The following is a 57671-nucleotide window of genomic DNA, read 5'->3' as shown; positions in this document are numbered from 1 at the left end:
AGACACACCACCAACCATTTGCGTACCGTATGCGATAGCTTGCTCTGAGTGGAAAGTACCTTGACCACCAGTGAACCCCTGACAGATTACTTTAGTGTCTTTGTTAATTAATACAGACATTATTTAGCCTCCGCAGCAGCAACAACTTTCTGAGCAGCATCAGTTAGCGACTCAGCAGCAATGATATCAACATCAGAATTAGCAAGAACTTCGCGACCTAGGTCAGCATTAGTACCTTCAAGACGAACAACAACAGGTACGCTTACGCCTACCTCTTTAACCGCACCGATAATACCTTCTGCGATCATGTCACAACGTACAATACCACCGAAGATGTTAACAAGTACCGCTTTCACATTGTCATCAGATAGGATGATCTTGAATGCTTCAGCAACACGCTCTTTCGTCGCGCCGCCACCTACATCTAAGAAGTTAGCTGGTTTGCCGCCGTGTAGGTTTACGATATCCATCGTACCCATTGCTAGGCCTGCACCGTTAACCATACAGCCAACGTTACCGTCTAGTGCTACGTAGTTCAGCTCCCACTGAGCTGCGTGTGCTTCACGCTCATCTTCTTGTGAAGGATCATGCATTTCACGAAGCTTAGGCTGACGATACAGTGCGTTTGAGTCGATGTTGATCTTACCGTCAAGACATAGCAAGTTGCCTTCGCCGGTAATCACAAGTGGGTTGATCTCTAGCAGAGCAAGATCGTACTGAGAGAACATAGTGCCAAGACCCATAAAGATCTTAACGAATTGTTTGATTTGGTCGCCTTCAAGACCAAGTTTGAACGCTAGCTCACGACCTTGGTAAGCTTGTGGACCTACTAGTGGGTCAATTGCTGCTTTGTGGATGAGTTCCGGCGTTTCTTCCGCAACTTTTTCAATTTCCACACCACCTTCGGTAGAAGCCATGAAAACGATCTTACGGCTAGCACGGTCAACTACCGCACCTAGGTATAGTTCGTTCGCAATATTTGAAGCTTCTTCAACAAGGATTTTTGTTACTGGCTGACCATTTGCGTCTGTTTGGTAAGTTACTAGGTTTTTACCTAACCACTTCTGTGCAAACTCTTTAACGCCTTCTTTTGTATCGTGTAGCTCTACGCCACCCGCTTTACCACGGCCACCAGCGTGAACCTGACATTTAACTACTTTCTTGGCTGTACTGATACGGCCTGCGGCTTCAAAAGCTTCTTGTGGTGTATCACACGCGTAGCCTTCTGGCACAGGCAAACCGAATTCTGCAAACAGCTGTTTGGCTTGGTATTCATGCAAATTCATTTCGATATTCCGTTTGTTTTTCCCTTAAGGGATTTATTATTTCCATAACGCTGCAGTCTTGGCTGCTTGTACGTCTGTAGGGTCTTCTCAAATCAATCCTTCATAACGAGTACTCTTACTGAAGGATTAAAATGAAGGCCAAACGTTGAGCTAGTCTAGCCATTGAAATTTTTAACGTCTAGCTACCTACGATAACTAGACGTTTTAGCGATATTAAACGTCTAATAGGAGACGTGCTGGGTCCTCTAGTAACTCTTTAATCGTTACTAGGAAGCCAACTGATTCACGACCATCAATTAGGCGGTGATCGTAAGATAACGCTAGGTACATCATCGGCAAGATTTCAACTTTGCCATCCACTGCCATCGGACGCTCTTGGATCTTATGCATACCAAGAATCGCTGATTGAGGTGGGTTGATGATTGGTGTAGACATTAGTGAACCGAACACACCACCGTTTGTGATAGTGAAGTTACCGCCCATTAGCTCGTCTACCGTTAGCTTGCCATCACGACCTTTAATAGCCAGCTCTTTGATGCCTTTTTCAACATCAGCGAAACCAAGCTTGTCACAGTCTTTTAGGACAGGTGTAACTAGACCACGTGGAGTTGATACCGCCATGCTAATGTCGAAGTAGTTGTGGTAAACAATGTCATCGCCATCAATCGAAGCATTTACTTCTGGGTAACGCTTAAGCGCTTCTGTTACTGCTTTCACGTAGAAAGACATGAAGCCCAAACGAATACCGTGACGCTCTTCGAACTGATCTTTGTACTGCTTACGAAGGTCCATGATTGGTTTCATGTTCACTTCGTTAAACGTCGTTAGCATTGCCGTGTTGTTCTTCGCTTCTAGCAGACGGTTAGCGACTGTCTTACGAAGGCGAGTCATTGGAACACGCTTCTGACTGCGAGCCGCTGCCGGCACGTCAACCACTGCTGGCGAGTCTTCTTTTGACGCAGATTTAGCGTTCGCAAGATGCGCTTCAATATCTTCACGCGTAATACGACCACCAACACCAGTGCCTTTCACTTGGCTTGCTTCTAAGCCATGTTCAGCCAACAAACGGCGCACTGCTGGGCTTAATGCGTCATTACTTTCTTCGCTAAGCGCAGCTTTGTGACGCTTATCAGGAGATGCTTCAGTACCTTCTGTTTTGTCTGCAGTTGGTTCACCTGCAACTGCGCCTGGCTTCAATTTAGCAATGATTTGTTTAGAAAGTACTGTCGCACCTTCTGCTTCAACAATAGCTTCTAAAACGCCAGCTTCCGGAGCTGGAACTTCTAGCACAACTTTGTCTGTTTCGATGTCAACCAAAACCTCGTCACGCTCTACTGCGTCGCCTGGTTGTTTGTGCCATGTCGCTACGGTTGCATCAGCAACTGATTCAGGTAAATCTGGAACCAGAATTTCAATTGTCATATCTGTTTCTTCCTTTAACTTCTAATTCTTAATTCGAAGTTTTTGAGTTCACGTTCAGAGCGTCTTCAACCAACGCTTTTTGTTGTTTCAAGTGCACCGACATGTAGCCAACTGCTGGCGAAGCAGAAGCTGGGCGACCTGCGTATTTAAGATTTGCACCTGCAGGAATAGCGGCACGGAAGTTATGTTGGCTACAGTACCAAGCACCTTGGTTCTGAGGTTCTTCCTGACACCACACGAAGTCTTCAACGTTAGTGTATTGAGCAATTGCTGCTTGTACTTCTTCCATTGGGAATGGGTAAAGCTGTTCAATACGCACGATAGCAACATCGTCTTGCTCGTTGTTACGGCGCTGCTCTAGTAGGTCAAAGTAAACCTTACCAGCACAGAACACGACACGTTTCACTTTGCTTGGTTCTAAATCATCTACTTCTGGAATTGCAGATTGGAATGTACCATCCGCCAAGTCTTCAATCGTTGAAGTACATAGAGGGTGGCGCAGCAAAGATTTCGGCGACATAACAATGAGAGGTCGACGCATTGGGCGTACAACCTGACGACGAATCATGTGGTACACCTGAGCCGGTGTTGAAGGAACCACAACCTGCATATTTTGCTCAGCACAAAGCTGAAGGTAACGCTCTAAACGTGCAGATGAGTGCTCAGGACCTTGACCTTCATAACCATGAGGTAGAAGCATAGTAAGACCGCACAAACGCGCCCACTTTTGCTCGCCTGACGAGATAAACTGGTCGATAACAACTTGTGCACCGTTGGCAAAATCACCAAACTGTGCTTCCCAGATAGTTAAACCACCTGGTTCGGCTGTTGCGTAACCGTATTCAAACGCCAACACTGCTTCTTCTGACAATACTGAGTCAAAGACTTGGAATGGCCCTTGGTTGTCATGAATATTCGCTAATGGAATGTAAGTGCTTGCATCGGTTTGGTTATGAAGAACCGAGTGACGGTGGAAGAAAGTACCACGACCCGAGTCCTGACCAGAAAGACGAATACGCTTGCCATCGTCAACCAATGTAGCATACGCCAATGTTTCAGCCATACCCCAGTCAATGGCTTTTTCACCGGTCATCATTGCTAGACGATCGTTGTATAGCTTATTAACACGGCTTTGCAGTTTATGGCTTTCTGGGTACTGACACAGACGATTGCCTAGCTCAATAAGGCGTGTCTTGTCGTATTTTGAATCCCACTCCATATCCCATTCGTGCCCTAAGTAAGGGGACCAGTCTACAGAGTGCAACGCCATTGGACGCCATTCTTTAACAACCACTTCACCGCGATCTAATGCATCGCGATACTCATTGACTAACTGAGTCGCTGTCTCGATATCTGATTCATTTTTATCGATCAGAACATCTGCATACAATTTGCGTGGTGTAGGATGCTTTTTGATTTTCTGGTACATCAAAGGCTGAGTCGCATTTGGCTCATCCGCCTCATTGTGGCCGTGGCGACGGTAACATACAAGATCAATCACGACATCGCGCTTGAACTCGTTACGGTAATCCAATGCAATGCGAGTAACAAAAGCAACTGCTTCTGGGTCATCTGCATTTACATGGAAAATTGGCGCCTGCACCATCTTCGCGATATCGGTACAGTACATCGTAGAACGCGTGTCACGAGGATTAGACGTCGTAAAGCCTACTTGGTTGTTGATGACGATACGTACCGTACCACCAACTTGGAACCCACGAGCAAGAGACATGTTGAACGTTTCGGCAACCACACCCTGACCAGCGATTGCAGAATCACCGTGGATGGTGATAGGAAGCACTTTGCTACCTTGATTATCACCCAAGCGATCTTGACGTGCTCGAACTGAGCCCATGACTACTGGGTTTACGATTTCTAGGTGCGACGGGTTAAATGCAAGTGCTAAGTGAACATCACCGCCAGGAGTCGCAAAATCAGCAGAGAAACCTTGGTGATATTTCACATCACCCGTACCCCAAGTTTCGTCGTGTTTACCGGCGAACTCATCAAACAGGTCTTGAGGTTTCTTACCAAGTACGTTCACCAGCATGTTCAAACGACCGCGGTGAGCCATACCGATAACCACTTCACGCATTCCACTTGTACCCGCATGACGGATCAACTCTTTCGTCATCGGAATCAGCGCATCACCACCTTCTAAAGAGAAACGTTTTGCACCTGGGAATTTCGCCCCGAGGTAACGCTCCAAACCTTCAGCGGCTGTTAGCTCTTCTAGGAATGTGCGCTTCTCATCTTTGTTGAATGATGGCTGGCCTACGACAGACTCAAGGCGTTGCTGAATCCAACGCTTTTGCTCTGTGTCAGTCATGTGCATGTATTCAGCACCGATGGAACCGCAATAAGTTTTGTTGAGGGCTTCATAGATATCTTTCAACTTCATGGTTTCTTGCCCAACAGCAAAAGAACCTACGTTGAAAGTTTCTTCGAAGTCATCTTCGGTAAGATTATGAAAAGCAGGGTCTAACTCCGCCACTGTTGGGCGTTGCCATAGACCTAGTGGGTCTAATTCTGCAGCTTCATGCCCGCGGAAACGGTATGCGTTGATTAGCTGTAGAACTTTTACTTGTTTTGCATCGACATCTGGGTCACTAACTTGGACATTGTAATGCTTTGTTTCTCTAGCGAGTCGTCGGAAGTAGTCACGGACACGTGAATGTGGTTGTTCTGCCACTTCTTCTGATGGCTTAGGCAAGCCTTCAAAAACACGTTTCCACTCCTCACTTACCAGATCGGGATCACTTAGATACAGTTCGTAGAGGTCCTCTACATACGTTGCATTGGCGCCAGCCAAGTGTGAAGACTCGAGCCATGCCTTCATCACGCCGTTGTGCATATTTTCCCTTAACCAGTAGTTTTCACGTTTGCTTCGGTCTTTGCCGAGCTATAAGAGCCGACTAAAAATACGGTCGGCAATTTTTGTATTCTTTACTCGAATATTACTGAAGCAGTGAAGCGGTCATATCGGGTGATCCGCAACACTGCGACATTCCTAAGAGCGAGTAAATTAAACCGAACGATTAACCAACATCGACTTAATGTGACCGATGGCTTTCGTCGGATTTAATCCCTTAGGACAAACACTTACACAATTCATGATGCCATGGCAACGAAAAACGCTAAATGCATCATCAAGATCAGACAAACGTTCATCTGTTGCCGTATCGCGGCTATCAATTAGCCAACGGTACGCTGCGAGAAGACCAGCTGGGCCGATGAATTTATCAGGGTTCCACCAGAATGATGGGCAAGACGTTGTACAACATGCACACATGATACATTCGTACAATCCATCTAAATGCGCACGATCATCAGGCGATTGTAGGTTCTCACGTGATGGTGGTAATGCACCATCATCAATCAAGAATGGTTTAACTTTCGCATAGTTATCATAGAACTGCGTCATGTCAACGATAAGATCGCGCACGACAGGTAACCCTGGTAGTGGACGAATAACTATCTTATCGCCTTGTAGAGCAGATAACGGTGTGATACACGCTAGGCCGTTTTTACCATTCATATTCAAACCATCAGAACCACATACCCCTTCACGGCATGAGCGACGGAACGCGATGCTTGGATCTTGCTCTTTTAGCAGAATCAATGCATCAAGCACCATCATGTCTGAGCCTTCGTCTACCTCAAGGGTATACTCTTTCATGTAAGGCTTGGTATCCACATCCGGATTGTAACGGTATAAAGAGAAGTTTAATTTCATAGTCGTATCCTCCCTTTAGTATGTACGTACTTTCGGCGGGAAAGCTTCACGATGCGTTGGCGTCATGTTCACATCACGCTTAGTCATCGCTTCTGTTTCCGGATTGTAGATAGAGTGGCATAGCCAGTTCTCATCATCACGCTCAGGGAAATCGAAACGAGCATGTGCGCCACGACTCTCTGTACGGTAGTTTGCTGCAACGGCAGTTGAAAACGCGGTTTCCATCAGGTTATCAAGTTCTAGACACTCAATACGCTGCGTGTTGAACTCTGAAGACTTGTCCGCTAGATGCGCATCTTTCAAACGTTCGCGAATCACTTTCAACTCTTCTAGACCGGTTGCCATCGCATCGCCTTCACGGAATACCGAGAAGCTGTTTTGCATGCATGCTTGTAGGTCTTTACGAATCTGAACTGGATCTTCACCACCAGTGCTGTTTTCCCAACGCATAGTACGCGCTAGAGACGCTTCAATATCAGATTCTGTTGCAGGACGAGCTTCTGCTTGCGCTGCTAGCGTTTCGCCAAGGTGCAAGCCAGTAGCACGACCAAATACGACCAAGTCTAGTAATGAGTTGCCGCCCAGACGGTTAGCACCGTGTACCGATACAGAAGCAATCTCACCACATGCGTAAAGGCCTTGTACTTCCATCTCGCTACCGTCGGCCTTCTGCTTAATTGCTTGGCCAGAGACTTGAGTAGGTACACCACCCATCATGTAGTGACAAGTTGGAATTACTGGAATTGGCTCTTTCACTGGGTCAACGTGTGCAAATGTACGAGACAGTTCACAGATACCTGGTAGACGTGATTCGAGTACTTCTTTACCAAGGTGATCAAGTTTCAACTTGATATGTGGACCCCAAGGACCATCACAGCCGCGGCCTTCACGAATTTCAATCATCATTGAACGAGCAACCACGTCACGACCAGCAAGGTCTTTCGCGTTTGGTGCGTAGCGCTCCATGAAGCGTTCACCATCTTTATTTAGAAGGTAACCACCTTCACCACGACAACCTTCCGTCACTAGAACACCCGCGCCAGCAATACCTGTTGGGTGGAACTGCCACATTTCCATGTCTTGCATTGGAACGCCTGCGCGAAGTGCCATACCAACGCCATCACCCGTGTTGATGTGCGCGTTAGTGGTCGATGCGTAAATACGACCTGCACCACCTGTAGCTAGAATGGTTGCTTTCGATTTGAAGTAACAGATTTCACCCGTTTCCATACAAATCGCAGTACAACCCATGATTGCGCCGTCTTGGTTTTTCACAAGATCCAAAGCGTACCACTCCGAGAAGATGGTTGTTTTGTGTTTTACGTTTTGCTGGTAAAGCGTGTGAAGAAGTGCGTGACCAGTACGGTCTGCAGCAGCGGCTGTACGAGCAGCCTGCTCACCACCAAACTCTTTAGATTGGCCACCGAATGGACGTTGGTATATGGTACCGTTATCAAAACGAGAGAATGGAAGACCCATTTTTTCAAGCTCGATAACTGACTCAGGACCATTTTTACACATGTATTCAATCGCGTTCTGGTCACCGATGTAGTCGGAACCTTTAACGGTATCGTACATGTGCCATTGCCAATCGTCTTTGTGCGAGTTACCCAAAGCAACGGTAATGCCGCCCTGTGCAGACACAGTATGAGAACGTGTTGGAAATACTTTTGACAACAAAGCACATGATAGGCCTTGCTCTGAAATTTGTAGTGCAGCGCGCATACCTGCACCACCAGCGCCGATTACTACGGCATCAAACTCACGAACTGGAATAGACACTTACGCACCCCACAGAATAAATAGACCAGAGAAGACATAGCCGAATAGCACGGCAATAACACCAAGTTGTAGTGCGCCACGTAGTTTCGCGCACTTAATGTAATCAGTTAATACTTGCCACAAACCAACCCAAGCGTGAATCAGGATCGAGACAAGTGCCAACATGGTGAATACTTTAGTGAAGGTACCACCAAAGAATTGGGTCCAAGATGCGTAAGAGATATCTGAAAATGCACAGAAGCTAATCAGATAAATCGTGTATAGCGTCATAATGATTGCAGTTGCACGAATTAGTAGGAAATCGTGTACACCATTACGACCAAATGAAGATACGTGTTTTACCATACCAAGATCCCCGCCAATAATGATAATACTGCTGTTGCACCAAACGCGACTTTAGCGCTCATCGTGCCTGAATCTAGTTCTTCAAAGTGACCTAGATCCATCAATAAGTGACGGATACCACCTGCGATGTGGTAGGCAAGTGCAGTAAGAATTCCCCACAGGATGAATTTTACGAAGAAGCTATCGACGATGTCAGCGGCTTCCATAAAACCCATTGGGGATGACAGAGAAATGGATAGTAACCACAGTAATATACCCACCGCAACAAACGTAATTACCCCAGACACACGGTGTAGGATGGATGCGATTGCTGTGATAGGAAAGTGGATGGTCTGTAAATCTAAATTAACAGGTCTTGACTTTCTTTCTTTCACGGGCTTGCTCACTCAGCTCCATTGAGCATTTATTGTTATAACCAATTTCAGCTTCCAAACGTACAAAAGTTAACATCTATTTAACAAATATCGCGAGTAACCACTCAGATAATTGTAAACAAGTTGTTAACAAACGGAATCCAGCAACAAACCTCACTCTTTGTTTCTAGCCCCGAATTTATAAGGATTTAACTAAAATTTTCTTTGCCAATATACGGCGAGCAACATTCTAATACAATTGGTGTAACAAATTATGCTACATAGAACAGATTTTTAACGATTTTCATGAGAAAAATCATAACAAGTGCACACAAAGATGGAGAAAAATTGACTTTAAGCTTTAACAACAGTACAAAAATGGCACATAAACATCCTGGACGGATTAAATAATAAACAAAGGAGATTGTTATGGCGGATAAGAAAGCGACCCTTCATGTTGAAGGTCAAGCGCCAATCGAACTGCCAATTATGGACGGTACGCTAGGTACACCTGTAATTGACGTTCGTAAGCTGGGAGCCAATGGTTACTTTACTTTTGACCCAGGTTTTCTTGCCACTGCATCTTGTGAATCATCAATCACGTACATCGATGGCGGCAAAGGTATTCTTTTGCACCGCGGTTTCCCGATTGATCAATTAGCCAATAACGCAGATTACTTAGAAGTATGTTACATCCTTCTTTATGGTGAAGCCCCTACCCGAGAACAATACGAGCAATTCAAAACGACCGTTACTCGTCACACAATGGTACACGAGCAAATCGCAAGCTTTTTCCATGGCTTCCGACGCGATGCTCATCCAATGGCGGTAATGTGTGGTGTAGTTGGAGCACTTGCAGCCTTCTATCACGACTCTCTTGACATTAACAACGACGAACACCGCGAAATTGCAGCGTACCGTCTGCTGTCAAAAATGCCAACACTGGCGGCGATGTGTTACAAATACTCTATCGGTCAGCCATTTATTTACCCTCGTAACGACCTTAGCTACGCAGAGAACTTCTTGCATATGATGTTCGCAAACCCTTGCGAAGAGTATGAAGTAAATCCTGTGGTTGCCCGTGCGATGGATAAGATTTTCACTCTACACGCGGATCACGAACAGAATGCGTCGACATCAACTGTTCGCCTAGCTGGCTCTTCTGGTGCGAACCCATTTGCATGTATTGCCGCTGGTATTGCATCCCTTTGGGGGCCTGCTCACGGTGGCGCAAACGAAGCCTGCTTGAGAATGCTAGAAGAGATTGGCAGCGTCGATAACATCCCTGAATATGTAGACCGCGCGAAAGACAAAGATGACCCATTCCGCTTAATGGGCTTTGGTCACCGCGTTTACAAGAACTACGACCCACGTGCGACAGTAATGCGCGAAACGTGTCATGAAGTTCTCAAAGAGCTAAACATTCAAGATCCTCTGCTAGACGTTGCAATGGAACTTGAGCGCATTGCGCTTTCTGATGAGTACTTCGTGTCTAAGAAGCTGTACCCGAACGTAGACTTCTACTCAGGTATCATTCTTAAAGCGATTGGTATTCCAGTTTCTATGTTTACGGTTATCTTCGCGATTTCTCGTACCATCGGCTGGATTGCTCACTGGAACGAAATGCACAGCGATCCACTGAACCGCATCGGTCGTCCTCGTCAGCTATACACTGGCGAAACACAACGTGAGTTTTCTCCACTTCACGAACGTGAATGATCTTTTAGTACGAAGATAGAAAAACAAAAGGGTTGAGATTTTCGTCTCAACCCTTTTCCTTTTCAGCGCTTAACGTTACTAATAGCGAACGTTAAACCGGATTATCAATATCGATAAACTCCACATGTAGGCCGTATTCATCCGCTAGCCATTTGCCTAAGGCCTGAACACCATAACGCTCAGTAGCATGATGACCTGCAGCAAAGTAATGAATGTCCATTTCACGAGCGGTATAAGTGGTGCGCTCTGAAATTTCTCCAGAGATAAATGCATCCAGCCCGTGCTGTACAGCAAGTTCAATGAAATCCTGCCCTCCACCAGTGCACCAGCCGACTGTCTCAATCATCTTATCGGTATTCTCTGGAGCGATATGCAGAGGCTCTCTATCAAGAACTTGATTGATCTTGCTCGCAAACTCAGCACCAGACATCGGTTTTTTCAAGCGTCCAAACATGGCTACTGATTGAGGATGTCCTTCAAGTCCACCTTCTACTTCGATTTCAAGTAAGCGAGCTAATTCGGCGTTGTTGCCTAGCTCTGGGTGAATATCCAGAGGAAGGTGATAACCATATAAGTTGATATCGTTTTTGATCAGACTACGAATTCGTTTACCTTTCATACCACGAATTGGCTCAGGTTCACCTTTCCAAAAATAACCGTGATGAACGAGTAATGCGTCAGCGTTAAGCTCAATCGCTTTATCGATTAAGGCTTGAGAGGCAGTTACGCCAGTGATAATACGCTTTACGGCTGGCGTCCCTTCTACCTGTAACCCGTTTGGTGCGTAATCTTTAATTAACTGCGGTGACAGTTTGTCATTAAGAATCTGTTCTAGCTTTAAGTTATTCATTATTACTTCCAATTTCTAGCGCATGTAAACCTAAATAACCTCTCGATGAAATCAGACCGAGAGTGTGCAACCTAGTTGATACAACAACGTTTTGACATCTGGCACCTTGATATCATTTAGGTACTTAAAGTGTATCTCGAACCCTAATATCGATGCTAGCCACCCTACCCTCAAAAGCAAATTTAGTTACAATAACAAAGCTTGTCGCCTCACCATACATATAGGGATACGGATGAACCAACTGCAACGCTTTTACCAATGGATCGCCACTTCACCTCCTCTTTTCAAGTTACGCCCTCCGTTTACAACCTTAGAGGATCTTTCGGTAACGCCTTTAAATAACGCTGAGCAATACAATGGTAATCCAAGATTGGGCTTTTTATATCAGCACTTATGCACTGCAGTTCTCTCTAGTTCAGAACGATATCAGGTTATCGCGGAAGAGGTTCAGTTAAACGACATCGAAGGTAAGACTATTGGTGCTATCGACTTGGTGTTGCGGAATACAGAATCAAATCAAATAGAACACTGGGAAGTAGCGATTAAGTTTTATCTTCTTTATAACGGCGTATGGTATGGTCCGAATGCTCACGACCAGCTGCATACAAAACTGAATAGAATGCTTACTCATCAGTTGAAAATGAGCGATCGCCCGGAATTTCAAAAAATAATTCCGTTAAACGACGCTCCACAAGAACGTTTATTGATGCAAGGACGACTCTATATTAATCCGTTTACTCCAGAGCCAACTCCTAGCGAGTGCTTGGGTTATGAACTAAATCCAAGTCAGATTAGTGGTTACTGGTGCTACCAGAGCCAATGGGAGTTAATCGGTAAGCCACTTTATCATTTACACAAACCATGCTGGGCGATTGGTACGGACGATTTATCTCAACCCATTGAAAAGCCTTCAGACCGATTTGTACATGCACAAACGGAGGACGGTCAATTCTGGTTTGTGGTACCGGATTCCTGGCCCGGAAACAACTCAGTTCAGGAATCTTAAACGCAAAAGGGTTGATGCTTGCACATCAACCCTTTGTTTTCTAAATCGACTATTGAATGGTTTACAGGCCGGCAGCTGCAAACACTTGATTAACGATCTCTTGTGCTTCTGCTTCGATTTGTTTTAGGTGCTCTTCACCTTTGAAGCTTTCACAGTAAATCTTGTAGATGTCCTCTGTGCCTGATGGACGAGCAGCGAACCAGCCGTTTGCCGTCGTTACTTTTAGACCACCGATTGCAGCACCATTACCAGGCGCATGCGTGAGACGAGCCGTAATTGGATCACCCGCTAGTGTTTCAGCCGCGACCATTTCTGGTGACAACTTCTTCAGTACGTCTTTTTGTGGGCCATTCGCTACAGCTTGAATACGGTTGTATTTCGACTCACCGTGTTTCGCCGCTAGCTCTTCATAGTAGTCTTGTGGGTTCTTACCCGTTACCGCAGTGATCTCTGCCGCTAGAAGACATAACAAGATGCCGTCTTTGTCTGTTGACCAAGGCGTGCCATCTTTACGAAGGAATGACGCACCAGCACTTTCTTCGCCGCCGAAACCAAACTTACCAGTGTACAGACCGTCTACAAACCATTTGAAGCCTACTGGTACTTCACATAGTTCACGACCTAGATCCGCCACAACACGGTCAATCAGTGCACTTGATACTAGTGTTTTACCAACAGCGACGTCTTTACCCCACTCGCCACGATGACGGTACAAGTAGTCAATACAAACGGCTAAGAAGTGGTTCGGGTTCATCAAACCTTTTGGCGTAACGATACCGTGACGGTCGTAGTCAGGATCGTTACCAAATGCTAAATCGTATTCGTCTTTCAGTGCCAATAGACCCGCCATTGCGTAAGGAGAAGAACAGTCCATACGCACAACGCCGTCTTTATCTAGCGACATGAATTGGAAAGAAGGATCGATCGATTCACTTACTAGCGTTAGGTCTAGGTTGTATGCCTGACCAATTTGACGCCAGTAATCGATACCGCTGCCACCCAATGGATCTACACCAATCTTCAGGTTCGCTTTTTGGATTGCTTCCATATCGATAACGTTCACCAGGTCATCGATGTATGGCTTCACCAAGTCCATCTCTACAAACAGATCCGATGCTTTTGCTTCTGCTAGTGGTAGGCGTTTAACACCTTGTAAACCTTCAGCAATCAATTCGTTCGCACGATCTTCGATAGCTTGAGTCAACTCAGCTTCTGCAGGACCACCATGTGTCGGATTGTATTTGATACCGCCGTCTTGTGGTGGGTTATGTGATGGGGTAATAACGATACCGTCTGCTTTTTCATCGTGTTTGATGTTGTAAGTCAGAATCGCGTGTGAAATACCCGGTGTTGGCGTGTAACCGTTGTCTTGTTGGACAATCACTTTCACACCGTTTGCAATCAGTACTTCAATCACACTTGAGAAAGCAGGCTCAGATAGCGCATGCGTGTCTTTACCCACAAACAACGGGCCAATTGTGCCTTGCTCAGCACGAACTTCTGCTACCGCTTGAGCGATCGCTAAAATGTGGTTTTCGTTAAAAGTGTGCTTGTCTGCAGTACCGCGGTGGCCAGAAGTACCAAATTGAACTTTGTGTTCTGCGTTTGCCGCGTCTGGTTGAAGTAAGAAGTAGTTAGCAACGAGTGCTGGGATATTGTGAAGATCTTCCTGCTGCGCTTTTTGCCCAGCACGAGGGTGCATAGCCATGTTTGACATCCTTTCTTTAAATACAAATAAAATTAAAAAAGCCTCATAATATCCGCTCACTGCGACGCATTATGAGGCTTCTATCAGGTTTCTTAGATTGAACCTGTTACTTTTTCTATTAAGTCAGGTTGGAACCCCATGTGTGCCATCACTTGTTCAACCATCTGTCTTTTACGACTTGTATTGTTATTCGTGATAACCCAAAACGGTGTGCCAGGAATGGCTTTTGGCTTGGTCGTATTACCGTTTGCTAGCAAGGTTTCTTCATTATCTGCAAAGTACACGCGTTTGCGTCCTTTTACATTCGTAGCCTGGGCGAAACCTTCTGGATTCAATTTATGTAAGGTCGATAATACCAACATAAAGCGATCAATCGCTTTTTTTAGACCGGCAAACTCATCAGAAATAAGCAGCGAACGCATTTCTTTCACTACATCAACAGATTCCGTTTTACCCGCATCTTTACTTACTACAATCCCTTGTGGCTTCTCTACTACAGGCGCGGCTTTAGCTTCCTGCAACTGACCATCAAGGTTTAAAAGGCGTCGCAAAATATCCGAGGCGCTTTCACCGATATGCTTAGTTTGACTAGCTATATAACGGTATAGATCCTCATCAACCTCAATTGTTTTCATTCGCTTTTCACATTCTCAATGTTTAAACTCTGGGGGATTATAACGAGATCCACGCGGATACTCCACGTTAAACCCATCACGAATAAGATAAAATGTCAGCATTACTCAACTATAAGCAGGAAGGCCAAGGCCAAACAGTTGTTTTGATTCACGGATTGTTTGGTAGTTTAAGTAATCTGGGTCTACTCGCCCGCGATCTTATTAAAGATCACACGGTGATCAGTATTGATCTGAGAAATCACGGCCTCTCTTTCCACTCCGAAGTCCATAACTATACCGATATGGCAAAAGATGTGGCTCAGCTCCTTCAGCACTTAAACGTTGAGCCATCTATTGTTATTGGGCACTCCATGGGCGGAAAAGTCGCGATGGCTCTTGTGGACATTGCTCCAAATGTAGTCAAGAAGTTAGTCGTTCTCGACATGGCGCCTGTTGCCTACACTACGAACCGTCACGATAATGTTTTTAACGGCTTACATGCTGTTATTAATGAAAAACCAGCAAATCGACAGCAAGCCATGGATATCCTAGCTCAACATATTGAACTCGATGGTGTAAGACAATTTCTCTCTAAATCACTGTACAAAAATGGCGATAAGATGGATTGGCGGTTTAACGTACCGAGCCTTTTTGAGAATTATGACCAAATTATTGGCTGGCAAGAAATCACACCAACAGATATCCCAACTTTATTTATCAAAGGCGGCGACTCTGACTACTTAATGCCAGAACATCAGCCGGCAGTGAAGCGACAATTTAACCATGCTAAAGCACACATTATCGCTGGCACTGGTCACTGGTTACACGCCGAGAAACCGACAGAAGTAATGAGAGTCATTCGAAAATATATTTCGAGTTAACAAATTCGAAAAGCAACACTAGATTATTGAAATAACCCTTCTTGTAGTGCATTAACTTTACCGTTTAACAGTGGTATAGTGCGCCCAAGATTTTTCGGCATGAAGGGCTAAAATGCTTTACGACTATATGGATATGCTCGAGTCTATTGGGCTCGATCTTCTTTTTGCTGCTATCTTTTTTTTCATCGGGATGGCGATAAAAGATGTGCTAAAGCAAGGCAATGTACCTGTTTTTGGTCGTCGTATTGTGTGGTTAGTCCTTTTCCTAGGCTGTGCTGGCTTTATTGCAAAAGGTGTAATTCAGCTAACTTGGGAAGGCTCAGGGTTAGGTTAAACCCTTAGTAGCATCGCCAATAACAAACAATGTAAAGGTATAGACTCTATGGCAAGTGTAGGTATCTTCTTCGGTAGCGACACAGGTAATACTGAAGCCGTTGCAAAGATGATTCAAAAGCAACTAGGTAAACATCTAGTTCACGTTCAAGACATCGCGAAAAGCAGCAAAGAAGACATTGATAACTTCGATCTTCTTCTTCTAGGTATCCCAACTTGGTACTACGGCGAAGCACAATGTGATTGGGATGACTTCTTCCCTGAACTTGAGCAAATCGACTTCTCTACTAAGCTAGTGGCTATCTTTGGCTGTGGCGACCAAGAAGACTACGCAGAATACTTCTGTGACGCGATGGGCACAGTCCGTGATATCGTTGAGTCTAAAGGCGGCACAATTCTTGGCCATACCTCGACAGAAGGCTACGAATTTGAAGCGTCTAAAGCACTTGTTGAAGGTGACGAAAGCCAATTCGTAGGTCTATGTATTGATGAAGACCGCCAACCAGAATTGACTGACGAGCGTGTTGAAAGCTGGGTTAAACAGATCTATGAAGAGATGTGTTTAGCTGAGCTAGAAGGCTAATCAAATTGAATGATGCAAAGACCTCCACTTGGAGGTCTTTTTGTATGTATTGTCACACAGCATCGGTAAGTACTTCCTCTTCGCGATACTGAGGTTTCTTTCTTACATAAAGCTTGCGTTGAACCTCTGAAACCACATTCCCCTGTTTATCTTTTACATGAGTAATAAACTCAGGAAAACACTTTTCTCCATTCCGTGTCATTTGATAAATGTTTTCCAGCATCCCTTCAGTGACCTCAAATTCTGCAAACAAATCACTTTGCCCCGGCTTAATAAAGTTAATGCTTGCCTCTTTATCCCACACATAATATTCCTCTCGTAGAATCCCCATCAGCATCAACGAGTAAATAGGATCAGTTAAAGAGAAAATACTGCCGCCATATTGGGTGCGATTGGCATTTTTATTCCACCAGCGAAGCTTTAAACGTACCTTTACAGTACGGAAGTCTTGAGAAATATGTAAGATTTTAATACCCGCCCCCCAAAAAGGAGGCCAAATATTGAGTGCGAACTTTACAATTCCTGGTTTGTATATCTTCGCTAGTCGCCTATTCATCGCTATCCCTGCCCTCTCCAAGCTTAATGTTACACAATTGTAACTGGTCAGAGCTGTAATATAATGGACCTGTTTCTAATTTACAAAAAGATTCTATTAACCCTTTGAAGTTCGTGGTTTAATGTTCCGAACGCTTATCCTATAATGGTAGGAAGATTGAATTCTGTTAAATCGCTGCAGATGATCCAACGGGAAAGTATATGTCAGATAATAATCAGGCGCTGAAGGATGCGGGTTTAAAAGTAACCCTTCCGAGGCTAAAAATTCTAGAAGTACTTCAGCAGCCAGACTGCCAGCACATCAGTGCTGAAGATTTGTACAAAAAGTTGATTGATCTAGGTGAAGAAATTGGCCTAGCAACTGTTTACCGAGTTCTAAACCAGTTCGACGATGCTGGTATTGTAACTCGTCACCACTTTGAAGGTGGAAAGTCAGTCTTCGAATTATCGACTCAACATCACCACGACCACCTAGTGTGCCTAGACTGTGGTGAGGTAATTGAATTTTCTGACGATCTTATTGAAGAACGTCAAAAAGAGATTGCAGCTAAGTACAATGTCACACTAACAAACCACAGCTTATACTTGTACGGCAAGTGTAGCGATGGTGGTTGTAAAGACAATCCAGATGCACACAAACCGAAAAAATAAGGGTTTGTTAATTTAAAAAGTAAACGTCAGCACATGCTGGCGTTTTTTGTTTCTAGAAGTCAGTACCTTAGACGTCAGTACTTTGGTTACAGAACAAAAGCTACTAAACACCCATCTTTTTTCTCCACAGTTTTGCACATCTATATAGCACTCTGTGGGATTAGGTATAAAAAATGCCAGCGTTTGCTGGCATTTTTTCATCGTTCTCAGCATTAATTGAGATTATTGATTCTCAATTTTTGCCCAGGTATCACGTAGACCAACCGTGCGGTTGAATACTAGATTATCTGCTGAAGAGTCTTTCGAGTCTGCACAGAAGTAACCCATACGTTCAAACTGGTAACCTTTTTCTGCTTCTGCAGAAGCTAGGCTAGGCTCGACAAAGCCATTGATCACAACTAATGATTCAGGGTTGATAGTAGAAGCAAAATCTTCCGCTGCGCCTGGGTTTGGCACCGTAAATAAACGATCGTACAGACGAATTTCCGCAGGAAGAGCTTTATCAGCTGACACCCAATGAATAACGCCTTTCACTTTACGACCATCTGCTGGGTTTTTACCTAGCGTATCTGCATCATAAGAACAGAAGATCGTTGTGATGTTGCCTTCGGCATCTTTCTCAACGCGCTCAGCTTTGATCACGTAAGCACCACGTAAACGAACTTCTTTACCTAGCACTAAACGCTTGTACTTTTTGTTCGCTTCTTCACGGAAGTCTTCACGCTCAATCCACAATTCACGCGTGAATGGCACTTCACGCACGCCCATTTCTGGTTTATTTGGGTGGTTGGCAACTGTCAAGTTTTCTACTGCGCCTGCTTCAAAGTTTTCGATAACAACTTTAACAGGATCCAGTACAGCCATTGCACGCGGAGCGTTCTCGTTTAGGTCATCACGAATACAAGATTCTAATGAACTAAACTCGATCATATTTTCTTGCTTCGTTACACCAATACGCTTACAAAACTCACGAATAGATGCAGGTGTGAAGCCACGACGACGCAGACCTGAGACAGTCGGCATACGTGGATCATCCCAACCATTAACCAGTTTTTCAGTAACTAGCTGGTTAAGCTTACGCTTAGACATCACTGTATATTCAAGGTTTAAACGACTGAACTCGTATTGATGTGGACGGCTTTCGATCGTGATGTTGTCTAGAACCCAATCGTACAGACGACGGTTATCCATGAATTCAAGCGTACAAATAGAGTGCGTAATGCCTTCTAATGCATCAGAAATACAGTGCGTAAAGTCGTACATTGGGTAAATGCACCACTTATCACCAGTTTGGTGGTGCGTAGCAAAACGCACACGGTATAAAACTGGATCGCGCATGACCATGAATGAAGAACCCATGTCGATTTTAGCACGAAGACACGCTTTACCTTCTTCAAATTCACCAGCGCGCATTTTTTCAAACAACGCCAAGTTCTCTTCAACAGAACGGTCACGGTATGGACTTGGTTTACCTGGCGCCTTTAGTGTGCCGCGGTATTCACGAATTTGCTCTGGACTTAGCTCATCTACGTACGCTAAGCCTTTGTTAATCAATTCAATTGCATATTCGTAAAGCTTATCGAAGTAGTTTGATGAGTAACATACTTCACCACTCCACTCAAAGCCCAACCAGTTTACATCTTTCTTGATAGACTCAACGTATTCGATGTCTTCTTTTTCAGGGTTTGTATCGTCGAAACGCAGATTACATTGACCCTGGTAGTCCTGAGCAATACCGAAGTTCAAACAGATAGACTTAGCATGACCGATATGCAGGTAGCCATTTGGCTCCGGCGGGAATCGAGTATGCACGCTAGTGTGTTTACCATCCGCTAGATCTTTATCAATGATCTGGCGAATAAAGTTTGATGGACGAGCATCAGCTTCACTCATCTATAGCACCTCAAAAATATTAGTATTGTCAGAGAAAACGGAACCCTGTATCCAAGTATGGTTTCACAGAGTACATTGTTCCTAATGATCCACAATTCTAAGCAATTAGACAACAAGAACTCGCTCTAAAACGACAATATTTATCGAGTTGGCGTGAAAGCAAAGCAGATTCAAAGGGCCTAAACGAAAAAAGGCCTCCTGCGGAGGCCTTTTGCGATGTTGTAGTATCAATTGTTTGCAATACCAATAACAAACAATCGCACCACTATTAAACAGTTAAGCTGGTAACTGAACACCACTTAAGTCTTCATCTTTAGATACATTCTTCATCTCACCAGCAACAATCTCTGCTAGTGGACCAAGGATAACTTGTAGGTTGTTTGTACCTAGCTTCACAACTCCCATAGCTCCAAGATCTTTCAGAGTTTTCTCATTGATAACGCTCATATCTTTCACAGAAAGGCGCAAACGAGTAATACAGGCATCGATAGAACTTAGGTTGTCATGACCGCCAAGTGCTTTCAAGTACTGACGAGCAAGCTCTGAAGAATTGCTTGATCCAGCCACGTTAGATGAAGCTTCTTCATCTTCACGTCCCGGTGTTTTAAGGCCAAACTTAACAATCACGGTACGGAACACGAAGTAGTAAACCGCAAAGAAACCAAGACCTTGTACAATGAGCATGTACCAGTTTACCGCTAGCGGGTTACGAGTTGACAATACTAAGTCGACTAGACCAGCAGAGAAACCGAAACCTGCAATCCACTGCATTGATGCCGCGATATAAACTGATAGACCAGTCAGCGCTGCGTGAAGAACGTACAGTCCTGGAGCAAGGAACATGAATGCAAATTCAAGTGGTTCTGTTACACCTGTAAAGAATGAAGCAAACGCAGCCGCAATCATGATAGATGCCACTTTCTCTTTATTCTTTGATTTCGCAGTATGGTACATCGCTAGAGCAGCGCCTGGTAAACCAAACATCATGATTGGGAAGAAGCCCGCTTGGTACATCCCCGTAACACCTACCGTTGCCGTGCCTTCAGCTAATGATTTCGCACCGCCAAGGAAGTTTGGAATGTCATTAATACCAGCAACATCAAACCAGAACACTGAGTTTAGTGCATGGTGCAGACCAACAGGAATTAGAAGACGGTTGAAGAATGCGTAAACACCTGCACCTGCTTCACCCATACCTTGAATGCTTTCGCCAAAACTGACCAGACCGCCGTAAACTGATGGCCAAACGTACATCAGGATGAACGCAATAACGATACCAGCAAAAGACGTTAGGATAGGTACAAGACGCTTGCCAGAGAAAAACGCCAGTGCTTTGTGCAGCTCTACGTGAGAAAAACGGTTGTACAACTCAGCAGAAACAATACCAACCAAGATACCTACGAACTGGTTATTGATTTTACCAAATGCAGCAGGTACTTCACTTGGGTCAATGCCTTGAATTTGTGATACTGCACCAGGGGCCAAAAGCGTTGTGACAACTAAGAAGCCCACGAAGCCTGAAAGTGCAGCGGCGCCATCTTTGTCTTTAGACATTCCGTAAGCAACACCAACAGCGAACAATACTGACATGTTGTCAATGATCGCTGCACCAGCTTTAATAAGAAATGCAGCAAGTGCACTGTTTGCGCCCCAGCCATTTGGGTCGATCCAGTAGCCAATACCCATGAGTATTGCTGCTGCAGGAAGTGTGGCAACCGGCACCATAAGCGCCTTACCCACCTTCTGGAAGTATCCGAGAATGTTCACCTTAAGTTCCCCCTATAGGATTAGATGTTATGTTGAATGACTTATTTCAGCCGTCCAATTTAGTCATCCTAAGTTTATGATATTAATTTTGCTCCGCAAATTAAAAGCTCACCGTTTGTGATCATAATCACCACAATTTGCCCTTTCGGAAGGTTTTTGCTAGCGAGATCATAAAACTTATTTTATTATACGAAAAAATGGCGTTTTAAAGATAATATTCTCGCACTTTATGCAAGGCAGAATCAGTGTTATTTTGGTATCTAGGCGGGTAAATCACTGTAACTTTGCTCTGAAAAAGAATCATAAAAAAACCATACAATTATTACTTTTCAGTTAGTTACTATGACAATAACATCGATAAAACGCGACTTGCTGTATGTGACTCGTTATCTAATTCAGTGATACAAACTAAGTACCCATATGACTGAAGCAGTCTCTACTTAGATAACGATATAGAAATTGAATTCTCATCTATAAGGACTAGCTGACTATGTACGCGCTAAGTAACTGTAAAATTTATACCGGTAGTGATGTTCTTACCGATCATGCGGTCATCATCGAAAATGATCTTATTCAATCTATTGTGCCGGTTTCTGAGCTACCTCAAAGCATCGAAGTAAAAGACCTTGCAGGCGCTAATCTAAGTCCAGGCTTTATCGATCTGCAGTTGAACGGTTGTGGCGGTGTAATGCTAAACGATGCAATTACCCCTGAAACCATGCAAATCATGCACCAGGCAAACCTCAAATCTGGCTGTACTAGCTTCCTGCCAACACTCATTACGTCATCTGATGAAGATATGCGAACTGCAATTGCCGCAGCTCGTGAGTACCACAACAAGTATCAAAATCAATCGCTTGGTTTACACCTCGAAGGTCCTTACCTTAACGTCGCGAAAAAAGGCATCCATAACGTCGATTTTATTCGCCCATCAGACGAAAGCATGATCGACCTTATCTGCGCAAACGCCGATATCGTAGCGAAAGTAACGCTAGCACCTGAGCATAACGACCCAGAGCATATTGCGCGATTAAAGGCTGCTGGCATCGTGGTTTCAATTGGCCACACAAATGCAACCTACGCCGAAGCACGTAAAAGCTTTGAAGCAGGCATTACTTTTGCCACACACCTCTTTAATGCAATGACACCAATGGTTGGTCGTGAACCAGGAGTTGTTGGTGCAATTTACGATACTCCTGACGTATACGCTGGCATTATTGCTGATGGTTTTCACGTCGACTACGCAAACATCCGAATTGCTCATAAAATCAAAGGTGAAAAGCTTGTTTTGGTGACGGATGCCACAGCTCCAGCAGGTGCTAACATTGATCACTTTATTTTTGTCGGTAAGAAAGTATATTACCGAGATGGTAAGTGTGTTGATGAAAATGGCACGCTAGGCGGCTCAGCTTTGACAATGATTGAAGCAGTTCAGAATTCAGTTGAGCACGCGGGGATCGCTTTAGACGAAGCTCTACGAATGGCCACGTTATACCCAGCAACAGCAATTGGTGTTGAGGATCGCCTTGGCCGAGTTCGAAAAGGGATGGTTGCAAACCTGACTATTTTCGATCGTGACTTTAAAGTAAAAGCGACGGTTGTTAACGGACAATACGAGCAAAATTAAGCATGAATGGCGGACAGATTGGTAATGTAGATTTAGTAAAACAGCTTAACAGCGCTGCGGTATATAGGCTGATTGATCAGCAAGGTCCTATCTCCCGTATTCAAGTCGCGGACGTGAGTCAACTCGCGCCTGCTAGTGTTACCAAAATAACCCGCCAACTTTTAGAGCGCGGCCTTATTAAGGAGGTCGCCCAACAAGCTTCAACTGGTGGTCGTCGTGCGATCTCTTTGACTACTGAAGTCAAACCTTTTCATTCGATTGCCGTTCGCTTAGGTCGAGATTACGTACAGTTCAGTTTATACGATTTAGGTGGTACCGCGCTGGCAGAAGATCAGCATGAACTGTACTACACTAACCAAGCAGACTTAATCGCAGGACTCATCGATTTATTAAAAGATTTCGTAAGCCGTTGCGAAGACAAAATTGATCAACTCATCGCTATCGGCATCACTTTACCGGGCCTTGTTAACCCAACAACTGGCGTGGTCGAATACATGCCTAATACCGATATCGATAATCTTGCTCTCGGTGAAATTGTTGGAGAGAAGTTTAATACAGCATGCTTTGTTGGCAACGACGTACGTGGCATGGCGTTGGCTGAGCACTACTTTGGAGCAAGCCAAGACTGCCAGGATTCTATTTTGGTTAGCGTCCACCGCGGTACTGGCGCAGGTATTATCGTTAACGGCCAGGTTTTTCTTGGTTTTAACCGCAACGTCGGTGAAATTGGTCATATCCAAATTGACCCGCTTGGCGAGCAATGCCAATGTGGAAACTTTGGCTGTTTAGAAACCGTAGCTGCAAACCCAGCGATTATTCAACGAGTGAAGCAACTGATTACTCAAGGATACGAATCAAGCTTAACCGACCTTGAAAACATCACAATTGAAGCGGTATGTCAGCACGCAATGAATGGTGATGAACTTGCGAAACAGAGTTTAGTGCGAGTGGGCAACCAGCTAGGTAAAGCGATTGCGATTACGGTTAACTTATTTAATCCACAGAAAATTGTAATTGCTGGCGATATTACTGCAGCACAAGATATTCTTTTCCCTGCAATTCAACGCAACGTAGAGAATCAATCTCTTAAAACTTTCCATAACGACCTCCCTATCGTGGCTTCTCACATTGATAAGCAGCCAACGATGGGCGCATTTGCGATGATTAAACGCGCTATGCTGAACGGAGTTTTGTTACAAAAGTTACTGGAAGACTAAGTTTATACAACCAATTGAGTTACAATCTCGGGCTGTGTTTTCACAGCCCGTTTTTGTATATCAGGAATACAGCTTAACAGTATGGAAATTATTCTAATTACAGCCGCTTTTTTAGCTGGTTTTATTGCGCTTAAATGCAGCCTCCCTCCCCTCGTTGGTTTTCTACTAGCTGGATTTGGCTTGCATGCATTTGGTTACCAAAGCAATGACGTTATCGTCACTCTCGCAGATCTTGGTGTTACTCTTCTTCTGTTTACTATTGGACTCAAACTCGATGTAAAAACCCTGCTGTCCAAAGAAATATGGGGAGGGGCAACCGCCCACAACATACTCTCTACCGCTTTTTTTGCCCTAGCGTTATCCGGCTTAAAACTACTGGGCTTGACTTCGCTAGCCAGTATGGACGGCAGCCAAATCCTGCTTTTAGCTTTTGCACTATCGTTCTCTAGTACCGTTTTTGCCGTAAAAGCATTGCAAGAAAAAGGCGAAATGAACGCGACCTACGGCACACTCGCGATCGGTATTTTGGTTATGCAAGATATTTTTGCCGTAGTATTCCTGACTGCTTCAACCGGAAAAGTCCCAGAATGGTATGCCATCGGTTTGTTCGCACTGCCTTTCCTTCGTCCCCTATTCTATAAGCTGCTCGATAAAGTTGGCCACGGCGAAATGCTGGTGCTATTCGGTATTTTCTTCGCGCTTGTTGTCGGTGCTGGGCTATTCGAGTTGGTCGGGATGAAACCAGACTTGGGCGCGCTAATTTTAGGCATGCTACTCGCAGGTCACCCAAAAGCCTCAGAACTATCCAAGTCATTATTCAATATGAAGGAGCTCTTTTTAGTCTGCTTCTTTTTAAACATTGGTTTATCCGCCTCATTGAGCGTGAATGGCGTCGTTCTCGCCCTGCTATTTATCTTACTGCTACCAATCAAAGGACTCTTGTACTTCGTCACTATTAATCATTTTAAGTTTCGAGTACGTACCTCTTTGCTCGCCTCTTTATCACTATTTAACTACAGTGAGTTTGGTCTTATTGTTGCTGGATTGGCCTATAAAATGGGCTGGATGCCAAGTGATATGCTTGCTGCGATTGCGGTTGCGGTGTCGGTATCCTTTGTAATTTCCGCGCCACTTAACCGCCTTAGCCATAAAATTTATCAACATTCAGGTAAGTGGCTGCAAGAGACAGCGGTAGAAAAGCTCAATCAACGCGACCAACTCATCAACCCAGGTCATGCCCAAGTATTGATCTTAGGTATGGGGCGTATTGGAACGGGCGCTTATGATGAGCTACGCTCACGCTATGGCAAAATTTCATTGGGTATAGAAATTCGTGAAGACGCTGCACATCATCATCGTTCAGAAGGAAGAAATGTGATTTCTGGTGATGCCACCGACCCGGATTTCTGGGAGCGAATTTTAGATACAGGTCATGTAAAACTGGTTCTGCTTGCAATGCCACATCATCAAGGTAACCAAACAGCACTTGAGCAGCTTAAACGCAGAAAATATAAGGGGCAAATTGCCGCTATCGCCGAATACCCAGATCAATTGGAAGGCTTACTTGAAAATGGCGTTGACGCAGCATTCAATATATATAGTGAAGCTGGTAGCGGTTTTGCTCGACACGTCTGTAAACAACTTCAGCCTAAATTCACACCAATTAAATAAGCAACAGCACTGATATTTTTTGAAAGGCTTTCTATTGATAGAAAGCCTTTTTTGTATAGTTTTTATACCAAACCTTGATCTCATTCACCAAAACAACGATTAAATTAAATATTTTCCATACAACAAGGCCTTTTATCATTTTTTTAATCACAAAACGTTGCTTTTTTTATTAGTAATGGCAAATTTAAACCATACCGATTAGAAATTGTTTAGTTTAGTAAGGATGTAGTATGTGTTCAGTATTTGGCATTTTAGACATTAAAAGCGATGCAGCCGCATTGCGCCCTATCGCATTAGAGATGTCGAAAAAACTTCGTCACCGTGGCCCAGACTGGTCTGGGATTTACTCTTCAGAGCGTGCTATTTTAGCGCACGAGCGCTTGGCGATTGTTGGTCTAAATAGTGGTGCACAGCCGCTATACAGCCCTGATAAGAAGCTCATCCTTGCCGTCAATGGTGAAATCTACAACCATAAAGAAATTCGTGCTCGTTACGAAGGAAAGTACGAATTTCAAACCGATTCAGACTGTGAAGTCATTCTTGCACTTTACCAAGATATGGGTGCAGATCTCCTTGAAGAACTAAACGGTATTTTCGCTTTTGTGCTCTACGACGAAGAAAAAGATGAGTATTTAGTCGGCCGTGACCATATTGGTATTATCCCTCTTTATCAAGGTCACGATGAGCATGGTAACTACTATGTGGCATCAGAGATGAAGGCTCTTGTTCCAGTATGTAAAACAGTAAGTGAATTCCCTCCTGGTAGCTATTACAGCTCTAAAGATACTGAGCCAACACGTTACTATGTTCGTGACTGGAACGAGTACGCAGCAGTACAAGGTAACAGCACTAGCAAAGAAGAATTGACTGAAGCGCTAGAAGCGGCTGTTAAACGCCAACTAATGACTGACGTGCCTTACGGTGTACTTCTTTCGGGCGGTCTAGATTCTTCTATTACATCTGCGGTAGCAAAACGCTTTGCAGCGATGCGTATTGAAGATGATGAAAAGTCTGAAGCTTGGTGGCCTCAACTGCACTCTTTTGCTGTTGGCCTAGAAGGCGCGCCTGACCTGAAAGCCGCTCGCGAAGTTGCCGACCAAATTGGTACCGTTCACCACGAAATGACGTACACGATTCAAGAAGGTTTGGACGCGATTCGTGACGTGATTTACCACATTGAAACGTATGACGTGACGACTATCCGCGCATCAACACCTATGTTCTTAATGGGTCGTAAGATCAAAGCGATGGGTATCAAGATGGTATTGTCTGGTGAGGGCGCTGACGAAATCTTTGGTGGCTACCTTTACTTCCACAAAGCGCCAAACGCGAAAGAGTTCCACGAGGAGACTGTGCGTAAACTGCTTGCTCTGAACATGTTCGACTGTGCTCGTGCTAACAAGTCGCTGGCAGCATGGGGAGTTGAAGGACGCGTACCTTTCCTAGATAAAGAGTTCATTGATGTAGCAATGCGCTTGAACCCAGCAGACAAGATGTGTGGCAACGGTAAAATGGAGAAACACATCCTTCGTGAGTGCTTCGAGCACTACCTGCCAGAATCGATCGCATGGCGTCAAAAAGAGCAGTTCTCTGATGGCGTTGGCTACAGCTGGATCGATACGCTGAAAGAAGTAGCAGAACAGAAAGTGACAGACCAGCAGATGGAAACAGCTCAATATCGATTCCCATACAACACGCCAACGACAAAAGAAGGCTACGTGTACCGTGAAATCTTTGAAGAGTTATTCCCACTTCCATCAGCAGCAGAGTGTGTACCAGGAGGCCCTTCAGTAGCGTGTTCTTCAGCGAAGGCGATTGAATGGGATGAATCGTTCCAAAACTGTGTTGACCCATCAGGTCGTGCAGTACAGACCGTTCACAACGACTCATACTAATTCTCTACGATAAAGATAAGGGTTGGTTCGTCCAACCCTTTTAAAACAGACAAAAAATTAGATACGATCAAAAAGAGGTGCTTTTGCACCTCTTTTTATGTTTGATGGAATTAGGCTATTTTAAATCTAAATCACTATTGTCTATGCTGACAGGCACACGCTTGGTGATCATCTGAACTAGCATAATTGAGCGTTTCTCACCATCTTGTTCTTGGAAGATGGCATCTATGCCCGCAAATTGACCGCTTTTAACTCTAATTTGATCGCCTGGTTTTGGCATACATTCAGAAACGGTATTGTCATTACAACACTTTTCTAGCTGCATCAATTCGAAGACCAAGTCACCTTGAACTTCTTTCGGTTGAGCACCAAAACGCACAAAGTCAACAACACCTCGAGTAGAGCGGACTGAGGTGAAGTTTGGCCCTTGCTCATAATCAAAGTAAGCGAATACGTAACAAGGAAACAGCGGTTCCTCGACTTTTTGTCTTTTACCGCGCAAAATCTTCTCAACTTCTACAGTTGGATAAAAGCACTCTACACCTTGATTTTCAAGGTGTTGTTTCGCCCTAACCTGCTCCCCACGTTTACAATAAAGTAGATACCAACGTTTCATCTTTTTACTAGCCAATTCTATTTTGTTTTTATCCTAGCATTAAGCCAAAGTTGAGTCATTGATATTCAGTTTATCTATAAAAGTATGATTATACATCGCTCGCATTAACGACATTTTTCAGCAACTTACGATAAAGAAGTCCATAGGCAAAAATGGAAATTAAGTTTGTAACACAACCAATACACCATCATATAATCTGCAAATCCAATCAAAAACAGCCACTTAACAAACAAAAATAGTTGAATGGCAAAATTTTATTATTTGTCACTCGTTGAATTGCATTGTATACGTAGAAGTCGTTAAAAAATGTAATAACTATTATTAGAAGAGCTTATGTCAAACCAACATCAATATTTTGGTCATCCACGTGGCCTGTTCTTATTGTTCGGTACTGAACTGTGGGAACGCTTTTCTTACTACGCAATGCGTGCCATTCTCGTGCTTTACCTCACCGATACAACAATGAATGGCGGCCTTGGCTGGTCAACCAAAGACGCATTAGACCTATACGGCATATACACAGGGCTTGTGTATATCACGCCTCTTATCGGTGGTTACCTAGCAGATAACTATTTAGGTCAACGTCGCTCAATTTTGCTTGGTGGCGCGTTAATGGCCATCGGCCAGTTTACTCTTGCACTTCCTGCTGATGCTTTAGGTATTGGTTCGCTACACAGTTTCTATTTAGGTCTTGGCCTACTTATCACTGGTAACGGTCTCTTTAAGCCAAATATCTCAACCATGGTTGGCGACCTTTATCAAGAAGGTGACAACCGTCGTGACGGCGCATTCACTATCTTTTATATGGGTATCAACTTAGGTGCATTACTTGCCGGCGTCGTTTCTGGCTCTGTGACAACCTCTTACGGTTGGAAAGCAGGCTTTGTTGCCGCTGGTGTGGGTATGCTGGTTAGCCTAGTGATGCAAATGGTACTGGCTCAATCATGGCTTGGTGATATTGGTCGTGAACCAGCGGCGAAACGAGATCTAAACAACAAAAACGCCACCACGAAGCAGCCACTCACCAAAGAAGAAGTGAATCGACTAAAAGTAATTCTGGTCATGAGCTTATTCACTATTGTCTTCTGGGCAGGCTTTGAACAAGCTGGTGGTCTGATGAACATCTACACTCAACAATATACTGATCGCATGATTGGTGGTTTCGAAGTTCCTGCTGCGTGGTTCCAATCACTAAACCCATTTTTCATTATTACTCTAGCGCCAGTTCTGGCTGTCCTTTGGGTAAAATTGGGTAAACGTGAACCTACTTCGCCAGTGAAATTTGCGATGGCACTATTTTTCTTGGCGATTGGTTTCCTTTGTATGGTTGGCGCAGTGCTAGAACAAGGTGGAGATACAACAGTAAAAACATCGATGTTATGGTTGGTCGGCGCTTTCTTCTTCCACACATTAGGCGAGCTGTGTTTATCACCAATTGGTCTTTCATTGGTAACTAAATTAGCACCGCTTCGCTTAGCTTCACTTATGATGGGTGCATGGTTTGGCTGTAATGCGATTGCTAACTATGTTGCGGGCTATGTGGGCTCTCACGTAGGCGAGTTAGGCGCTATGGCTATCTTTAGTGGTATTGCGGTCAGCGCAACCGTAAGTGGCGTAATTTTGCTCCTATTCTCTAATACACTCGTTCGCTGGATGCATGGCGCTGAAAATACGCACAGCACGGCAGAGCAAGTAGAAGAGCAGCAAGTACAAGTTGCTTGATCGCTCAACTAAACGTAGAAAGGGTCGCTATTGCGACCCTTTTTTGTATCTAAAGTTTAGATTGAACTAACTCAACCATCATCTCGATATGAAGTTCACTATCGTTCAAACAAGGGATGTAGGTAAAGTTTTCGCCACCAGCTTCAAGGAAAATCTCTTTACACTCTTCCGAGATCTCTTCCAACGTCTCTAAACAATCTGACGAAAATGCAGGGGTCACAACATTAATATTTTTCACACCCTTTGCAGGAAGTGCTTCTAGGGTCTTATCGGTATAAGGTTGAAGCCACTCTTCTCTCCCAAATCGGGACTGATACGTCATGCCAATTTGTTGTTCGCTTAAACCTAACGCTTCCCCAAGCAAGCGAGTCGTCTCTTCACAATGCTGTGGGTAAACATCACCATTGTCAGCATAGCGTTTTGGAATACCATGATAAGAACACAGCAGGTAATCTCCCTGGCCATTCTTTTGCCAATGTTCACGAACTGAATGCGCTAACGCTTCAATATATTTCGGGTGATTGTAATAATCACGAATAAAGCTAAAGCCCGGCATCACAGGCAGGTTTTTAAATGCTTTAGTGATTCCGTCAGAAACCGCTGCCGTTGTTGTGCCCGAGTATTGCGGATACAAAGGTAAAACAATGACTTCATCAACGCCTTGCGCCAATAGGGCTTCAAAGCCTGATTGTAAACTTGGGTTACCATACGTCATACCAAGCTCTACAGGTATATCAAGCTTTTGTGCTAACTTTTCAGTTTGGCGTTTAGAGTACACCATCAACGGCGAGCCCTCTTCCATCCATACTGATTGATAGAGTTTGGCAACTTTAGGAGCTCGGATAGGAAGGATAACGCCGTGCAATAGTGGACACCAAAGCCATCGAGTCATGTCTACCACTCGGTGATCATGAAGAAACTGACTTAAAAAGCGCTTTACGGCAGGAGCGGTTGGTGCGTCAGGAGTTCCCAGGTTAACTAGGAGTACACCCTGTTTATTATTCTCTTTCATAACATCCTATTCATGGTAAACGGCTTGGTTCATATATTTAAGTAACCTCGAAGTAACGAATAGCCGAGCTGAAGTTAATTAGATATATGTTTACGAGTAAACTAAAAAAAGCGACCACTTGGGCCGCTTTCAATATATCAAAATATTAAATTTTTGACTTCAGCAAATTAAGATAGTGCTTTCTCGATATCCGCACTAACTTCAGCTACTTGCTTAGTACCATCAAACTTAAGGTACTTAGTCTTGCCTGCTTCAGCTTCTTTGCCGTAGTAGTTGATTAGCGGCGCAGTTTGCTCGTGGTAAACACCTAGACGAGCACGTACTGTTTCTTCTTTGTCGTCATCACGAACAACAAGATCTTCACCAGTTACATCATCTTTACCTTCCACTTTAGGCGGGTTGTAAACCACGTGGTAAGTACGACCAGAAGGAAGGTGAGCACGACGACCAGCCATACGCTCAACAATTACATCGTCTGCAACGTCAAATTCGATAACGTAGTCTACGTCTACGCCCATTTCTTTTAGGCCGTCAGCTTGAGGGATAGTACGTGGGAAACCATCTAGTAGGAAACCGTTTGCACAGTCTTCTTGAGCGATGCGCTCTTTGATAAGACCAAGGATGATTTCATCAGAAACTAGCTGACCAGCGTCAATAACAGCTTTAGCTTGTTTACCAAGCTCTGTACCTGCTTTGATAGCAGCACGAAGCATATCACCAGTAGAGATTTGTGGAATACCGTATTTTTCCATGATGAAGTTTGCTTGTGTGCCTTTACCTGCACCTGGAGCACCTAGAAGAATGATGCGCATGATTTATCCTCTTTAATATTTAAGATTTATACCGAAGCTCACAATAGCTGACCTCTTAGACATCAAACCTGAGAAGCACCTGCAACGATAAGTTTCGGTATAACGTATATAGGCGAGCAAAAATACACGCCTTATTACTCACATTCAAGTCGCAGATTCTATCACAGGTTCTCTGAGCAAAGAGTGTATTAAGACTAAAGAATGTTAACAGTACCCTCTTTCACGCCCTATTGATTATTAACTCAGCACTTGAGATGCAAAATTTTGCGACAACAAACAAAAAGCTCGCGAAATGCGAGCTTTTTGATTTGCAGAGGTTATTACACCTTAGTCAAAAGTTGATTAACGGCTCCTAAGAACTCTGTTGGATCCTCAATAGAGCCTCGCTCCGCTAGCATTGCCTGACCAAGCAGAACTTCAACCCAGCGACCAAACGCTTCTTCATCGGCTTCGTCAGCCATACGCTTAACCAATTTGTGCTCAGGGTTTAGCTCAAAGATGTATTTCACTTCCGGCACAGCTTGACCAGCTGCCGCAAGAAGCTTCGCCATTTGAGTGCCCATTTCGTAATCGTCCGTTACCACAACAGCAGGCGTAGATGCGAGTTTGAAGGTCGTACGAACTTCTTTCACACGATCGCCTAGGTAAGACTTCGTGCGCTCTACAACCGACTTGAACTCTTCTTCGGTTTCTTTTTGCTTCTCTTTTTCTGCTTCATCTTCAAACTGACTTAGATCAAGCCCAGCTTTAGTGATTGACTGGAACTGTTTACCATCAAACTCAGTTAAGTAGTTCATCAGCCACTCATCAATGCGGTCGTACATCAAGATAACTTCAATGCCTTTCGCTTTGAACTGTTCTAAGTGAGGGCTGTTTTTCGCAGCTGCATAGCTGTCTGCCGTCAAGTAGTAGATCTTATCTTGACCTTCTTTCATGCGCTCAACGTAAGACGCCAAGCCCACAGTTTGCTCAGAAGAGTCCACTTCAGTTGAGGCAAAGCGCAATAAACCTGCAACTTTCTCTTTGTTTGCAAAGTCCTCCGCAGGGCCCTCTTTCATCACAAGACCAAACTCTTTCCAGAATGATTGGTATTTCTCTTCGTCATTCTTGGCCATACGCTCGAGCATCGTTAGCACGCGCTTAGTACAAGCATTACGTAGAGACTGAGTCACTTTATTGTCTTGTAAGATCTCACGCGATACGTTTAGCGGTAAATCGTTTGAGTCTATTAAACCACGTACGAAGCGTAAGTATGACGGCATAAATTGCTCTGCATCGTCCATAATGAATACGCGCTGTACGTACAGTTTCAAGCCTGATTTGTGGTCGCGGTTCATCATATCCCAAGGTGCTTTCGATGGGATGTATAGTAAGCTCGTGTAGTCGTTTTTACCTTCTACACGGTTATGACTCCAGACCAAGGGATCGGCAAAGTCATGTGATACGTGCTTGTAGAACTCTTGATACTCTTCTTCTGAAATGTCAGATTTGTTACGCGTCCACAGTGCTTGGGCTTTGTTGATTTGCTCCCACTTCTTCTCATCTGTTTCCTTGCCTTCGTCATCACGAACGACAGTTTGGATTGAAACAGGAATGCCGATGTGATCAGAGTACTTACTGATAACGTCACGTAGACGCCACTCATTCAAAAACTCTTTACCCTCTTCACGCATATGAAGAATGATGTCGGTACCACGTGACTCTTTGGTAATGTTTTCGATGGTGTACTCACCTTCACCCGCTGAGTGCCATTGTACCGCTTCATCAGCGGCTAGACCCGCAGCGCGAGTGCGCACGGTAACGGCGTCAGCAACGATAAATGCCGAGTAGAAACCAACACCAAACTGACCAATAAGCTGAGAGTCTTTGCTCTGCTCTTCAGATAGCTTTGAGAAAAACTCGGCTGTTCCAGATTTTGCGATTGTTCCTAAGTGCTCAATCACATCATCACGGCTCATACCGATACCGTTATCAGAAATGGTTAAGGTATTTGCGCTTTCATCAAACGACAGTTTCACGCAAAGGTCTGCATTACCTTCGTATAGATCTGGGTTAGATAACGCCTGAAAGCGCAGTTTGTCTGATGCATCTGATGCGTTAGAGATCAGCTCGCGTAAAAAGATCTCTTTATTTGAATAAAGAGAATGGATCATTAAATGCAGTAGTTGTTTTACTTCTGATTGAAAACCACGAGTTTCTTTATTTTGAGATACGGTTTCGCTCATGTGTGCTCCATAACATCTAAACTAATTGGCTTTTTCATAGGGACAAGTTTGTGACTTTCCCCTTGAAATCACCTTACCGAGATGTCATTTAACATGTGGCTGACAAATGTAAATTCAAGGTCAATATTGCTAAAAACGGTGTTTTTTTAGAAAATTTTAATTATCCTACCCGTCTAAAAGCATCTAAAATGTCGTGCGCACTCCAAGCGCCCCGGTAATTTTGTGACATAAATCACCATAATTACAACATCATCCATCTAAGAAGAACTAAATGACTAACATTGGCACCAAATTTCTACTTGCTCAAAGGTTCACCTTTGATCCAAATAGTAATTCGCTCGCTGACCAACAAAACGGCAACGACGTTGTACGATTAGGAAGCAACGAAAGCCGTATACTTCTGATGTTGGCAGAGAGACCAAACGAAGTTTTAACCCGTAACGAGCTTCACGAGTTTGTTTGGCGTGAGCAAGGTTTTGAGGTGGATGACTCAAGCCTGACTCAAGCGATTTCTACTCTGCGTAAGATGTTGAAGGATTCAACAAAATCTCCAGAGTTTGTTAAAACGGTACCTAAACGTGGCTACCAACTCATTTGTTCAGTGGAACGCTTGAGCCCATTTTCTACTGACTCTAACACTGACGTTGAAGAAACCGCTTCTGAACAAGAAGCGCCAGCAGTGGAGTTAGAAGCGAGCGATACACCACCAACAGAGATAGTGACCGATACTACTGCTGATCTTGAGCCTCAAGTAGAGCCGACTAAAACTCAGCCGAAGCCAGCATCTAACACGATTAACTGGCTACCGCGTGTCATTATCTTTTTGTCTCTGCTGCTTCCTGTTTGCGTATTGTTATTCACGAACCCTGCGGAATCCCAATTCCGTCAGATTGGTGAGTATCAAAGTGTACCGGTGATGACACCTGTAAATCACCCTCAAATCAACAACTGGTTGCCTTCAATAGAGCAATGCATTGAGCGCTACGTGAAGCACCATGCAGAAGACTCGTTGCCAGTGGAAGTGATTGCCACTGGTGGACAAAATAACCAGCTGATTCTGAACTACATTCATGACAGTAACCACTCTTACGAGAACGTAACACTGCGTATTTTCGCAGGTCAAAACGATCCAACAGACATCTGCAAATAAAGGAGGCCAATATGAAGATTAAATTAGCATCTGCGGTTTTGGCCGTATCCGTTCTTTTCAGTAGTTGGTTGTATTGGGGAAGTGACCTAAAAGTGGAGCAGCTCCTCACAGCAAACGAATGGCAGTCGACCATGGTGACAGTCATTACAGACAGCTTGCCTGACGATACTGTCGGCCCACTACGCCGAGTTAATGTTGAATCAAACGTGAAATATCTCCCTAATGGTGACTATATTCGCGTAGCAAATATAAAACTATTCGCTCAAGGTTCAACCGCAGAATCAACGATAAATATCTCGGAAAAAGGCCGCTGGGAAGTAAGTGACAACTATTTGTTGGTCTCGCCTTCGGAGTTTAAAGATATTTCATCTTCTCAATCAAAAGACTTTTCCGAAGCACAGCTACGTTTAATTACTCAAATTTTTAAGCTAGATGCGGAGCAAAGTCGTCGTATTGACGTCGTGAACGAAAAAACACTATTGCTCACTAGCTTGAACCACGGTTCTTCGGTACTGTTTAAAAACTAATTTTGATTGGATGATAAGGGGGCAAGACGCCCCCTTTGTTTTGCTTATGGATTGGCTAGATACCACTACTCTCTTTTTCGGTTCACTAATCGCCAACACGCTGGCTTCACTTTCCGGTGGCGGAGCAGGCTTGCTTCAATTCCCTTTACTCATCTTTCTCGGCTTACCGTTCTCCGTTGCGCTAGGCACACATAAAGTGGCTTCGGTCGCTTTAGGCTTAGGCGCAGCAAGCACGCATTTAAGATCAGGCACTATTAAATGGAAAATCGCGCTCTACCTTATCTTGTCCGGCAGTATTGGCGTGATTTTAGGGGCTAACTTAATTGTACAGATCCCTGATGGTATCGCGGAAAAGATGCTCGGCACGATGATCCTAGCGCTGGGTATCTACTCGCGATTTAAGACATCGCTAGGCCAAGCTGAAGTAATACGCAACCGTCATCCTATTGGTTGGGTTATTGGTGGAATTGGCTTGCTGTTTATCGGCATCATTAACGGATCTCTTACCGCAGGTTCTGGTTTGCTCGTGACACTATTTTTGGTGCGCTGGTTTGGTTACGACTACAAACAAGCCGTTGCTTACACCATGATTTGTGTCGGCCTGTTTTGGAATGGCATTGGAGGCATTGCCGTCGTACAGGCAGGGGCGCCTATTCACTGGGCTTGGTTACCTGTTTTATTGTTAAGCTCTTTTCTAGGCGGCAGTTTAGGCGCATGGGCCGCGACTCGATACAGTAACAGAGTGATTAAAGTTGCATTCGAAATTCTCACGTTTGCGGTGGGCATCAAGTTGCTGGTTTAAAAAGATTAAAAGGAAAGTTTCATGGATAAAGCAATCATTGATATTTATTACTGCCGCCAGTGCAACTGGATGTTGCGTTCAACTTGGCTATCGCAAGAATTACTGCATACTTTTAGTGAAGAAATAGAAACAATCAGCTTACACCCAGACACAGGTGGTCGCTTCGAAATTTTCTGTAATGGCCAGCAAATTTGGGAACGGAAAAAAGACAGCGGCTTTCCTGAAGCCAAGGTGCTAAAACAGCGCGTTAGAGACATTATCGACCCAGAACGCGATTTAGGACATTCAGACACAAAATAGGGAGCAATTCGCTCCCTATTTTTTTACTTAGTAAAACCGTTAAATCATGGTTTGTGCTAATACTTCGCCTTCTGGCGTTTTTACCGTTAGCTTATTGTCTTCTAGAGTACCAAAGCTTCTCGGTAAGCCATTACGTGGGAATGTCATCGAGCCTGGGTTGAATATAATGGCTCCATCTTGCATCTCTGCGACGGGAACATGTGTATGCCCGTGGGCGATGATATCACCTTCGCGCAGTGGCGGCCGTTTTTCAGAGTTGTACAAGTGACCATGAGTCAAAAAGATTCTCTTGCCAGATTCAAGTAGCACCCATGAGTAATCCATCATCATTGGAAACTTCAATAGCATTTGGTCCACTTCACTATCACAGTTGCCACGTACAGAAATAATTTGATCACTGTATTGGTTCAATAAGTCTGCTACCTGTGGAGGGTTGTAGCCTTCCGGAATAGGGTTTCGCGGCCCATGGTTTAGCGTATCTCCTAGCAAAATCAGGTGGTGCGCACCAGAAGCCAAAAATAGATCAATGGTTTCTTTAGTTGCTGGCAAAGAGCCATGCAGGTCTGAGGCAAAAAATAGTTTCACGACATCATCTCCTCAAAAAGTATGAGGTCATTCTACGGCATTTTTTTAGCAGCTCAACCTACGACGGTTTGAATACTACTGGTAGCGCAATGATTCAATGACCATAGGCAAAACATAGAACCATGCTGCATACGCTGTTCCAACCAACACCAGTATCCAAAACACCATCGACATAAATTTTGATTTGGCTAGATGGTGCAGCGGATCGGGCTCTCCGCATCCTGGACATGCATGAGCGCGTTTTGAGATTTGTTTCTCACACACGGGGCAAGAGACTAAAGGCATGATACAGATTCCTCGACATTAGGCTTAGGGCGCAAAGAATAATGGTGAATCAACACATATGCAACCTAACATATATTAAATATTTTAGTTCTTTGTAACAGTCGCTGACTTGAGAAAAAATCGTTGATTTTTCATTTATATCAACCTATTACACTTCTTCTCGCACCATACCATTGATGACAATATTGTTATAACTCACCATCCCAATGACCTCGCCACTTTCAATGACCGGCGCTCTGCTTATGCCAAATCGCTCAAACAAACGGGCACAATATTTTACGTTCATATCTGGTTCGACACACAAAGCGGGCTTGGTCATGATTTCATAAATATTTGTGCGCTGAGGAGAACGATTATTCGCCAGCACCTTTTTGGCGATATCATTCATCAACACGATGCCATATTCATCATTATCATCTCGCTTTTTCACCACCAGCGCTTTGACTTGGTATTTTCTCGCTAGCGTTATGCCTTCGTATACGGTCATCAGTCCATCAACCATCACATACGTTGCCGCCATAACATCTCGAACTCTAATTATCGTTTGATCACTCATAATTCATCCTCAACCACTTTGGTCAACGTTTCTACTTGATGCGCGACACCGACTGCATCTTCAATATCGATCTGAATAGCAATGCCCTGCCCCGACTCTCTGTCGAATTCACCAACCTCATTAATGGTTTCTAATATGTGTCGAGAGAGATGTTCCTCGACCACAAACAGCAGCACATCTTTTTGCACTTCTAGCGTTAAACCAAAAAACGTTCGCTTTTGATTTAAACCTTGCCCGCGAGCATTGTTAATCACTGTTGCACCGGTCGCACCAGCATCGCGTGCAGCGTCCAGCACCTTGTCTGTTTTGCTGTCTTCAACAAACGCAAGTATCAATTTAAAGCGCATTTTCTTCTTCCTCCGAGACGTTTTTATTCAGCCACTGGGTTATTTGCGCATAGCCCATCACAGAGATCATAGGAAATAGACTGGCAAACGCGATCAAGCCAAAGCCATCAATCATTGGGTTTCTTCCAGGGACGGTCGAAGCAAGCCCTAACCCTAATGCAGTTACAAGTGGGACAGTGACGGTAGAAGTTGTTACGCCTCCAGAATCGTAGGCGAGTGGAACAATAAGCTTAGGAGCGTAAAACGTTTGAATCACAACGACGATGTAACCCGCGATGATGTAATAATGAATGGGATCGCCCACGACAATCCGGTAACTCCCTAATGCAATACCAATTGCCACCCCAAACGCAACGGCTACGCGCAAGCCGTTAATACTGATACTGCCTCCAGAGACTTGGTTTGCTTTTATCGCTACAGCGATTAAAGAAGGCTCTGCAATCGTGGTACTAAAGCCTATAAAAAAGGCGAAGGTGTAAACCCAATAATAGTCGACCCACATTAAGGCTTTCCCTACCGATACTTTGAACTCTTGTAAAAACTCCGGCGCCGTTAATTGCACAGCCATCGTCTCCCCAAGTGGAAACAACGCCATTTCTAATCCAAGTAAAAAAAGAGCTAGCCCGAAAATCACATAAACGAACCCAAGCAAAACTTTCTTAAGGTTGCTAACAGGACGCCTTAACACGGCTAACTGAAAACCAAAAATAATGCTGGCGATGGGAACGACGTCTCTAACGGTCGATAATAAAGTGTCTAGGAAATGATCAATTGAAATCATGTTACGACCATTCCGTAAACCATCACAAACATCATCGGTAACAGCGAGGCAAAAGCGATTAAACCAAAGCCATCCACCATAGGGTTGCGCCCTTTAATAGAAGACGCTAAACCGACGCCCAGTGCAGTGACCAAAGGTACTGTTATGGTGGACGTGGTTACACCTCCGGAATCGTAAGCGACGCCAATAATGGCTTCAGGTGCAAACCACGTCAGTATTACAACGCCTACATAGCCACCAATGATCATGTAATGAATCGGCCACCCTTTTAAGATACGCAAAACGCCGATAACGATGGCTATACCCACAGAGAGAGCTACTGTTACTCGAAGTCCTTCTCCGTAATCCTGCATGGACTGCTCTGAGTTAGCGATCATTCCGCCCTCTGCCGCAACTTCTGAGGCTTCTTCCGCTACCGCGGTCAATGCAGGTTCAGCTATCGTGGTGCCAAACCCCAAACAAAACGCAAAGACTAATAACCAAAACACACTGCCTTTTTTTGCAAAGGCTTGAGCCATACTCTCTCCGATAGGAAAAAGACCAAGTTCTAGGCCAAAGATAAAAAAGGTTAATCCTAAAACGACAAGCAACAAGCCAAAAAGAATGGAGACCAGGTTGGGCAGCGGCTCTTGCAAAACGACTAATTGGAAAAAAGTGATAACAATGATGATGGGTAATAAGTCACGAGCACTATTGAGGAGCGCTCGAAAAAGCGCAACAAATGCTTCCATGCCTATCCTCCTTGATTGTGCAAACTGATTACGCTCGTTCCAATGAGCGATAACTTCTAGTCTGGCATAGATTTCACTCTTCTACCGTGAATGCACTAGCGCCATCTATAACATTTAGTTACATATTTTCTAATATGTGAAGTTAATAGTATCTCTGCCAGCTTGTCACTATCCCAGAAATAATGGTGTTGAGATGATCAAGCTAAGCACAAAGCGACTATAATGTTCTAATACGTGTACATTCAAAGAGATAACATGAAGATATTACTCACAGGTGGCACTGGGTTTATTGGCTCGGAGTTGCTCAAGCTGCTATCAACTCACCAGGTTATGCTACTTACACGCTCTCCAGAGCGAGCAAAACAACGCCTACAGCATGCTGATCTGGGTAATATCGAATACCTTGACTCGCTCGAGTCGTTCGCCGATCTCAATCACGTTGATGCCGTCATTAATCTTGCAGGTGAGCCTATTGCGGATAAAAGGTGGACCAGCGAGCAAAAAGAAAAAATCTGCAAAAGTCGTTGGAAAATTACCGAACAAATTGTTGAGCTGTTCCACGCTAGTACCGAACCTCCCTCTGTTTTTATTAGTGGCTCGGCAGTTGGCTACTATGGTGATCAACAAGACCATCCGTTTGATGAGTGCTTACATGTTAATAGCGACGACTTTCCTCACGAGGTTTGTGCAAAGTGGGAGCAAATAGCCAAGCGCGCAGAGTCGGAGCAAACTCGGGTTTGTCTAATGAGAACTGGCGTGGTACTCGGCCTTAATGGTGGTGCGTTGGCAAAGATGCTATTACCTTACAAGCTTGGCGTAGGCGGCCCACTTGGGAACGGTAATCAGTACATGCCTTGGATTCACATCCTAGATATGGTCCGCGCCATCATGTACTTGCTTGAAACACCACATGCCCACGGTGCATTCAATATGTGCGCCCCCCATCCTGTGACTAATCGTATATTCAGCGGCACACTAGCTAAAACGCTAAAACGTCCGCATATCTTGTTCACGCCTAAATGGGTGATGGAACTCCTAATGGGAGAATCTTCCTGCTTATTGTTTGATAGCATGAGAGCCAAACCCAAAAAACTCACCGAACTGGGCTTTAAATTTAGCTACTCCAGAATAGAGCCAGCACTCAAGCACTTGCTTCATGACCGGAGCTGATGAATGATGGCTCCAATCAATGCTTCTGAGTCTTAAATTAAATTATGAAAAAGTCGATTCTTATTACGGGTTGTTCAACCGGCATCGGTTACGTGTGTGCTCACGCCCTACAAAACAAGGGATTTAATGTCATTGCATCTTGCAGGAAAGAACAAGATGTCCAGCGCCTAATTAATGAAGGGCTAACCTGCATCAATCTAGACCTAAATAACCCAGAAAGCATTTCTTCGGGCGTGATGCAAGCGCTAGAATTAGCAGAAGGTAAGCTTTACGCAGTGTTCAATAATGGTGCCTATGGTCAGCCCGGAGCACTGGAAGACTTACCCACCGAGGCTCTTCAAGATCAATTTCAGACCAACTTTTTTGGTTGGCACCAGTTGGTCAGAGAAGTGCTTCCTCATATGCGCCAGCAAGGCGAAGGACGCATCATACAAAACAGCTCTGTTCTTGGTTTTGCCGCAATGAAATACCGTGGTGCCTATAATGCATCAAAATTTGCCTTAGAAGGCTGGACAGATACGCTCAGGCTAGAGCTTGCGGATACGAATATCAAAGTGGCATTGATAGAACCAGGACCGATCGAAACTCAATTTAGAAACAATGCATTACGAGCCTTTGAGAAGTGGGTTGATATTGAATCTAGCCCCCATCGTCATGCTTATGAAGGACAAAGAGAGCGACTCAACAACGACAAGTCTAATAATCGATTTGTTTTGCCTGCAGAGTCTTGCATCGCACCAGTTCTTCATGCATTAACTAGCGTTTCACCGAAAATTCGTTATCGAATTACTACACCGACTAAATTATTCGCAGTCTTGAAAAGACTATTACCAACCCGTGTACTTGATAAAATTTTGCGACAGGCTGCATAAAAAAGTTTTGTCGAAATGTAATTTCACCGTAACAATGTGATGTCATTATGAACATGTAGGTTAAAAAAGCCTCAACTAAACGAATCAATTTCTACGCAATTCAGCGGGGATTCTTTCGCCCAAAGTGATTGAGTTGCTTAGATTTGGTATCGCCACCCATTACGTTTTGTAGCAATGTTTATACTACTGCGAGGCAACAATGACATTAAATCAGCTTAACTGGCTTAGTGTGGGTGTAGTGTTGACCATGTTCATCCTATTTTGATACCGCACTAACAAATAGCATTAGAATTGCGCTGCTTCGGCAGCGTTTTCTTTTTATCTAACACCTGAGCAGCAATAACCTCACTCTGTTACCTCACGTTTTCTCAAAATAGAATGATTCATTATTGATGGTGAATGTCGCTTGAATTTCACCTAAATCAACTCCATATCTAATATCAACGACAAGACACAAGGCAAGGATACTCTGATGCAATCCCCATTTATCGTTGAGATAACAGAACAGAACTTTCGCGAAACGCTTGAAGGTTCAATGAACACGCCCGTTTTGATCCACTTTTGGGCCAACGCTCAACCAGAAAGCGCACAGATACTCCCTGAGTTGCAATCTCTTGCTCAACAGTACAACGGTGCATTTACGCTTGCTCTACTAAATTGTGAAGTTCAGCCCGCTTTAGCGTCTCAATTTGGCGTGCAAGTATTGCCAACTATCGCGCTGTTTATAAATGGTCAAGCCGTCGATGGTCTGGGAGGCCCCCAGCCAATTGATGCCATTGCCACCATGCTACAAAAGCATTTGCCAAGCCCAGATGAACAACTATTAAAACAAGTCAGTGAACTTCTTCAGCAAAGTGAGCATGCTCAGGCTTTGAGCATCATCCACACTTTGCCGCCAGAGCTGCAAGAGCGTGGTGATGTGAAACTCGCGATGGCTGATTGTTTGCTAGAAACCAAACAATTTGATATTGCCCAAGAACTACTGAACGCTATCCCTCTCGAGTATCAAGATAACTACTACAAGAGCCTAATAGCCAAGCTCGAGCTGCATTTGCAGGCTGCAGATAGCCCTGAATTACAGCGACTAGAACAAGCATACGCAGCAGACATGGCAAACTTCGAACTCGCTTGTGAATTGGCGGTACAATACAACCAAGTTGGTCGGGATGAAGAAGCGTTGGAACTGCTGTGGAATATTCTTAAAAAAGACTTGGGCGCCCAAGACGGTGAAGTGAAGAAGACTTTTATGGATATTCTCAGTGCACTAGGTCAAGGTAACGCATTAGCAAGCAAATATCGTCGCCAGCTTTACTCAATTTTGTACTAAGCGCCGCATTCTTCTAGGAATAAGACAACAAAGGCCGGTGTTTCCGGCCTTTGTCATATAAAAAACCAATAACCTCTCAAAGGTCTCAGAACTTCAATTGTCTATTGTCTATAAATAGGTAAAAATGGATCGAATATTATGCACTTAAGGGAATAACTCATGCCAATTGATTCACTGATCACCATCGGTATTTTCGTCGTTCTTGCTGTCGTTATCTTATCTTCAGCCATTAAAACGGTTCCGCAAGGAAACAACTGGACAGTTGAACGCTTCGGACGCTACACCCACACATTAAAGCCGGGTTTAAACTTGATCATTCCATTCGTTGATAAAGTTGGTCAAAAAGTAAACATGATGGAGCGCGTTCTCGATATTCCTGCGCAAGAGGTCATTTCAAAAGATAACGCTAACGTGGTTATTGACGCTGTCGGATTTGTTCAAGTGATCGATGCTGCAAAAGCGGCTTATGAAGTCAACGACTTAGAACACGCTATTAGAAACTTGACCCTTACGAACATTCGTACCGTTTTAGGTTCAATGGAACTGGACGAAATGCTGAGCCAACGCGACATGATCAACTCTAAGCTGTTGGCGATTGTTGACCAAGCAACAAACCCTTGGGGCGTAAAAGTCACACGAATTGAGATTAAAGATGTCCAGCCACCAGCCGATCTGACCGCTGCAATGAATGCGCAAATGAAAGCCGAGCGTAATAAGCGTGCGGAAATTCTTGAAGCAGAAGGGGTTCGCCAAGCTGAGATATTAAAGGCCGAAGGTCATAAACAATCAGAGATATTAAAAGCTGAAGGCGAAAAGCAGTCTGCTATTCTCCATGCAGAAGCACGTGAGCGTGCCGCGCAAGCAGAAGCAAAAGCGACTTACATGGTTTCCGAAGCCATTGCAAAAGGTGACATGCAAGCCGTCAATTACTTCATTGCACAGGGTTATACCGAAGCGATCAAGAGCATTGGTCAAGCCGAAAATGGTAAAATCATTATGCTTCCATTAGAAGCAACCGGACTAATGGGCTCGGTTGCAGGGATAGCAGAAATGTTTAAACAGCAAGATAAAGAATAATTTATGGACTTTTTTAGTTTGTTGGAAGGTATCTCTTTCTGGCATTGGCTAGCGTTTGGCTTTGCTCTTTTAGCAGTTGAGCTACTTGGTACCGCAGGGTATTTTCTCTGGCTCGGGATGTCTGCACTTATCGTTGGAGCACTCATGACCGTTTTGCCAATGAGCTGGCAATTGCAATGGCTTTGCTTTGCAAGCTTCAGCTTAATCACCACCTGGCTTTGGTGGCGACGACAATGGTCTAAAGACAAGCAAGAAGACCAAGAAAGAGATCTGAACCAAAAGTACAAGCAGTTAATTGGGCGTACTCTTATCCTTGAAGAAGACTTTTCCGTCGGGCTCAATCGCATCAAGGTAGCCGATACCACATGGTCCGCACAATCGGATCAAGCACTTCCAGCCGGTACCCGCGTAAGAATCACCGATGTTGAAGGTATTATTTTAATCATTGAGCCTGATTCTAATTAATTTATGCCAAAGTAATGGGGCAAATCATGCTCCATTACTTTAATCTAAACAACTGCTTTCATTTCATTACCTTAATTAAAATCGAGAAAAAAATAAGTATTAGTAATATTATTAATACCCTACCTACCATTTCCTATTATTTAATTATTCAACACACGACAATCAATAAGATAGAAATATATCTAGGTAAATTATCGATCTAAATTTATTTTAAAAAATAAAACTTTATTGAATTATTTTTTGATCTTTTTATCCTCGGATACATACTTAACGCATAAGCATTTAAGTTGAGTGCTTTTTATTTGGTAAGTAAGAGGATGTACTATGAATAAGCTTCTCTTTTTAATGTTGTGCGGTATTTTTTCTTTTTCTTCCTTTGCCTACAACAACGGAAACGGCGGTACAACTAATTTGGGACCTATAGTCGAATGTAAGATGCCAAGTGGCGACGTTACGAATATTCCAAGTGAAATGTGTCGATTTAGAGGTGGGGAATGGGAATAGTAAAGAAGTAAGAGCTTAGTTTGATATAATAGCCCTATTCAACCTTGCCTTTCTGCGTAGTCACGGTTTATACAAGCACGTAGATATTTAAAGTTTATATTAAGGTGATTATTATGAGATTTTTATCTGGTCCATTAGTAATATCTTTTGCCATAATTCCGTTAACCACTCATGCTAATGGTGCATCCGGTGGTCGTACGTTAGGCCCAGAGATAAAGTGTGAGTTGCCAAACGGTAATGTACATATGTTGCCACCGTTATATTGCAAAATATACGACGGCCGAGAAGTGAAATAGAAAAGGAGCCTAGCGGCTCCTTTTATTATCTAATTAAGTATTAGTGGAAGCTGTAAGGGATAAGAACTTGTAGACGTAAGTCTGTTTCATCCGCATCGCCAGCACCTGCGTACTCATCACGTTCTAGGATTGTACCGTGTAAACGAATGGTAGAACCTTTAAGCGCGCCACTTTGTAGTGAGTAAGATACTGTTGCGTTAACTGCGTATTCGCTTTCGTAATCCCAGTCACCTGATGCTCCGCTTGCTGCAGAGTCAGCGCCAGTACCGTAACCAAAGCCTAGGTAGTAGTTCCAGCCGTTACCTTGGTTGTAAGATAGACGGTTGTACCATGCTAGCTCACCCGCTTTGTTCCAGTCAGACAGCGCGTCCCACCACTGAGACCAAGTACCATTGTTCATACCGTATGTATGAATAGTACGAGGAACGAAGTCCGCACGGTTATCTGTGTCTGTGTAGCGCAACTCAGACATCCAAGCTAGCTTGCCGAAAGATTGATTCAAAGATAGACCAGTGTGGAAACCTAGACCATCGTATTTCACATCATCGTCAACACCGTAGAAATCAAATGCTAGAGTTGTACGGTCACTAACAGTGTACTTCAAGTAAGCCTTGTAAGAAGTGTTGTCAGTTTCGTTGTGGTAGCTAGTTACTTGACCTGCACCCCAGTCAACACCATTTGCATATTGAACGCCAGTAGCTTGACCCAAACCAAGTTGCATAAACAAGCTGTCAGTTAGGTTACCGTTTAGGCCTAGAGAGTGTAGGTAGCTCCATGAAGTGTCAGACCAAAGCGCTGGTGCGTAATCATCTTCGTGAAGCAGCCAAGGTGCTGTAAATTGGTCTGCGCCAAAGTAGCTTAGGTTGAAATCACCAAGTTTAGCGTTTAGTTCGAAACCACGGTAAGTACCAGGTACAAAGCTCCAAACGTTACCGATTGTACCGTTACCACCAGCCTGTAACATACCGAAACGAGCATTAAAGTTTTCGTTTGCTTTGAATTTCAGCGCTGCTTTGTAAACTTTAAGCTGCTGACCATCACCTGCACCCCAGTCTAGGTTGTTACAAGTTGAGATTTCGTTACATAGGTAGCCTTCGTTTGAATTGTAAAGACTATCGTTGTAAAGATCGCCAGAGTAGTAAGCCGCAACATCTGCGCCCACCCAACCATCGTGGTAGCCAGAAGTGAAGTCTAAAATTGCGTTGTAAGAAGAGTAGTTTAGACGACTCCAACGGTCACCATTTTCACCGCCGGGCTTACCTGTTGTACGAGTTCGTGAACGAGTATCAACTATGAATAATGCATTCAGACTTGAGTCTTGCATAAATTCGTTCACTTTCTCTACGTACTCGCCACCTGCTGCACTTTCAGTAGACGCTGTAGCTGGAGCGACAGCAACAACACCAAACATTGCTGCGGTTAACGCTGAAACCTTAAAAAATTTGTCCATGGAAAAACTCCTAAAAATGGATATAGCTGTATTTTTCTATCTCACCTTTAGTTGGCCGCCGAAGGAGAGAAGTAAATTCCTGATCAAACCTCATTATTTCTAATTTGGCTTTTTTTAGTTCCTGCATACACACCGTGTATCCACGTGATTAAGACTAACTTCGCAGCTAAAAACATCCAAATGGAACTTATTTTTTTTCTAAAAAAATATGAGCCACTCCAAAGTTCCATATAACTTATTGATCCAGATCTTATTTTTAACAACACCAACACAACTCAACAAAATATCATTTAAAATCAAACATTTAAATTTAGCCTGAAAGTATCAACTTGAAGTCACTCGCAGACTAAAAAAGCCAAAAAAACCAATAACCCAAGGTTCGATCTTGATCACTGAAAAGAACAAAGGCATCAATTACTCAATAAAAAAACACTTAATTATGAACAAGAAAAAGCCCCGCATGCTTACCATACGGGGCTTTTAGTTATTTTTTAGCTTTTTTGAGAAGACTTAATTCATCAATTCGAGTAAGTCTTGTTCTGTTTTAATTTCGATACCCAGTTCTTGTGCCTTTGCGAGCTTCGAACCTGCATTTTCACCAGCAAACAAAATATCGGTTTTCTTAGAAACACTACCCGTCACTTTAGCCCCCAGTGCTTGGAGGGCTTCTTTGGCTTCTGTACGCCCCAGTTGAGAAAGTGTTCCCGTTAATACTACTGTTTTACCTTCTAATGGTAATTCCCCCACCTGCTCAGTAGTATTAATCTCTGGCCAATGAATTCCTTGTTCAAGCAAATCTTTAACCACCGCTTGGTTCTGTTCTTCACTAAAGAAAGTCGTAATATGTTGAGCAACCACAGCACCGATGTCTTGCACTTCAATCAACTGCTCTTCGGTAGCATTTTGGATCGCTCCCAACGTTTTAAAGTGCATTGCTAAGTTTGCTGCGGTTGCCTCGCCAACTTCACGGATCCCCAGTGAATACAAAAACCGAGGTAAAGTTGTTTCTTTGGATTTTTCTAACGCATTCACAATATTCTGCGCAGACTTTGGCCCCATGCGATCTAGTACGGTTAAAATCCCCGCTGATAACTTAAATAAGTCAGCAGGAGTTTTCACCATCTCACGATCAACAAGCTGCTCGATCACTTTATCGCCTAAACCGTCAACGTCTAACGCTTTACGAGAAACAAAGTGTTTTAGCGCTTGTTTGCGTTGGGCTTGGCAAACTAAGCCCCCCATACAACGTGTTACCGCTTCTCCTTCGATCCGCTCAACATGCGAACCACAAACAGGACACTGAGTTGGGAAAACAATATCTCGAGCTGTTTCTGGTCGACGCTCTTTGATGACAGAAACGACTTGCGGAATAACATCGCCAGCACGGCGGATCACAACGTGATCACCAATCTTGACTTGCAGACGTTCTATCTCATCTGCGTTATGAAGCGTCGCATTACTTACCGTTACCCCACCAACAAATACAGGCTCTAGTTTAGCAACAGGTGTAATCGCACCAGTGCGACCGACTTGGAACTCCACTTCATTCAGTGTCGTCATTTCTTCCTGAGCTGGAAATTTGTAGGCAATCGCCCAACGTGGAGCGCGAGCAACAAAACCCAGACGCTCTTGCACGGCAATATCGTCAATTTTAATAACGACACCATCGATCTCATAAGGGAGGGCATCACGACGCTGCAATATATCTTGGTAGTAAGCTTTTACATCCGCCAAGCTTTCAACTCGCTTAGTTTCCGGACACATTGGCAGTCCCCAAGATTTGATTTGCAAAAAGCGTTCGTAATGACTTGCTGCCAATTCTGCACCTTGCACCACGCCTACACTGTATGCATAGAAGCTAAGCGGACGAGAAGCCGTAATACGTGAATCCAATTGTCGTAAGCTACCTGCCGCAGCGTTACGTGGATTAACAAAGATTTTCTCGCCTTTCTTCCTTGCTAATTCATTGAGCTTTTCAAACCCAGCTTTCGGCATAAAGACTTCACCACGAACTTCAAGACGATTTGGCCAGTCATTACCTCTGAGTTTTAAAGGAATAGCTTTAATCGTACGCACATTCTCTGTGATGTTTTCACCCGTAGTACCATCGCCTCGAGTGGCCGCCTGAACTAAAACGCCATTCTCATATAACAAACTTACGGCGAGTCCATCCAATTTAGGCTCACAACAGTATTCTTTCACACTCTGGCTGCCCACGCGCTCTTGTGCGCGCTTGTGGAAACTATCGAGTTCACTATCATCAAACGCGTTATCAAGCGAAAGCATCGGTACTTCATGTGTCACTTGGCTAAACGCAGAGAGAGGTTGCCCACCGACACGTTGGCTTGGCGAGTCTACGGTTATTAAGTCAGGGTTCTCAGCTTCAATATCCAGTAACTCTCGCATTAAACGGTCGTACTCGGCATCAGGGATCTCTGGGTTATCTTCCACGTAGTAACGCACAGCGTGGTAATGCAACGACTCTTTTAGTTCTTCTAGTCGCTGAAGTACTGATTCAGACATAGTAAAGCCCCGTGTATTTTCAATCGGTGAGGTTGGGAAATCCAAGAAAAAGGGCTCCATCCGGAGCCCTATTATTATTTGCTGTTAAGATTATGCGTTAGCGGCATTAAACTCAACTATTTGACGTCGATAAGATGCTAAACGATCTGGCGTCATTAAGTTGCGCTGGTCATCAAGTACGTTACCACCTAAGTCATCAGCAATTTGCTGCGCAGTTCGGAGCATTAAGTTGAAGTTCTGTTCAGCCTCGCCATAACAAGGCAATGTCATGAAGAATGAAATACCCTTCGTTGTAAACTCAGCAGGATCAGCATGTTCAAACGTACCAGGGTGCATCATATTAGCGACGCTAAACAGCACTTTGCCGTTACCGGACAAGTCGACATGACGATGGAAAATATCCATCTCGCCATAAATTAGACCGTTTTGTTGCATACTTTCAAATAAAGCAGTACCAACAAATGGCTCTTCACCAGCACAGTGCACATTCAATACAATCACTTGCATTTCAGGTTCTGGCTTTGGCTCTTCCTTAGGCTCTGCAACGACAGGCTCACTAACCGTTTCGACTTGCTGTTCTTTCTCCGTAATATCAAACGCGGCGGGAATAACTTCTTCTTCCACAGCAGGCTGGAATGGCTCTTCAGCTACTGTTGCTTGAACAACAGGCTCAACGTCCTCTTCTTTATCTTTTTCTGCAACAAATGAAGGGATGTCATCCGGCTCCTGCTGCGTCTGTTTGACTTCAGATGGACCACCGAATAACGGGTCAGATTCAAACTTGTTGTCGAAAGAACTCGCCATCCCAAAATCTGGTTCTTTGCGATCTTTGCGAATGATCTCAAAGTCATCTTCAGGAGCGGGAGCGAAGTCTCGTTCTTTCTCAACAAGATCATTTTTGTCTTCTTGGTCAACATCCAGCTTACCAAGTGGCTTGTTACCAAACTTTGCTTTGCCTTCTTTTTTACTGCTCCATAAACCATGAAACAGTAATGCCGCGATGGCTAATGCGCCAACAACAATGAGTACGAATCGCAATTCCTGCATTATTTACTCTCAATATACTTGTTTTTACTACTCGCAGTTCCTTGAGCAGCAACCCAAGTGCAATAAATCTGAATGATACGTTTACTTTACCAAAACTATATGTAGATTTAGAACAACTTAATGCAAGAAGTTCCGTTTTTTGTTGTGATTCTTGCCACGATTCCACTTAACAAGACGTCATTTGTCAGGGCTTTGAAAGAAAAGTCCTCACAGGTACAATGAGTTTTCATTTACACGAAGCCAAAATAGACATGAAGAAAAACAATCAGCAGAGAACCGGGTTCGGTTATTTTCTATACGGGATACAATTGGCACTAGCCCCTAAAATCAGGCGCTTTGTCATCTTACCTCTACTTGCAAATATCTTGCTTGTAGGTGGTGCCATCTTCTATCTATTTTCAAACCTTAATATATGGATAGAAGGCTGGATTGGGCAGCTGCCTGAGTTTTTATCCTGGTTAACTTACATTCTTTGGCCTTTACTCGCTCTAACGATACTCGCTACCTTCTCCTATTTTTTCAGCACGCTCGCGAACTTTATCGCCGCGCCATTCAATGGCCTCTTGGCTGAAAAAGTGGAAGAGTACTTAACGGGACAAAAAGTAAATGATGATGGTTTCACTGCCGTCCTGAAAGATGTTCCTCGCGTTTTAGCTCGTGAGTGGAGAAAGCTCCTTTACATTTTACCTAAAGCAATAGGCCTATTCCTGTTATTGCTCATCCCTGCCCTTGGACAAACAGTAGGCCCATTTTTATGGTTTATCTTTACCGCCTGGATGCTCGCGATTCAATATTGTGACTACCCGTTTGATAACCACAAAATCCCATTTAACGACATGCGTTACAAATTGAAACAAAAGCAAGGTAAGGCCTATGGCTTTGGGGTATTGGTGTCTGTATTTACGACGATCCCAATTTTGAACCTCATTGTCATGCCTGTAGCAATATGTGGTGCAACCGCTATGTGGGTCGCGGAGTTTAAGCACCAACGATAGTCGATTAGAGATTAAGGAAAGGGATCAGCGCCAGCTTTTCCCTTTTCTTTTATCAAGTTCTGGGCCAACCTAATAAGATATAACTTTTTAATCCTTTTCCCTTTTTTTCATACCGCATATTCTTCTATCCATATTCACACAACGTGTAATGAAGGAACATCACTATGAGCAAAATCTACGAAGATAACTCTCTTACTATTGGTAATACACCTCTCGTTCGTCTAAACAAAGTAAGTAAAGGCAAAGTTCTCGCGAAAATTGAAGCGCGTAACCCTAGCTTCAGTGTTAAGTGCCGTATCGGTGCAAACATGATTTGGGAAGCAGAGAAAGCGGGCCTTCTTAAGCCAGGTGTAGAGCTTGTAGAACCTACCAGTGGTAACACAGGTGTTGCTCTAGCATTCGTAGCGGCTGCTCGCGGTTACAAGCTAACATTGACCATGCCTGAATCAATGAGCCTAGAACGCCGTAAGCTACTAAAAGCACTAGGCGCGAACCTTGAGCTGACTGAAGCATCGAAAGGCATGAAAGGGGCGATTGCTAAAGCAGAAGAAATCGTAGCAAGCAATCCTGAGAAGTACCTACTTCTTCAACAATTTGACAACCCAGCGAACCCAGAAATCCACGAAAAGACTACGGGCCCTGAGATTTGGGAAGCGACAGACGGTGAAATCGACGTATTCGTTGCTGGTGTTGGTACGGGCGGTACTATTACAGGTACTAGCCGTTACATCAAAGGTGAAAAAGGCAAAGCCATCACTTCTGTTGCAGTTGAGCCAGCAGAGTCTCCGGTTATTGCACAAGCACTTGCTGGCGAAGAAATCCAGCCTGCCCCACACAAAATTCAAGGTATCGGTGCTGGTTTCATCCCTGGTAACCTCGATTTAGACATTATTGACCGTGTTGAGCAAGTTACCTCAGAAGAAGCGATTGAGATGGCTCGTCGCCTAATGGAAGAGGAAGGTATCCTAGCTGGTATCTCATCTGGCGCAGCGGTTGTTGCAGCGAACCGACTTGCGGAACTACCTGAATTTGAAGGAAAAACAATTGTAACTGTCTTGCCAAGTTCCGGTGAGCGTTACCTAAGTACAGCACTCTTTGCAGGTATCTTTACCGAAAAAGAGAACCAACAATAATATGTGTTCAAATCAATTTTTAGTTTAAAAAAGCCCCGTTTAGGGGCTTTTTTGTTGATCCCTGCCCTACCTTTGGTAATATCAGGGTGTTTTATTTCTAGCTTCAAAATAAAGAAGCAGAACACAAAAAGGTTTCAAAGTGATTACGCACGCAAACAGTTGCGTAGTTACCAAACTTTTGACTAGTATCAGAACTGACGCGCTTTGAACTCTTCCCGTGCTAGCGCACAAGATGTAAAGCAGTTAAGCTAAAATCTGGTCACAAACTAACAAAAAAATACATTTATTGGGGTATATCACATGTACGAGAAGCAAGTAGAAATCACAGCAGAAAACGGCCTTCACACTCGTCCAGCTGCACAGTTTGTTAAAGAAGCAAAAGCATTCGACGCAGACATCACTGTGACTTCTAACGGTAAAAGCGCTAGCGCTAAGAGCCTGTTCAAACTACAAACACTAGGCCTAGTAAAAGGTACTCAAGTTACTATTTCTGCTGAAGGCCCGCAAGCTCAGCAAGCAGTTGACCACCTAGTTGCTCTAATGGACCAACTACACTAATCCGGTCTCCTACTCCAGAAGCCATTTTGTGAAAGCAAAATGGCTTCGTTGGAAATAGGCTCAAAACTAAGCTAAAACTATTCGTTAGCGCACCCATTATTCTCCCGTTTTATAAAGTTGACCAAACTTAAGGTAAGGCTATGATTTCAGGCATCCTAGCATCTCCTGGTATTGCAATCGGTAAAGCACTACTACTTCAAGAAGATGAAATTGTCCTAAACACAAACACTATTTCTGACGATCAAGTAGAAGCTGAAGTTCAGCGTTTCTTTGACGCTCGTAACAAATCTGCAGCTCAGCTAGAAACTATCAAGCAAAAAGCGCTTGAAACGTTTGGCGAAGAAAAAGAAGCGATCTTTGAAGGTCACATCATGCTTCTTGAAGACGAAGAGCTAGAAGAGGAAATCCTAGCACTTATCAAAAACGACAAGATGACTGCTGATCACGCTATCCACTCAGTGATCGAAGAGCAAGCATGTGCTCTTGAGTCTCTAGACGACGAATACTTAAAAGAGCGTGCAACTGACATCCGCGATATCGGTTCTCGTTTTGTTAAGAACGCACTAGGCATCAACATTGTTTCGCTTAGCGATATCAACGAAGAAGTAATTCTTGTTGCTTACGACCTAACGCCATCTGAAACTGCACAAATCAACCTAGACTACGTGCTTGGTTTTGCTTGTGACATCGGCGGTCGTACTTCTCACACTTCAATCATGGCTCGCTCACTTGAGCTTCCAGCTATCGTTGGTACTAATGACATCACGAAGAAAGTTAAGAATGGCGACATGCTGATTCTTGACGCAATGAACAACAAGATTGTTGTTAACCCATCAGAAGCTGAGTTAGAAGAAGCGAAAGCGGTTAAAGCAGCATTCCTAGCTGAAAAAGAAGAGCTAGCGAAACTGAAAGACCTACACGCAGAAACGACTGACGGTCACCGTGTAGAAGTTTGCGGTAACATCGGTACAGTGAAAGACTGTGACGGTATCCTTCGTAACGGCGGTGAAGGTGTTGGTCTGTACCGTACTGAATTCCTATTTATGGACCGTACTGCGCTACCAACTGAAGAAGAACAGTACCAAGCGTACAAAGAAGTTGCGGAAGCAATGAACGGTCAAGCTGTGATCATCCGTACTATGGATATCGGCGGCGATAAAGATCTCCCATACATGGATCTTCCAAAAGAGATGAACCCATTCCTAGGCTGGCGCGCTGTACGTATCAGTCTAGATCGTCGTGAAATCCTTCGTGATCAGCTACGTGGCATTCTACGTGCTTCTGCACACGGCAAACTGCGTATCATGTTCCCAATGATCATCTCTGTCGAAGAAATCCGTGAGCTTAAGAAAGCGATCGAAGAGTACAAAGAAGAGCTACGCGCTGAAGGCCACGCGTTCGACGAAAACATCGAAATCGGTGTTATGGTTGAAACTCCTGCTGCTGCTGCGATCGCACACCACTTAGCGAAGGAAGTGTCTTTCTTCTCTATCGGTACAAACGACCTAACTCAGTACACGCTAGCGGTTGACCGTGGTAACGAGATGATTTCTCACCTATACAACCCACTATCACCAGCTGTACTTACTGTGATCAAGCAAGTTATCGACGCTTCTCACGCAGAAGGTAAATGGACTGGTATGTGTGGTGAACTTGCAGGTGACGAGCGTGCAACACTTCTACTTCTAGGTATGGGTCTGGACGAGTTCTCAATGAGCGGCATTTCAATCCCTAAAGTGAAGAAAGTAGTTCGTAACTCTAACTTCGCAGAAGTGAAAGCAATGGCTGAAGAAGCCCTTTCTCTACCGACAGCAGAAGAAATCGAAGCCGTGGTAGAAAAGTTTATTGCTGAGAAAGCTCAGTAATCGGTAGTACCAAGTAATTCAATACTTAATGGCCATTAGACGGCGAAAAAAGTCGTCTAATGAGCTATATTGGTATACTATAATTCGACAGAATAAAACCAAACCTTAGGAGCATGACACAATGGGTCTGTTTGACAAACTTAAGAAGCTTGTATCTGATGACAGCGCTGACGCTGGTGCTATCGAAATCATCGCGCCACTTTCTGGTGAGATTGTAAACATCGAAGACGTGCCAGATGTTGTTTTCGCTGAGAAAATCGTTGGTGACGGTATTGCTATCAAGCCAGCAGGCAACAAAATGGTAGCTCCTGTAAACGGTACTATCGGTAAGATCTTCGAAACTAACCACGCGTTCTCTATCGAGTCTGACGACGGTGTTGAGCTTTTCGTTCACTTCGGTATCGACACAGTTGAACTAAAAGGCGAAGGCTTCACGCGTATCGCTGAAGAAGGTCAAACTGTTAAAGCTGGCGACACTGTAATTGAATTCGATCTAGCTCTTCTAGAAGAGAAAGCGAAGTCAACGCTAACTCCAGTTGTTATCTCTAACATGGACGAAATCAAAGAGCTAAACAAGCTTTCTGGTTCTGTAACTGTTGGTGAAACTCCAGTTCTACGTGTAACTAAGTAATTTTTACTTAATCGAACACGAAAAAACGCTGCCATTGGCAGCGTTTTTTATTACCTGAAATTTTGTTTCTAATCGACTTACATCAATGAAATCCGCTCAGCTAAGTAATCCAAGTGCCGAACTCGGCCTTTGCTTTGCCTGAGCCAATAATGCTGTTGTCGCATCTTGGAGCACTTGAGAACGCACCATTTCCGTAGATTCTCTTGCGAAGTCTGTATCTCTTATTCGACTCTTGGACTCTGTAACACTCCGATTCACAGTATTTAAGTTATCCATCGAGCCGTTTACACGGTTCTGAAAGCTGCCAATTTCACTTCGGTGCGAATCAACGTACTTAATTGCTGCATCAATCACCCCAACTGAAAGCTGAGCCTTACCTGCCGTCGACATATCAATGTCATCCATTGTGACTAATTGACCAGCGCTCACATCAAGCTCATCCGCTAAACTCCCATCGAGAAGCACACCCTCTGGCGCATTCATCGTAGAAGCGAAGAATTGCAGTTCGTTGTTTTCCGTTACTGAAGCATTCACTATCGATTGTTGAGCATTGATGTAAGTGGCGACCTGTTCTATACGGTCACCCAATTTGAGTCCAATGGATTCCGTTTGGGTTTGCCCTTTACTGTCTTGGTATTCGACTTTTAGGGTTTGGTTATCTTTAGTGACTCGCCAATCTTTATCGACCGCATCACCAACATAATGCTGCCCTCCCATCTCTGGGATATGGCTACGCATGTTACGTAACGTCAAAGAGATTGAATTAGCGTTCGCGCCAATATGGAAACTTTGTGAACCGTAAGATCCATCAAACAGGTTTTTATCCGCAAATGTTGTCGTGATCGCGACACGATCAAGCTCATCTTGCAGCGCTACGACCTCATATTGAATACTTTGCCGATCACTTGAGTCATAACTGCCGTTTGCTGCTTGAAGCCCCAGAGAGCGTAAGCGTTGCAATATGTCACTGCTTTCGTGCAATGCTCCCTCCGCTGTTTGAGCAACAGAAAAAGCGTCGTGTGCATTTCTTAAGGCGACATCAAGCCCTCTCGTTTGTACATGGAGAGTATTCGATATCTGTAAACCTGCCGCATCATCGCTCGCCGAGTTGATTCGAAATCCCGAAGTTAGGTTGCGTTGTGACTCAACATTTTGCGCAGCTGCTTGACTCAGGTGTCTCTGCGCCACCATCGCAGAAACATTGGAATTTAAAGAGATCATCTAATCGATATGAATGCCTTATCGAACATACTGTCAGGACATATCTGAATCGTTATAGCCAATAAGCAAAAAGCCAGGGATGAGCCTGGCTTTGGTTTCTTGCTTTGTAAAATTGATTAACCTAGCAGACTTAGCGCTGAGTTTGGCGCTTGTTTCGCTTGCGCAAGGATTGAGCTTGACGCTTGCGATAGA

General features: G+C 44.0%; 54 protein-coding genes (1 of these 54 running past the window's edge). 26 read left to right on the top strand and 28 right to left on the bottom strand.

All coding sequences use genetic code 11. The features are described 5' to 3' along the window. The 8 genes from sucD to sdhC all read right to left on the bottom strand — a co-directional run. Positions 1-120, bottom strand: partial view of a succinate--CoA ligase subunit alpha gene (gene sucD, locus R7P74_RS16465; protein WP_005382181.1) — the beginning only. The gene continues 753 nt to the left of window position 1, outside the view; 120 of the gene's 873 nt are visible here — the first part of the coding sequence; its start codon is at positions 118-120; the stop codon falls past the left edge of the window. After that, complete coding sequence (sucC, locus tag R7P74_RS16460; RefSeq protein ID WP_005382179.1) at positions 120-1286, bottom strand: ADP-forming succinate--CoA ligase subunit beta; 1167 nt, start codon at positions 1284-1286, stop codon at positions 120-122. The genes sucD and sucC overlap by 1 nt, the downstream gene beginning before the upstream one ends. Before the next feature lie 213 nt (positions 1287-1499). Beyond that, on the bottom strand, positions 1500-2708 hold the full coding sequence (gene odhB / locus R7P74_RS16455; protein WP_005382177.1) for a 2-oxoglutarate dehydrogenase complex dihydrolipoyllysine-residue succinyltransferase: 1209 nt from the start codon (positions 2706-2708) through the stop codon (positions 1500-1502). 28 nt (positions 2709-2736) lie between these two features. Beyond that, positions 2737-5562: a 2-oxoglutarate dehydrogenase E1 component gene (gene sucA / locus R7P74_RS16450; protein WP_005382176.1), complete on the bottom strand. Its 2826-nt coding sequence runs from the start codon at positions 5560-5562 to the stop codon at positions 2737-2739. 171 nt (positions 5563-5733) lie between these two features. Then, the gene (locus R7P74_RS16445; RefSeq protein ID WP_005382174.1) at positions 5734-6444 is read right to left on the bottom strand and encodes a succinate dehydrogenase iron-sulfur subunit; all 711 of its coding nucleotides are present in this window, start codon (positions 6442-6444) and stop codon (positions 5734-5736) included. A 15-nt stretch (positions 6445-6459) separates the two neighbouring features. Beyond that, positions 6460-8226, bottom strand: a complete 1767-nt coding sequence (gene sdhA / locus R7P74_RS16440; protein ID WP_005382172.1) for a succinate dehydrogenase flavoprotein subunit — start codon at positions 8224-8226, stop codon at positions 6460-6462. Further along, positions 8227-8571 (bottom strand): succinate dehydrogenase, hydrophobic membrane anchor protein, encoded by a 345-nt coding sequence (gene sdhD / locus R7P74_RS16435; protein ID WP_005382169.1) that lies wholly within the window; start codon positions 8569-8571, stop codon positions 8227-8229. It abuts the gene before it with no gap. Beyond that, positions 8565-8957, bottom strand: coding sequence for a succinate dehydrogenase cytochrome b556 subunit (sdhC, locus tag R7P74_RS16430; RefSeq protein ID WP_017634811.1), 393 nt, complete (start codon positions 8955-8957; stop codon positions 8565-8567). Before sdhC ends, sdhD begins: the two co-directional genes overlap by 7 nt. Before the next feature lie 396 nt (positions 8958-9353). Between sdhC and R7P74_RS16425 the strand changes: the two genes are divergently transcribed. Beyond that, the gene (locus R7P74_RS16425) at positions 9354-10643 is read left to right on the top strand and encodes a citrate synthase (protein ID WP_005382163.1); all 1290 of its coding nucleotides are present in this window, start codon (positions 9354-9356) and stop codon (positions 10641-10643) included. Between the two features lie 91 nt (positions 10644-10734). On the opposite strand, the gene R7P74_RS16420 is transcribed toward R7P74_RS16425, so the two are convergent. After that, positions 10735-11493, bottom strand: coding sequence for a Nif3-like dinuclear metal center hexameric protein (locus R7P74_RS16420; RefSeq protein WP_005393019.1), 759 nt, complete (start codon positions 11491-11493; stop codon positions 10735-10737). A 232-nt stretch (positions 11494-11725) separates the two neighbouring features. On the opposite strand from R7P74_RS16420, the gene R7P74_RS16415 reads away from it, so the two are divergent. Next, complete coding sequence (locus R7P74_RS16415) at positions 11726-12499, top strand: DUF1853 family protein (RefSeq protein ID WP_053303293.1); 774 nt, start codon at positions 11726-11728, stop codon at positions 12497-12499. Positions 12500-12560: 61 nt separating this feature from the next. On the opposite strand, the gene pgm is transcribed toward R7P74_RS16415, so the two are convergent. Both pgm and seqA read right to left on the bottom strand, forming a co-directional pair. Continuing rightward, entirely contained in the window at positions 12561-14207 is a 1647-nt protein-coding gene (pgm, locus tag R7P74_RS16410; RefSeq protein ID WP_256903178.1) for a phosphoglucomutase (alpha-D-glucose-1,6-bisphosphate-dependent), read from the bottom strand. A gap of 92 nt (positions 14208-14299) precedes the next feature. Next, positions 14300-14842: a replication initiation negative regulator SeqA gene (gene seqA / locus R7P74_RS16405; RefSeq protein WP_005382149.1), complete on the bottom strand. Its 543-nt coding sequence runs from the start codon at positions 14840-14842 to the stop codon at positions 14300-14302. A 92-nt stretch (positions 14843-14934) separates the two neighbouring features. Between seqA and R7P74_RS16400 the strand changes: the two genes are divergently transcribed. The 3 genes from R7P74_RS16400 to fldA all read left to right on the top strand — a co-directional run bounded on the left by R7P74_RS16400 (position 14935) and on the right by fldA (position 16618). Continuing rightward, a complete protein-coding gene (locus tag R7P74_RS16400; RefSeq protein ID WP_213871777.1) occupies positions 14935-15702 on the top strand; it encodes an alpha/beta fold hydrolase in 768 nt (255 codons plus the stop codon). A gap of 112 nt (positions 15703-15814) precedes the next feature. Next, complete coding sequence (locus R7P74_RS16395; RefSeq protein WP_005393038.1) at positions 15815-16036, top strand: DUF2788 domain-containing protein; 222 nt, start codon at positions 15815-15817, stop codon at positions 16034-16036. 48 nt (positions 16037-16084) lie between these two features. After that, a complete protein-coding gene (gene fldA / locus R7P74_RS16390; RefSeq protein WP_005382146.1) occupies positions 16085-16618 on the top strand; it encodes a flavodoxin FldA in 534 nt (177 codons plus the stop codon). 52 nt (positions 16619-16670) lie between these two features. Here fldA and R7P74_RS16385 read toward each other — a convergent pair whose 3' ends face one another. Continuing rightward, complete coding sequence (locus tag R7P74_RS16385) at positions 16671-17174, bottom strand: DUF4442 domain-containing protein (protein WP_005382144.1); 504 nt, start codon at positions 17172-17174, stop codon at positions 16671-16673. Positions 17175-17374: 200 nt separating this feature from the next. Between R7P74_RS16385 and fcrX the strand changes: the two genes are divergently transcribed. Continuing rightward, positions 17375-17824, top strand: a complete 450-nt coding sequence (fcrX, locus tag R7P74_RS16380) for a ferric iron uptake transcriptional regulator FcrX (protein ID WP_005382141.1) — start codon at positions 17375-17377, stop codon at positions 17822-17824. Between the two features lie 222 nt (positions 17825-18046). On the opposite strand, the gene glnS is transcribed toward fcrX, so the two are convergent. Both glnS and nagE read right to left on the bottom strand, forming a co-directional pair. Beyond that, entirely contained in the window at positions 18047-19717 is a 1671-nt protein-coding gene (gene glnS / locus R7P74_RS16375) for a glutamine--tRNA ligase (RefSeq protein ID WP_005382124.1), read from the bottom strand. A gap of 276 nt (positions 19718-19993) precedes the next feature. Further along, positions 19994-21484 (bottom strand): N-acetylglucosamine-specific PTS transporter subunit IIBC, encoded by a 1491-nt coding sequence (gene nagE, locus R7P74_RS16370; RefSeq protein ID WP_318122974.1) that lies wholly within the window; start codon positions 21482-21484, stop codon positions 19994-19996. Positions 21485-21974: 490 nt separating this feature from the next. Here nagE and nagA point away from each other — a divergent pair, with 490 nt between their 5' ends. The 4 genes from nagA (at position 21975) to asnB (ending at position 27894) form a co-directional block, all read left to right on the top strand. Continuing rightward, positions 21975-23111 carry an N-acetylglucosamine-6-phosphate deacetylase gene (gene nagA / locus R7P74_RS16365; protein WP_005384983.1) on the top strand — a complete coding sequence of 379 codons (1137 nt, stop codon included), beginning with the start codon at positions 21975-21977 and terminating at the stop codon, positions 23109-23111. A 2-nt stretch (positions 23112-23113) separates the two neighbouring features. Continuing rightward, positions 23114-24328: a DNA-binding transcriptional regulator NagC gene (gene nagC / locus R7P74_RS16360; RefSeq protein WP_042523152.1), complete on the top strand. Its 1215-nt coding sequence runs from the start codon at positions 23114-23116 to the stop codon at positions 24326-24328. Positions 24329-24409: 81 nt separating this feature from the next. Then, positions 24410-25999 carry a cation:proton antiporter family protein gene (locus tag R7P74_RS16355; RefSeq protein ID WP_005384981.1) on the top strand — a complete coding sequence of 530 codons (1590 nt, stop codon included), beginning with the start codon at positions 24410-24412 and terminating at the stop codon, positions 25997-25999. 230 nt (positions 26000-26229) lie between these two features. Then, positions 26230-27894 carry an asparagine synthase B gene (gene asnB / locus R7P74_RS16350; protein ID WP_005384979.1) on the top strand — a complete coding sequence of 555 codons (1665 nt, stop codon included), beginning with the start codon at positions 26230-26232 and terminating at the stop codon, positions 27892-27894. Positions 27895-28009: 115 nt separating this feature from the next. Here asnB and rfaH read toward each other — a convergent pair whose 3' ends face one another. Next, the gene (rfaH, locus tag R7P74_RS16345) at positions 28010-28510 is read right to left on the bottom strand and encodes a transcription/translation regulatory transformer protein RfaH (RefSeq protein WP_005382098.1); all 501 of its coding nucleotides are present in this window, start codon (positions 28508-28510) and stop codon (positions 28010-28012) included. 333 nt (positions 28511-28843) lie between these two features. Here rfaH and R7P74_RS16340 point away from each other — a divergent pair, with 333 nt between their 5' ends. After that, entirely contained in the window at positions 28844-30232 is a 1389-nt protein-coding gene (locus R7P74_RS16340; RefSeq protein ID WP_005382097.1) for a peptide MFS transporter, read from the top strand. Positions 30233-30281: 49 nt separating this feature from the next. On the opposite strand, the gene hemH is transcribed toward R7P74_RS16340, so the two are convergent. The 3 genes from hemH to htpG all read right to left on the bottom strand — a co-directional run bounded on the left by hemH (position 30282) and on the right by htpG (position 34281). After that, on the bottom strand, positions 30282-31244 hold the full coding sequence (hemH, locus tag R7P74_RS16335) for a ferrochelatase (RefSeq protein WP_017819956.1): 963 nt from the start codon (positions 31242-31244) through the stop codon (positions 30282-30284). A 167-nt stretch (positions 31245-31411) separates the two neighbouring features. Next, entirely contained in the window at positions 31412-32056 is a 645-nt protein-coding gene (gene adk / locus R7P74_RS16330) for an adenylate kinase (RefSeq protein WP_005382094.1), read from the bottom strand. Between the two features lie 320 nt (positions 32057-32376). Beyond that, complete coding sequence (htpG, locus tag R7P74_RS16325; protein ID WP_053303298.1) at positions 32377-34281, bottom strand: molecular chaperone HtpG; 1905 nt, start codon at positions 34279-34281, stop codon at positions 32377-32379. 271 nt (positions 34282-34552) lie between these two features. Between htpG and R7P74_RS16320 the strand changes: the two genes are divergently transcribed. From R7P74_RS16320 to R7P74_RS16305, 4 genes are read left to right on the top strand one after another with little or no spacing between them, the layout of a single operon-like run. Continuing rightward, positions 34553-35431 carry a transcriptional regulator gene (locus R7P74_RS16320; protein ID WP_005382092.1) on the top strand — a complete coding sequence of 293 codons (879 nt, stop codon included), beginning with the start codon at positions 34553-34555 and terminating at the stop codon, positions 35429-35431. An 11-nt stretch (positions 35432-35442) separates the two neighbouring features. Further along, entirely contained in the window at positions 35443-35958 is a 516-nt protein-coding gene (toxS, locus tag R7P74_RS16315; RefSeq protein ID WP_005382091.1) for a transmembrane regulator ToxS, read from the top strand. A 46-nt stretch (positions 35959-36004) separates the two neighbouring features. After that, on the top strand, positions 36005-36760 hold the full coding sequence (locus R7P74_RS16310; RefSeq protein ID WP_047102891.1) for a sulfite exporter TauE/SafE family protein: 756 nt from the start codon (positions 36005-36007) through the stop codon (positions 36758-36760). 21 nt (positions 36761-36781) lie between these two features. Further along, positions 36782-37060 (top strand): SelT/SelW/SelH family protein, encoded by a 279-nt coding sequence (locus R7P74_RS16305; protein WP_005382088.1) that lies wholly within the window; start codon positions 36782-36784, stop codon positions 37058-37060. Between the two features lie 39 nt (positions 37061-37099). Here the strand turns inward: R7P74_RS16305 and yfcE are convergent, their stop codons facing one another. The 6 genes from yfcE to R7P74_RS16275 all read right to left on the bottom strand — a co-directional run bounded on the left by yfcE (position 37100) and on the right by R7P74_RS16275 (position 40345). Next, positions 37100-37645 carry a phosphodiesterase gene (gene yfcE / locus R7P74_RS16300; protein ID WP_005389637.1) on the bottom strand — a complete coding sequence of 182 codons (546 nt, stop codon included), beginning with the start codon at positions 37643-37645 and terminating at the stop codon, positions 37100-37102. Positions 37646-37720: 75 nt separating this feature from the next. Continuing rightward, entirely contained in the window at positions 37721-37930 is a 210-nt protein-coding gene (locus R7P74_RS16295; RefSeq protein ID WP_005382086.1) for a hypothetical protein, read from the bottom strand. A gap of 148 nt (positions 37931-38078) precedes the next feature. Continuing rightward, positions 38079-38486 (bottom strand): CBS domain-containing protein, encoded by a 408-nt coding sequence (locus tag R7P74_RS16290; RefSeq protein ID WP_053350442.1) that lies wholly within the window; start codon positions 38484-38486, stop codon positions 38079-38081. Next, entirely contained in the window at positions 38483-38833 is a 351-nt protein-coding gene (locus R7P74_RS16285) for a P-II family nitrogen regulator (RefSeq protein ID WP_005382084.1), read from the bottom strand. The genes R7P74_RS16290 and R7P74_RS16285 overlap by 4 nt, the downstream gene beginning before the upstream one ends. After that, positions 38823-39614, bottom strand: a complete 792-nt coding sequence (locus tag R7P74_RS16280) for a DUF1538 domain-containing protein (protein ID WP_005382078.1) — start codon at positions 39612-39614, stop codon at positions 38823-38825. Before R7P74_RS16280 ends, R7P74_RS16285 begins: the two co-directional genes overlap by 11 nt. Continuing rightward, the gene (locus tag R7P74_RS16275; RefSeq protein WP_005382077.1) at positions 39611-40345 is read right to left on the bottom strand and encodes a DUF1538 domain-containing protein; all 735 of its coding nucleotides are present in this window, start codon (positions 40343-40345) and stop codon (positions 39611-39613) included. Before R7P74_RS16275 ends, R7P74_RS16280 begins: the two co-directional genes overlap by 4 nt. A gap of 255 nt (positions 40346-40600) precedes the next feature. On the opposite strand from R7P74_RS16275, the gene R7P74_RS16270 reads away from it, so the two are divergent. From R7P74_RS16270 to R7P74_RS16245, 6 genes are all read left to right on the top strand, one after another. After that, a complete protein-coding gene (locus tag R7P74_RS16270; protein ID WP_053350441.1) occupies positions 40601-41515 on the top strand; it encodes a TIGR01777 family oxidoreductase in 915 nt (304 codons plus the stop codon). A 44-nt stretch (positions 41516-41559) separates the two neighbouring features. Next, positions 41560-42387, top strand: a complete 828-nt coding sequence (locus R7P74_RS16265) for an SDR family oxidoreductase (protein WP_053350440.1) — start codon at positions 41560-41562, stop codon at positions 42385-42387. A 472-nt stretch (positions 42388-42859) separates the two neighbouring features. Continuing rightward, positions 42860-43714: a co-chaperone YbbN gene (locus tag R7P74_RS16260; protein WP_033906924.1), complete on the top strand. Its 855-nt coding sequence runs from the start codon at positions 42860-42862 to the stop codon at positions 43712-43714. 159 nt (positions 43715-43873) lie between these two features. Next, positions 43874-44791, top strand: a complete 918-nt coding sequence (locus R7P74_RS16255) for an SPFH domain-containing protein (protein WP_005382060.1) — start codon at positions 43874-43876, stop codon at positions 44789-44791. A 3-nt stretch (positions 44792-44794) separates the two neighbouring features. Further along, on the top strand, positions 44795-45256 hold the full coding sequence (locus R7P74_RS16250) for an NfeD family protein (protein ID WP_017634826.1): 462 nt from the start codon (positions 44795-44797) through the stop codon (positions 45254-45256). Positions 45257-45580: 324 nt separating this feature from the next. Continuing rightward, positions 45581-45760, top strand: coding sequence for a hypothetical protein (locus R7P74_RS16245; protein ID WP_021707680.1), 180 nt, complete (start codon positions 45581-45583; stop codon positions 45758-45760). Positions 45761-46096: 336 nt separating this feature from the next. Here R7P74_RS16245 and R7P74_RS16240 read toward each other — a convergent pair whose 3' ends face one another. The 3 genes from R7P74_RS16240 to zipA form a co-directional block, all read right to left on the bottom strand. Next, positions 46097-47506, bottom strand: coding sequence for a hypothetical protein (locus R7P74_RS16240; protein WP_005382055.1), 1410 nt, complete (start codon positions 47504-47506; stop codon positions 46097-46099). A gap of 510 nt (positions 47507-48016) precedes the next feature. Beyond that, positions 48017-50029, bottom strand: coding sequence for an NAD-dependent DNA ligase LigA (ligA, locus tag R7P74_RS16235; protein ID WP_017819968.1), 2013 nt, complete (start codon positions 50027-50029; stop codon positions 48017-48019). A 90-nt stretch (positions 50030-50119) separates the two neighbouring features. Further along, on the bottom strand, positions 50120-51076 hold the full coding sequence (gene zipA / locus R7P74_RS16230; RefSeq protein ID WP_017819969.1) for a cell division protein ZipA: 957 nt from the start codon (positions 51074-51076) through the stop codon (positions 50120-50122). Between the two features lie 251 nt (positions 51077-51327). Here zipA and cysZ point away from each other — a divergent pair, with 251 nt between their 5' ends. The 5 genes from cysZ to crr all read left to right on the top strand — a co-directional run bounded on the left by cysZ (position 51328) and on the right by crr (position 56258). Further along, positions 51328-52071: a sulfate transporter CysZ gene (gene cysZ / locus R7P74_RS16225; protein WP_025767003.1), complete on the top strand. Its 744-nt coding sequence runs from the start codon at positions 51328-51330 to the stop codon at positions 52069-52071. A 164-nt stretch (positions 52072-52235) separates the two neighbouring features. Next, positions 52236-53204, top strand: coding sequence for a cysteine synthase A (cysK, locus tag R7P74_RS16220; protein WP_262583836.1), 969 nt, complete (start codon positions 52236-52238; stop codon positions 53202-53204). Between the two features lie 300 nt (positions 53205-53504). After that, positions 53505-53762 carry an HPr family phosphocarrier protein gene (locus tag R7P74_RS16215; RefSeq protein WP_005382043.1) on the top strand — a complete coding sequence of 86 codons (258 nt, stop codon included), beginning with the start codon at positions 53505-53507 and terminating at the stop codon, positions 53760-53762. A gap of 140 nt (positions 53763-53902) precedes the next feature. Then, positions 53903-55627, top strand: a complete 1725-nt coding sequence (gene ptsI / locus R7P74_RS16210; RefSeq protein ID WP_005389298.1) for a phosphoenolpyruvate-protein phosphotransferase PtsI — start codon at positions 53903-53905, stop codon at positions 55625-55627. A 121-nt stretch (positions 55628-55748) separates the two neighbouring features. Next, positions 55749-56258, top strand: coding sequence for a PTS glucose transporter subunit IIA (gene crr, locus R7P74_RS16205; RefSeq protein ID WP_005382041.1), 510 nt, complete (start codon positions 55749-55751; stop codon positions 56256-56258). 96 nt (positions 56259-56354) lie between these two features. On the opposite strand, the gene R7P74_RS16200 is transcribed toward crr, so the two are convergent. Continuing rightward, the gene (locus R7P74_RS16200; protein ID WP_213968530.1) at positions 56355-57479 is read right to left on the bottom strand and encodes a flagellin; all 1125 of its coding nucleotides are present in this window, start codon (positions 57477-57479) and stop codon (positions 56355-56357) included. Positions 57480-57671: the final 192 nt, after the last annotated feature.

The organism is Vibrio sp. 2033 (genome assembly GCF_033339735.1).
Note: the sequence above shows the minus strand (reverse complement) of the source record. Positions and strands in the feature narration are given on the sequence as shown.

What these genes read in the sequence shown, in the direction of transcription:
- hemH (WP_017819956.1), bottom strand. Translation starts at nt 31,244, where the DNA reads ATGAAAGAGAATAATAAACAGGGTGTACTCCTAGTTAACCTGGGAACT.
- R7P74_RS16385 (WP_005382144.1), bottom strand. Translation starts at nt 17,174, where the DNA reads ATGAATAGGCGACTAGCGAAGATATACAAACCAGGAATTGTAAAGTTC.
- htpG (WP_053303298.1), bottom strand. Translation starts at nt 34,281, where the DNA reads ATGAGCGAAACCGTATCTCAAAATAAAGAAACTCGTGGTTTTCAATCA.
- fcrX (WP_005382141.1), top strand. Translation starts at nt 17,375, where the DNA reads ATGTCAGATAATAATCAGGCGCTGAAGGATGCGGGTTTAAAAGTAACC.
- toxS (WP_005382091.1), top strand. Translation starts at nt 35,443, where the DNA reads ATGAAGATTAAATTAGCATCTGCGGTTTTGGCCGTATCCGTTCTTTTC.
- R7P74_RS16255 (WP_005382060.1), top strand. Translation starts at nt 43,874, where the DNA reads ATGCCAATTGATTCACTGATCACCATCGGTATTTTCGTCGTTCTTGCT.
- R7P74_RS16395 (WP_005393038.1), top strand. Translation starts at nt 15,815, where the DNA reads ATGCTTTACGACTATATGGATATGCTCGAGTCTATTGGGCTCGATCTT.
- crr (WP_005382041.1), top strand. Translation starts at nt 55,749, where the DNA reads ATGGGTCTGTTTGACAAACTTAAGAAGCTTGTATCTGATGACAGCGCT.
- R7P74_RS16250 (WP_017634826.1), top strand. Translation starts at nt 44,795, where the DNA reads ATGGACTTTTTTAGTTTGTTGGAAGGTATCTCTTTCTGGCATTGGCTA.
- R7P74_RS16280 (WP_005382078.1), bottom strand. Translation starts at nt 39,614, where the DNA reads ATGATTTCAATTGATCATTTCCTAGACACTTTATTATCGACCGTTAGA.
- sdhD (WP_005382169.1), bottom strand. Translation starts at nt 8,571, where the DNA reads ATGGTAAAACACGTATCTTCATTTGGTCGTAATGGTGTACACGATTTC.
- sucA (WP_005382176.1), bottom strand. Translation starts at nt 5,562, where the DNA reads ATGCACAACGGCGTGATGAAGGCATGGCTCGAGTCTTCACACTTGGCT.
- R7P74_RS16270 (WP_053350441.1), top strand. Translation starts at nt 40,601, where the DNA reads ATGAAGATATTACTCACAGGTGGCACTGGGTTTATTGGCTCGGAGTTG.
- pgm (WP_256903178.1), bottom strand. Translation starts at nt 14,207, where the DNA reads ATGGCTATGCACCCTCGTGCTGGGCAAAAAGCGCAGCAGGAAGATCTT.
- cysZ (WP_025767003.1), top strand. Translation starts at nt 51,328, where the DNA reads ATGAAGAAAAACAATCAGCAGAGAACCGGGTTCGGTTATTTTCTATAC.
- R7P74_RS16355 (WP_005384981.1), top strand. Translation starts at nt 24,410, where the DNA reads ATGGAAATTATTCTAATTACAGCCGCTTTTTTAGCTGGTTTTATTGCG.
- R7P74_RS16290 (WP_053350442.1), bottom strand. Translation starts at nt 38,486, where the DNA reads ATGAGTGATCAAACGATAATTAGAGTTCGAGATGTTATGGCGGCAACG.
- ptsI (WP_005389298.1), top strand. Translation starts at nt 53,903, where the DNA reads ATGATTTCAGGCATCCTAGCATCTCCTGGTATTGCAATCGGTAAAGCA.
- sucC (WP_005382179.1), bottom strand. Translation starts at nt 1,286, where the DNA reads ATGAATTTGCATGAATACCAAGCCAAACAGCTGTTTGCAGAATTCGGT.
- R7P74_RS16320 (WP_005382092.1), top strand. Translation starts at nt 34,553, where the DNA reads ATGACTAACATTGGCACCAAATTTCTACTTGCTCAAAGGTTCACCTTT.
- zipA (WP_017819969.1), bottom strand. Translation starts at nt 51,076, where the DNA reads ATGCAGGAATTGCGATTCGTACTCATTGTTGTTGGCGCATTAGCCATC.
- R7P74_RS16275 (WP_005382077.1), bottom strand. Translation starts at nt 40,345, where the DNA reads ATGGAAGCATTTGTTGCGCTTTTTCGAGCGCTCCTCAATAGTGCTCGT.
- nagC (WP_042523152.1), top strand. Translation starts at nt 23,114, where the DNA reads ATGAATGGCGGACAGATTGGTAATGTAGATTTAGTAAAACAGCTTAAC.
- rfaH (WP_005382098.1), bottom strand. Translation starts at nt 28,510, where the DNA reads ATGAAACGTTGGTATCTACTTTATTGTAAACGTGGGGAGCAGGTTAGG.
- cysK (WP_262583836.1), top strand. Translation starts at nt 52,236, where the DNA reads ATGAGCAAAATCTACGAAGATAACTCTCTTACTATTGGTAATACACCT.
- R7P74_RS16265 (WP_053350440.1), top strand. Translation starts at nt 41,560, where the DNA reads ATGAAAAAGTCGATTCTTATTACGGGTTGTTCAACCGGCATCGGTTAC.
- R7P74_RS16305 (WP_005382088.1), top strand. Translation starts at nt 36,782, where the DNA reads ATGGATAAAGCAATCATTGATATTTATTACTGCCGCCAGTGCAACTGG.
- nagA (WP_005384983.1), top strand. Translation starts at nt 21,975, where the DNA reads ATGTACGCGCTAAGTAACTGTAAAATTTATACCGGTAGTGATGTTCTT.
- R7P74_RS16310 (WP_047102891.1), top strand. Translation starts at nt 36,005, where the DNA reads ATGGATTGGCTAGATACCACTACTCTCTTTTTCGGTTCACTAATCGCC.
- R7P74_RS16200 (WP_213968530.1), bottom strand. Translation starts at nt 57,479, where the DNA reads ATGATCTCTTTAAATTCCAATGTTTCTGCGATGGTGGCGCAGAGACAC.
- R7P74_RS16260 (WP_033906924.1), top strand. Translation starts at nt 42,860, where the DNA reads ATGCAATCCCCATTTATCGTTGAGATAACAGAACAGAACTTTCGCGAA.
- R7P74_RS16285 (WP_005382084.1), bottom strand. Translation starts at nt 38,833, where the DNA reads ATGCGCTTTAAATTGATACTTGCGTTTGTTGAAGACAGCAAAACAGAC.
- fldA (WP_005382146.1), top strand. Translation starts at nt 16,085, where the DNA reads ATGGCAAGTGTAGGTATCTTCTTCGGTAGCGACACAGGTAATACTGAA.
- R7P74_RS16425 (WP_005382163.1), top strand. Translation starts at nt 9,354, where the DNA reads ATGGCGGATAAGAAAGCGACCCTTCATGTTGAAGGTCAAGCGCCAATC.
- R7P74_RS16420 (WP_005393019.1), bottom strand. Translation starts at nt 11,493, where the DNA reads ATGAATAACTTAAAGCTAGAACAGATTCTTAATGACAAACTGTCACCG.
- asnB (WP_005384979.1), top strand. Translation starts at nt 26,230, where the DNA reads ATGTGTTCAGTATTTGGCATTTTAGACATTAAAAGCGATGCAGCCGCA.
- glnS (WP_005382124.1), bottom strand. Translation starts at nt 19,717, where the DNA reads ATGAGTGAAGCTGATGCTCGTCCATCAAACTTTATTCGCCAGATCATT.
- R7P74_RS16415 (WP_053303293.1), top strand. Translation starts at nt 11,726, where the DNA reads ATGAACCAACTGCAACGCTTTTACCAATGGATCGCCACTTCACCTCCT.
- R7P74_RS16445 (WP_005382174.1), bottom strand. Translation starts at nt 6,444, where the DNA reads ATGAAATTAAACTTCTCTTTATACCGTTACAATCCGGATGTGGATACC.
- R7P74_RS16295 (WP_005382086.1), bottom strand. Translation starts at nt 37,930, where the DNA reads ATGCCTTTAGTCTCTTGCCCCGTGTGTGAGAAACAAATCTCAAAACGC.
- ligA (WP_017819968.1), bottom strand. Translation starts at nt 50,029, where the DNA reads ATGTCTGAATCAGTACTTCAGCGACTAGAAGAACTAAAAGAGTCGTTG.
- R7P74_RS16215 (WP_005382043.1), top strand. Translation starts at nt 53,505, where the DNA reads ATGTACGAGAAGCAAGTAGAAATCACAGCAGAAAACGGCCTTCACACT.
- adk (WP_005382094.1), bottom strand. Translation starts at nt 32,056, where the DNA reads ATGCGCATCATTCTTCTAGGTGCTCCAGGTGCAGGTAAAGGCACACAA.
- R7P74_RS16340 (WP_005382097.1), top strand. Translation starts at nt 28,844, where the DNA reads ATGTCAAACCAACATCAATATTTTGGTCATCCACGTGGCCTGTTCTTA.
- odhB (WP_005382177.1), bottom strand. Translation starts at nt 2,708, where the DNA reads ATGACAATTGAAATTCTGGTTCCAGATTTACCTGAATCAGTTGCTGAT.
- R7P74_RS16245 (WP_021707680.1), top strand. Translation starts at nt 45,581, where the DNA reads ATGAATAAGCTTCTCTTTTTAATGTTGTGCGGTATTTTTTCTTTTTCT.
- R7P74_RS16240 (WP_005382055.1), bottom strand. Translation starts at nt 47,506, where the DNA reads ATGGACAAATTTTTTAAGGTTTCAGCGTTAACCGCAGCAATGTTTGGT.
- R7P74_RS16400 (WP_213871777.1), top strand. Translation starts at nt 14,935, where the DNA reads ATGTCAGCATTACTCAACTATAAGCAGGAAGGCCAAGGCCAAACAGTT.
- seqA (WP_005382149.1), bottom strand. Translation starts at nt 14,842, where the DNA reads ATGAAAACAATTGAGGTTGATGAGGATCTATACCGTTATATAGCTAGT.